The organism is Oscillatoria sp. CS-180 (assembly GCF_028330965.1).
In the GTDB taxonomy this organism is placed as follows: Bacteria; Cyanobacteriota; Cyanobacteriia; order Phormidesmidales; family Phormidesmidaceae; genus Halomicronema.
Map to the genome: position 1 here is coordinate 1 of NZ_JAQMUB010000006.1, position 45,373 is coordinate 45,373.

Genomic DNA, 45,373 nt, shown 5'->3' on the forward strand with positions numbered 1-45,373 from the left:
AATTTCTGAGACGAAAGCGACGCCGATGGTAGCTGCAAACAGTACGCCAACCCAGAGCCAGAGGTTAGGTTTCTCTTCAGCTTCGTTGCTTTCCCCTGCGGCCTCTTCAGGAGCAACGTCTAGGTCTTTCATGCCAACGTCATAGAGATAGCTGTGAGTCTTCAGCGAAAACAGCAGCGTTAGGGCATAAACCACAATCAAAACTACAGCAACAGTCACTGAAAGATTGAGGATGGTTTTCGGTTCAACAACCGTCGAGGTTTTGATTAGCAAAGCCGGTAGAACCAAGGCGGTAACGGCCAGAGTCATGGTTGAACCGTTGATGCGAGCGACGATGGAGGCAAACGTCTGCTCTTTGTACTTAAGGCCGCCAATGAGCATCGACAGCCCGGTAACCAAAAGCAAGTTAGCGAGCAGGGAGCCAGTAATGCTGGCTTTGACGACACCGACCAGTCCCGCTTTCAAGGCAACTAAGGCAATAATCAATTCTGTGGCGTTGCCAAACACCGCGTTCAGCAGCCCGCCAATAGTCGGCCCGGTGATGACGGCGACTTCTTCTGTTGCGGTGCTGAGCCACAGGGCTAGGGGAACGATCGCGATCGCCGACACCACAAACACAACCAACGGGTCCATCTCTGCTCGTTCTGCCCAAATGGCAACGGGAATAAAGAGGAGTAGTCCAAAGGAGATGATATTGGTGATATTGAATGGAGATTTTGAGTCAGCGGCAGTGGACACAGGCGTATTCATCCTTCGATATCAGGTCAAAGAATCGTCGCATCAATCAATAACATATACCTACTGCAATGAAGCCACTTTCATGTCAACCTTGATGGAATTCTGATGTCCTCATCGACTGAGGCGTTTTCTGGCAATGAACATCCCTACGTCGGTTGGTGCCGAGAGGATGCTGACTCAAACTCCGCTCAGAAATTGCATTCCAAGCGGAGTTTGAGCAGATTAGCCAAAGGCAAAAGGCAGAGGCTTAGATTTCGACAATGCTCGGTGAGGTGGGCAAAATGCTCACAGCGAGTTCTGTCAAGGAATCGCTGACCAGGGATGGCTGCTCTGGTAGGGCGATCGCACCCCGATTGAAGTCGATGTCGGTCAGTTCAACCGTAGATAGGTCATCCGGCTGACCGCCCCTTGTAATGGGATCTCGACCAACAGGATCCCGACCCTCGATAGACGGTTCGTCGTTGTCCACAATCATCTGCTCGATAGTTTGCGCCTCTAGACTGCCGTAGCTGGGATCAATGGATTGTGCAGTAGCCGTGATGAAGCCAAAGTGGATAAAATCCTCTACCAGCGTGTCATCGACAGCGGTGAACATGAGTTGGCGATTGATCAAGGCATCCTCAGGCGTAAATATCACATCAAGAGGATTGCCCGCCCCGTTCCCTAAATCAATCTGCTCATCAGGATCAAGGGTCACGGTCACGGTTTCCGTGGGCATTGTATTGAGCTTCAGGTTAAGCACCGAGCCGTCTCCCTCGCGCACCTCGCCAGAGCCAAACAAGTCAATACTGCCCAGTGGCGTTTCGCTGACGCCGAGAGATCCTGCCTCCAGGAAGATAGCCGAATCTTTCCAACCATCGCCAACGTCTTTCACCTCAATTTCTAGATGGTTGACCGCATTAGGGTTCACGGCTCCTGTAAAGGTAAGCACCTGAGTGTAGCCATCTAGAGGCGTTTCGTTACTAGCAGGGCCTGTGCCGACCGGATTGTGGATGAAGTCTGGGTGATAGTCACCGAAGGGATTCGGGACGAGGTTGTTGATATTGACTTCTGAGCCGTCACTTAGCCGAGCTAAGTTGAAGCCGTTAAGCTTAATGCTAAAGGTATCGTTGAAATCGCTGCCGCTGGACTCGACGAACTCTTCTGAACCCACTGCAAAGCGCAGGAATAGCTGCTCAACGCTGTCATCTGCCTCAAAGCTGACGGAGAAGCGAGTCGTGTCGTCCTCGGCTCCGGGCAAGCCAAAGTCAGTGCTGAGTTCGGTTTGACCATTGATGCGCTGAGCGGAGGCGGTGATTTGGCCGGTGAGGGATTCACCGTTGTTGCCGGCTTCGCCCACGTAGAGGTAGAGCGGACTATCGGGATCGAGGCCAAGAGTCTCACTCAAGTTATTGAAGTCCAAGGCTTGGGTGAGGTCGAAGCCGACGGAACCGCCGTCTCCTAGGCTGATAAAGCCCGTGTCACCATCAAAGTCAAATTCACCGAGGGTGGCGATCGCGTTGTTCACATTGCCATGCAGCGACCCAAACATATCAGCCGTTTCAGGGAAATTAGGATTGCTGGAGGGCCGCTGTTCACCGGGTGTAAAGTAGGTGCTGAGGGGACTGAAGTCAAAGAGATCCAGCCCTGGAATGTCATCAATGCTGGCAGCGTCGTCGATCAGGACGTTGCTGATTTTCACACCCACCAAGTCAAAGCCTGTGCGCTCACCCCCTGCGCCCCCTGCGCCCGAACCGCTATCGGCGATCGTCAAGGATTGAAGTTGTTGCAAATCAGAGAGGTTGGCTCGGAAAACAGCCGTTTCAGGTGGATTGGCAGGATTTGCAACAACATCGTCAATTGTGCTGGCAGGCGTTGCATTTGGATTCAATTCAACGTTGGCGATCGCATTCACTGGACTGGAAGCGGCCTGGCGAGTGCCCACAGTTTCAGTAAAGCCAGGACCAGACCCCAATTTCGTAAAGGTGAGGGGAATATCAGCATTACCGACAAAGCCACCCTCTTCACCATTCGGACCCACAAGGTGAGTTACATCGCCAGTGCTCATGACAAAACCGCTGCCGAGACCCATTGGGTCGTACTGGAAGGTACCAAAGGCGCGGGTATCGCCTTCAACTTGAGTCTCTAAAATGGTCAATCCCGTGGTGTCGCCCAGAATAGTATTCAACAGACTATTGGTGTTATTGGTTTGGCTAATGCTGAAGGTGCCCGCGCCAGCCAATTCGGCATGGTCAGAAGTTGGGTCGAGAGTAGCGCTGGGTTCAGACGCAGGGGCTGCCTCAGCTACGGCTGGCGTGGCGGCGATCGCCTCATTTCCTATCAATGACTCATCCTCAGTGAGCAGACTCTGCTGTTCTTTCTCTTGATCTCGAAGTTTGCGATAGTCCTGATAGATAAAGTTGATCGCCGATGCTTGAGCCTCTGTGTCCGTTCCGATCTGCAGGTCATCGATAGGGAACGTCTCAGAAGCGGCTGCCTCGCGGACTTTCTGGATTGCGGGCAGCAGCAGGCCAATTTGCTGCGGGTCAGCCGGGTCCACTTGCAAATCGTCGATGTCAACCGTCTCAGAAGCATCCACCCCCCGCAAAACAAAGTCAAGGATTGGGATATGTTTGTCGCCCATTGCCTGCGCGCTTTGTCTCGCCGACAGCAGGAGATCCAGATTTTGGGGATCAGCGTCGTCGTCGAAGAAGTGGAAGGCGTCGCTAGCCAGTTCTAGCCCGGTCACGCCTTGAAGGGTGCCGACGATATCGCTGTTGCCGTCAGCGGTATAGACGATGTGGGTGAATCCGTCGCCTGCTTGCAGCATGTAGTCACTGGCGCTACCGTGGAGGGTGATCGCATCACCCTCTTCCAGTGAAAAGTCTGTGACGATAGCTCGATGCTGGCTGCCGTTCGACTCCGGCCCATCCTTGATTTTGATATCGGTAATGTCAGCGTCGGGATTGGGTAAGACCTGGAAGTCGTCAATTGTCCCAGTAGGCTCATCATCTGATGCGGCATCGTCGCCTACGTAGTAAGTCGATGCGCCGTCACCCAGTAGGAAGATGTCGGCCCCAGTGCCGCCCGTCATGGTATCGATTTCGGCGTTGGCCGGAAATGCCGGAGCGCCCCACTCGATGCCGAGAATAATGTCGTTGCCCGCGCCACCGTCGAGGTCGTCGTTGCCATCACCGCCAACTAAAAAGTCATCGCCGTCATCACCCAAGAGGCGATCGCTCCCCCCTGTGCCACCTTCACGAATGTTGTCGATGATGACATCATTGCCGCTGCCGCCGCGCAGTTCATCATCACCCCTACCGCCCATCATGAAATCGTTGCCATCGTGACCCCGCAGTTCGTCATTACCAACCAGTCCCATAATGGTGTCGTCATGTTGAGTGCCGTCCACATGAACCCGCTCGAAGTTTAGAAACTCAACCTCATCCCACGGAGTGTCATTTGCAGCATTGCGGTAGTAGCGACTGATGATCAAGGGACTGTTACTGACTTCGCTTTGCAGCCCTTCCCCGGTGTCACCGACAGAATAATCCACAACTAATAGGTCATCGCCATAAATGGCATGCTCACCGCTGCTGAAACCGTCAATACCACCATCGGCGTAGTCTAGCCCCAAACCCGTATTGACGATATCGTCGCCCGCGCCGGTACGGAAGTCGTTCTCGACCCGTCCGAGCTGGGTGAGCTGGTCGTTGCCGCCGCTGGTTTGCACTTGCTCAAAGCGCTCAAAACCGTAGATAGCTGACCCATTGCCAGCGAAGAAAAACTGGTCATTACTTTCGACGTTAGGATTCAGGCCAGTGAGCACCACATCCGTGTCGTCGTACGCTAGGTTGCCGGAGAAGGTATCAATACCAGCGCCACCATCGATCCAATAAGTGACGTCAGCATCGGCATCAGGGGTATAAAAGACTTCGCCAAAGGCATCATTGAAATGAATAACGGTGTCATCGCCAGCATCAGCAGTGACGTAGTTGTTCCCTTGTCCAGTGAACACAGTATCGTTGCCCATGCCGGTATGGATTTCATCATCACCAGCGCCACCCCGGATGATGTCACTGCTCTGGGAACCAACGACTTGCAAACGCTCAATATTGTCAAACTCAACTTGGTTGATAAATTCGCCGGAGCTGGTTGAGCCTTGATCGTAGTTGTAGCCGCCAAAAAGACCGCTCTCGTTCTGGTGATTGAGGATCAGGCGATCGCCCCCGTCATCCGCTTCGTCACCCCCATTTACGCGATCAATATTGTCGTTACTGGTCCGCCCTGGGGCGATATCGTTGCTGGCGCTATTGCCCCAGAGAATGTCGGCGTGATCGCTGCCCTGAATATTCTCGATGCTGATGTAGGTGTCGCCTTGGGCATCGCCGCCAATCCCCTCGCCATTTAAGTCAACCACGACGCTAAAAGCGGATTCGCTGTAATCGACCCAGTCGCGGTTATCGCCGCCGTCCTGTTTGTCAGCGCCCGCGCCACCGATGAGGCGATCGCTGCCGCCATTGCCATTCAGCTGATCGTCGCCCAACCCACCGCGAAGCTCGTTGGCGTAGTCATCGCCCGTCAGCTTGTCGTTGAAGAAAGACCCCACCAGGTTTTCAATGCTGTTGCGGTCCGTGGGGGTCTCGCCATCCTCCTCAAGCACCATCAAGAGGCGATCGCCCTCGGCATGGCCGCGTTCGCCATAGCCAGAGTCGTACCCATCCGTGGCTGCCAGACTCACGATTACTCCGGTAATTCCGTCAGGAGCATCCTTCATCTCTGGAGAATCGATGTACCAGGCTGTGTCAATGCCCAAGCCGCCATCGAGGATATCTTCGCCGCCGCCGCCCAGCAGCAGGTCATCATCACCCGCACCACCCAGTTCATTGTTGTTTTCGTCGCCGAGGAGCACGTCGCTCATCTGGCTGCCCTGCACTCCTTCAATATTGGTTAAGACATCGCCATCGGCATCGCTACCGCCACCGCTGAAGACATTGCCACTCAGCAAATCAACATAGACGCCTGCCGTGGACTCCATGTAGCTGGTGCCGTCCTTGTCGCCCGCACCGCCATCGATGATGTCGGCTCCGGCCCCACCGAGAATGAAGTCGTCGCCGCCGCCGCCGTTGAGAATATCGTTGCCGCCGCCACCGAGAATGACATCGCCTACCCCCTCGACGTTGCCGTCACCGCCCGTGATGGTGTCGCCAAACTCTGAGCCGATGATTTGCTCAATGCTGTTTAAGGTGTCTTGGCCTCCCTCACCGTCGTCGTTCTGGCTCTGGTCGGCCAAGTTGACGACGACAGAGTTAGGGGCACCGGCATAGGAGACGCTGTCGCGACCGCTGTCACCGTTCAGGGTGTCGTTTCCGGCTCCACCCTCCAAAAAGTCGCCTTCTGTGCCCCCATTGAGAATGTCGTTGCCGCCGCCCCCTTGAAGGACGTCGCGATCGCCCTCACCATTCAGCTCATCATCGCCCTCACCGCCGTAGAGTTCATCAAAGCCACTGCCGCCATGAAGCGTGGCCCCAGTGAGCACCCCCGTCAGGTCAATCACGTCGTCGCCAGACTCGGCATCGGCAGTGATTGAGGTGACACCCGGATAGTCCCAAGTTGCGCCATAGGCTTCTACCGCGATGGTTTCGTTGCCTGCTTCCCCGGCAACGTGGCTGACAATGATAAATTCATCCTCATCGATGCCTTCCTGGTCAATGCCCTGGAGAATGTCGGCAGCGTCATCGCCCACTGTGAGTTCGGTTGCGCCCCCCTCACCCACGGTCGCCTGCTGGTGATCTTCGTCCGACGCCGTCGCCGGGCAGCCCGCGCTAAAGTCCGCAATGGTCACCCGCTTCTTAAAGAGCGATCGCTCCACGGCAAACCGTCTGAATCCAAACCCGCCAATGATCGAGAACCGCAGGTCAAACTTGCCAGATGGAGTGAGAAAACAGGAGTCCGCAAGATCGGGAATGGGAACGCGGTTGTCCTCTCCCTGCCCGTTCAGATCCAGGAAAAGCTGCGGCACAATCCCGATTCTCGGCTCGATGTAGGCTGGGCCCAGACGCAGCTTGCCGCCGACGTCTACGGCAAACGCCACGCCCACCAGAAAGTCGTTGTCGTTAATGAGATCAAATTCCTGATCGATTTCGGGCGTGTTGATGTAAAAGCCGTTGGCAATCAGCTCGGGATTGGGAGTGCCGTCGCTCACGCTTTGGATGTAGTCCTGAAGGCCCGAGCTATCCAGTCCAAACCCGACATTGGCTGCCGCTTCAAAGCTCTTGGTGAGGGTGATACTAATGGGCGGAAACGCTGGAATGGGAAATTCTGTCGTCGCGCTGACGCCAAACGCTAAGGTCGGCAGTTCCAGCGCCAGCAGGTCAACTGGCTCGCCCAGCAGCAGTTGCACCGCACTCGTCGGGTCACTGAGCAGCGGAAATTCTAGACCCGTGCCACCCCCCAGATCGATTCCCGCCAACGACCCAAGTGTGTCTGTCGCATCCAGCGGATCGCCCTCAAAACTCAGCTCTCCCAGGTCATAGCCGACATCCCCGAGAATGATTTGCTGGCCGTCTACGTCGACCGCATCAATCGCCGTGAGCACCGTGGTCAGCGTGGTCAGGACGTTGGCAAACTCAGCGGACTCTGGATTGAAGTTGCCGCCAAATGCCTGGACTAAACCTGGTAGCAGCTCGATCGCGGATTTTTTGATCAGCGGGAACTCATAGTTGAGGGTGCTTAAAAACGGATCAAGCGGATCAAGCACCGTGCCCATGCCTTCAAAGAAAGGTCCCAACATACCGCCTAACAGCGACCCTACATCAATGGAGACGTCGTTGAACGCGATCACCGGAATCAACGTCTGCGCATCCCATGCCTCGCCTGCTTCTAGCGTCCAGTCCAGGGCTAGGGTGGTACCAATGGTAGGCAAAACTGGCAGATCGGGTGTGGCAAGGGCAATGTCGAGACTCGCACCAGACTCGCCGGACAGAGTTGCGGTAGCATTCTCGCCGTCAAGATCCACCGCCACGCCCAGAGTCAACGCACCGCCGCTGTCCTCGCCTCCAATTTGAAACGCTCCCAACGGTCCAACTGCCGACAAGTCAGAGACGCTAGCCGACAGCCCTAAGCTCAGCTCGTTGCTTTCATCCGTGTTGACAAAAAAGCCCTCGCTGTCGAGGCCCATTTGCAAATTCCAGTTGAAGTCGACGTTGACCTGCGTTTCCCCGCTGATATCAATGCCAGGAACGGTTTCAGCCAAAGTCAATTCGGCCCCGGTCACTTGCAGCGCTTCTCGGCTAAGCGACAAATTGAAGCTAAGGCTGTCGGCCGTTTCAGTGAGAGCGATGCTGCCGTCTAGCCAATCTAAACCTGCCTCTCCCAGAGCGTCGTTAAGCGCCTGCTCTAAAGCCGCTGGAGTCAGGTCGGCTGGCGTGATTGCGTCAAGTTCAGCCGCGATCGCCTCTCGCAGCTGCGCCACAAAATCCACGGCCTCGTCACTCACACTCGCCAAAGCCGAGCCAATCAGCGGTAGATTTTGACCATAGACCACTTCATCAAGGGTCGTTTCTAAGTTGGTCAGAAAATCGGCTAACCCTGCTTGAAATGCGTTGAGGTTATCCCCTTCATAAGGCGTCATCGCTTCAGCCGTGACGGTTTGTCCATCGACCTGTAGCGTGATGTGGTCGTTCTCAGACTGAATCGCCGCTAATTGTGAAGCGCTGAGCGGCAAGCCCTGCACCTGCGCGGCAAAAAGTGCACCTTCATCGCCTGCGGTGTCGGCTGCATTCACCTGCGCGTCCACGAAATGACCGATTTCTTCAATTAACACTCGGGTCAGCGTAGACGGGTTTGTTGACTCAACCCAATCTGCCGCTAGATAAATAGTCTGTGTGTCCTGAGCGAAGGCTCCGTTAGCCCCGGCTAAGTCAGTCGCCGGTAGAATTTCAAGACGAGGAAGCTGAGAGAAATCGCCATTTTGCCAGGCCGTGTGGAGCGATCGCAGCGCCTCTACATCCGTTGCACTTCCTTGGTCAAAACGGGTTAGCAACTCCTCTAGCGCAGTGCTTTGCGCCCAGGTTTCCAGCGTTTCCAACGTATCAGCAAGCGCCGCATCAAGGGTATCGCCATCAAAGTCGATCGCAGCGTAAATCGTAGGTAAAACAGTGGAGGGCATCATCAGCTCCTTGGATGAAGAACATTGAGAAGCACTACAGCCTTCTCTCTGGTCATCACTCAAGGTGTTTTGCTACCGATTATGCGAACAAGGATAAGTTGGCAGTTTTCGGCAAAGATGCTGGGTTAGTCTATCAGGACTAAGGCAACTCGTGCCTTTCTCCCTTTGCTGATGCGGGGATTAGGACTTTTTGTCACACCGGAGTTTAGTCAGCCGCGTCGGCTGGTGACCTTACACAGAGCTACCGCTAAAGGCAGAAGATGAAAGAAACATTTTTTGCACTGCAGTACAATAGTGCTGATGGTAGTTTGAGTCTATCGCCATGGTTTCTCGCCCTATAGACACCTTACCCACTACCGACGAGCTTCCTTGCTCCGACGATACGCCCGTGGATAACGAGGATCAAAATTTACTCCCAAATTTGTTGCTATTAGCTCTTGCCAGTCTTTGGTCAGAGCGCATGGACTGGTTTTTTGCTGTAGATATGGCGGTCTATCATACGACTGGCGTCAGTCCTAAGGTGCCTGTTGTTCCTGATGCGTTTCTGAGCCTTGGGGTTGATCGCCGAAAGAACGGCAAGTCTCGCAAAAGCTACGCCACTTGGGAAGAAAACTGGACAGTGCCTATCCTAGTGCTAGAGATGGTCTCTCATCGCTATAACGATGAATATGAAGAGAAGCTGGATCTGTATAAGCGTTTAGGAGTTTTGTATTACGTCATCTACAATCCCAACTATTGGCAACGTCATCAACACCAACCCTTTGAGGTATACAAGCTAACAGGGTTAACATATCAGCTACAAATTGGTGAACCTTATTGGATGACAGAAGTTGGCCTAGGCATTGGCCGAGGTCGTCAGGTGGTTGGTGGCATCGAACAGGAGGTACTGCTCTGGCATGACGTCCATGGCAAAGCCTATCCGTTGGCGGATCAGGTTATTCAAGATATGCAGGCTCAACTTCAATCTGAGCGCCAGCGAGCTGAACAGGAGCGCCAGCGAGCTGAACAGGAGCGCCAGCGAGCTGAACAGGAGCGCCGGCGAGCTGAACAAGAGCGTCAACGAGCTGATCGGCTAGCTGCCTATCTTAAGGCTCAGGGGATTAATCCTGATACGCTACGCTAGCATAGGCCAATCACACCATTGCCCGTGATCCGCCCGCGTCTAGCGTCGCAGGTGCTGATAATGGCCAGATTTGCCTGGCGAGACATATTCCCTGCTTCCTTGAGACACTGAGATGTACTTGACCAAGCTGCACAGGGCTATAAGTCATCAAGAGAAGAAGATCTTGAGAGCTAGCCGATAAAGTGAAGGCAATCATCAAATTGCTATTTCGATGAGGACGGCACCCAGTCAACTACGATGCCAATTAGGTCATATCGTTCGACAGGACCATCAGGACCGCCGTAAGACACATCACGGATAACTGCCGTGTCGGGTGTTGCGTCGCCGAGACCCAGGGAAAAATCAGGCACAAAGGACATATTGTTTGTCGCCCCGTGGAAGCTGTCTCCATCGGCTGTGTTGAAGTCGGTAATGATGAAATAGCTATCAAGTCCCTGAGTCACCAGGTTAGTACTGCCTAAAGCGATCGCGGTCTCACCGTCATCTTGATAAGCTTGCCCTTCCCAATGGAAGGTATCGGCACCACTGCCGCCAGTAAGGACATCGATGCCCGACGCGCCGTAGTTAGTGACACCCCCCGCGAGAAAATCATCACCGCTTCCTCCCAGCAAGCTGTCGTCGCCCTCGCCGCCAAAAAGGGAGTCGTCACCGCCTTGACCGTAGAGAGTGTCGTTGCCATCGAGTCCAAAAATGTTGTCATCGGCGAAGGTGAGGATTAATCCATTTTCCGGGGTCCAGGCAAATTCGCTGTTGCCATAAAGGGTGTCGTCACCATCGGAGCCAGTCACATTATTTGTTGGTAAGAAACCCAGGCTAGCGGTCGGCGGCACGAATTCCAATGCCGTACTAGTAGCGCCGATACGAGTCGGGTCTGCGGAGGTCAGCTCAGCCGTCGGCTTAATCGTCGGCTCAATCGTCGGCACAATGGGTAAAGTCGCTGAGAGCGTCAACTCAGAATTATCGCCATTGAACAGCAGAGAATCGCTCGAAACGCCAGCGACAATACCGATTAGCTCGCGATCATTGAAGAAAGTGTTTGAAGGCGCATCAAAGGCTAAGCCCTTGTTCTCATAGATGTGTGTCGAGACGCCGTAACTTGAAAAAACAGCATCTTCAAGGATGTAGCCTGCGTCGGCGTTTAGCTGAATAACATCACCTACACCGAGGTCAGTAATGATGGCATAGTCGTTAAAGCCTTCGTCGCCTAGAACGCCATCTGTACCATTGTCATAAGCAGTTATTCCACTCGCGACCCCGTCTACGAGAAAGTTTGCTCCTAAAACAAATCGATCGCTGCCGTTGCCCCCATTAAGCAAATCGACTTCACCTTGACCCGGCAACTCTCCAGAAAGCGGTGCCGAAGGAATTGAGGTGCCGTCTAGGTAATCGTTGCCTGCGCCGCCGGATAGAGAATCATTACCATCATTACCCGAGAGGTTGTCGTCGCCATCATCGCCGATGAGAAAATCGTCACCATTGCCGCCTACAATTTCGTCATTGCCATTGCCGCCGTAGAGCCGGTCATTGCCACTACCGCCGTTAATTCCATCACTACCGTCATCGCCATACACAAAGTCATTGCCGCTACCGCCTAAGATGCGATCGCTACCGCCTCCCCCTGTGAGGGAATCGTTACCGTCGTCGCCACTAATAGCGTCGTTGCCTTCTCCACCATTGACCACGTCGTCGCCGGCATCACCATCGAGGATGTCATCTCCCTCATTTCCCCAGATAAAGTCATCGTCCTCTCCGCCATAGACACTGTCGTCGCCCTCGCCTCCTGTCAGAGAGTCAGTACCGCTATCGCCCCAAATAGCATCATTGCCATCACCACCATCGACGCGATCGCTGCCAATACCCCCATAGACCGTATCCTCACCGTTGCCACCGTTAACAATGTCGTTACCCTGCTCACCGTAGAGCGTGTCATTGCCTTCATCACCGTTGAGCAGATCCTCGCCGCCGTTGCCATTGAGTACGTCGTCGCCATAGCTGCCATAGAGTTCATCATTGCCGGCATTGCCCAGGATCTCGTCGTTGCCCAAGCTGCCATCAACTAAATCGTTGCCGGCGCCAGCTTCGATAGTGTCGTCAAATAGCGTGCCAACCAGCAAATCATCGTTCTCAGTGCCTGGGATAAAAGCCATGGGAGGTCTCCAAATTTGAGTTGCGGAAAGCGGCGTTGCTTTCTGTCAATCACTCAGGAGGAGAAATGAGTTTTATGCAAAATTAGGACAGTTTAGAAGTCAGAATTCAGTAGAACGTCAGTTCCGTTTCGCTAAACTTGGGAGTAGCTTGTAGCGAAAGCCGTGCGATCGCCCTCCACTTAACGCTGACTCATGACACCAGAAACAGCTGAACAGCCAACTGAGTTGTATGACTGGGAGGAACCATCTCCTCCAACCGACTTAATTTTTGATGACGGAGAACCTTTGGAAAGCAATCGCCATCGCATTGCCATGAACGTCCTGATCCGTTCAACTCAGCAGATGTTTTTGGAGCGAGGGCAGACTGACACGTTTGTCGGCGGCAACATGTTTGTCTATTACAGCCGCAATCAGGCGATGAACCGCGACTTTCGGGGACCCGACTTTTTTGCTGCGCTTGGGGTAGAGAGCGATCGCGAACGAAAAGGTTGGGTTGTTTGGGAAGAGCAGGGCCGTTATCCCGATGTCATCGTGGAATTGCTATCACCCAGCACCGCCGCCACTGATAAGGGTGTCAAAAAGGATCTCTATGAAACAGTCTTCAAGACCCGTGAATATTTCGTTTTTGACCCTTTTGACGCTGATTCTCTGCAAGGTTGGCGACTCGATTTATCTCACGGCTATCAACCTTTGTTACCTAATGAGCAGGGCTGGCTCTGGTGCGAGACGCTAGAGCTGTGGCTAGGCACTTGGGAAGGTGCTATTAATCGAGAACCGATGACGGGAAGGTGTCACTGGTTACGACTCTATGATCGCGAGGGCAAGCTTGCTCCCTTGCCAGAGGAGTCAGCACAGCAGCAGGCCGAGCAAGAAAAGCAGCGAGCTGAACAAGAAAAGCAGCGGGCTGATCGTTTGGCAGAAAAGCTACGGGAACTTGGTGTTGATCCGTCAACGCTATAGCACCTATTGTTCAATCAACACGCGGCAATGCGTCATGCGGCACTGTGTAGGGACACGATATATGGCATCTCTTTAGCTGTGATCACAGAACACCGTCACAATTTGCATAAAAGGCTCTGAAACGACCTGAGTGATGGACGTAACGACACTGTCTATTCAGGAGATACGGTCCATGACTGCACTTAAGCTATTTTCTCGACGCTTCAACAAGACTGTTTTGGTCATTGCGTTGACTATTGTGGCTGCGATCAATATTTTTGTGCCCAGCGCGATCGCCCAAAGACCGCCCATGCCTTACCAAATAACCAGCTCAGATTGGGTAAGCATTGGGGCTGGAGAATCTGGAACGCTAGTCTGGCGTTGTGGCGATCGCTATCGCTATACCGTGGGTGGTGGATTTGAAACGGAAGCCATTTCGGGCAATGCTTCAACTGGCTTCAAAGTGATTCACTCCCATCCTGAAGACTCGGCAACTTGGAGACTACGGTTACGTAATACCGATGACGTTGCCCGCAATGTAAAAATCTACAACGTCTGCGCACTGCCATAGACGAGAGAGTCTACGGGGACATGGTCGGCATTGTCCCCGTTATTTAGCTTTGTACAGTCATCAGGATATGAACCATTTTGAGACGGATCTTTGAGTAGGGATTTAACCATGAGTGAAGGGAGGGGCAACGCCATGACATCTACCAGGTTGCGCGATCGCCTGGTTCGCTTCTTTGAATTGTGGGCATTCCGCTTTGCTGTCAATCTGCTGAAGTTTTCGTTGGCGGTGACGCTCGCCGGAACGCTCATGTTTGCGGTAGCGATGGCTTATCTGTTTACGACAACGGGGGAAGGCTCTCTGTCAGCAGGTGGAAGGCTCCTGCAGGGGGCAATGCAAGGATTCAACTTTGTTTTGTTTAGCGTCACGGGTGGAGGCGATTTTCAAGGTGGTGTTCCGGAAATCGGTGAGCTGATAATGGCTTTCGCAGCTCCGTATTTAACCGCGATCAACGTTGTCGTGTCTATTGCTGAGGCGCTGACCGGCAAAAGCCTATTCAGAGGATGGCGATGGACTACTAGCTTTCAATTGAAAGCCTTACTAACTGTGTTCGGAGTTTTGGTTGTCCTATCGATCGCAGCGAGCAACCTACCTGCAATCGAGTTGCCTCATTGGTTACGCATTCTGTCGTTGAGCTTTTTGGGAGGATGGGCAGCAGTAGTATTGCTACTATTAAATGCTGTCAGCCTCAATGCCGAGAGAGCCTTTCGTCGCTATCGCGATCGCGTCCTGTCCTGACTTGTGATCTCAGCCCGGTTTGTCAACGGCATCTTTGAGTAGAGCGTATGGAATCAGAATTGGAGCAACTGCTACATCAAGCTCAGCGAGTCACTGATAGGAGCGATCGCACCGAGGTGATATCGTCGCTAACGGCAAAACTGATGCGATCGCAGTCCTTAGGTCGCCCGTTCAAAGATGAGCCGAAGAATGCGGTCTATCGGGATTTGCGAGATCGCATCAAAGCCTCCCTGCGAGAAGCCATCACAAAAGCCATAGGGCAGTATCAGGGCGATCGCGATACGGTACAGACCTGGAGCCGAGAAGTGCAGGCAGCAGCCCTCCACACGGCCTTAGATGACGATCAGCTCAAGCAGCTGGCGTTGGAAGCTCAGCGACATCTATTTCGCAGTCCTCAGCGACAGCATGCGCTCACCCAACTCATCGAAGCGATTCGGCAATCGGGACGGCTAGCCCATCCCCACCGGAGCAAATTTTCGCCTGCTTTTTACGATTTGCTTTACGACGAAGCGCTAAACCAAACCTTGGTATACGTGTGCCGCAAGATTGACAATTACGATCCAGAACGAGGCACGGCGCAAAAGTTTATGAACTGGGTCAACTTTCGGCTGGATCGCCAAATTATTGAGTGTCGGCGAGATTTTAATGAACAGGACGCGCAGGAACTGCCAAATTTGAACGATTTAGACACGATCGCTGCGCCTGCTCCAGCCTCCACCTCGTTGGCAGATGAGGTCAAAGACTATATTGCTACCGACCCTGAAGGCGTATTTGAAGCAACCCACATTCGCCATCACCCTAAGGCTAGCTTTCAGGCGATCGCCCTGGCTCGATTTGCTGAACGAAGTTGGGAGGACATCGCCCATGAATTTGCTATCAAAGTCCCGACTCTCAGCAGTTTCTTCCAGCGCTGCTGTGAGAAATTTGCCCCGCAGTTTCAACGCCTGCTGTAATGCGCCACTCCATTCCACCCGCGAGACGACGATCATGAGCGACTTGAGCAACCCATCCGCATTTACCATTCCGCTGGCGCTGACTGCTCACCGCCGTGCCAAAGATTTTCAACGCCGCCATTCAACGCCGTCGGTGCAGAAGCGTGTTTACCTGAATACCCTCGCTGTCTATGCTGGGGCAACCCATCTAGAGATGTGCGGCTATGAGGTTGAGCTGAACCATAGCTATAGTCACGACCCAGCCCAACAAACCCTGATGAATGTTGCTGATATCTGGGTGGCAGAGGTGGGGCGGTTAGAATGTCGGCCCGTTTTGCCGGGAGAGAATACCCTCTCTGTTCCTGCTGAGGTGATGGGCGATCGCGTCTGTTATCTCGCTATTCAGCTAGACGATTCCCTTCGGCACGCGACACTGCTGGGTTTTGCAATTCCCTTGCTCGCTTCCACCCAATCCATAACTTTAATTCCACTCTCTGATTTACAGTCTCCGGAAGAATTAGGAACGTTTTTAGAAAAAAAAATTGCAGGGTCAATTCCCGTCCAGTTGAGCCGTTGGCTTCAGCAAACGACTGAGACTGGTTGGCAGACGGTCTCTGATGCACTCGCGGAACTCACCGCTCCGTCTCCAGCTTTCGCCTTTCGGGGATCGTCTGCCACTGACGCTGAAACGGAGACCCACCCGATTCCCAGCATCGGACAGACCAAATCCGTCACCTTGGGAAGCGGAGAAGATGCTGTTACAGTATCGCTGCTCGTTGGGTTAATTCCCCAAGCACAGGATGATATTGAAGTCTGGGTGCAAATCAGTCCAGCCGCGAACCAAGCTCGTCTACCCTCTGCACTGCAACTGGCTATTTTGGACGACTCCAACACCGCTGTGATGCAGGCCGAAGCGCGAGATACCGAAGCTATTCAACTCAAATTTGTGGCGGCGATCGCCGAACAGTTCAGTGTTCGAATTACGCTAGGCGATCAGAGCTTTACGGCACGTTTTGAGGTATAGCCTTAACCCACAGACATCGAAGAGATGCATAAATTATGGCAGCCAAGGATATTTTTCATGATGCGGTCAAACATGCGCTCAAAAAGGGCGGCTGGACGATTACTCACGATCCGTTCTTTCTCAGTTTCGGCGGAGTCAATATGTACGTGGATTTAGGTGCTGAGAGAATCATCGCGGCTGATCGTGGAGACGAAAAGATTGCTGTGGAGGTTAAGAGTTTCGTTGGTCCTTCTGCCACGACCGAATTTAACTTTGCGCTTGGGCAGTTTCTGAAATATCAACTTGCGCTAGAAGAAGAGCATCCTGAGCGAGTTCTCTATTTAGCTGTTCCAGTAGATGCCGAACGGGAATTCTTCAGGCTGGAACTGCCACGCCGATTAATTGAACGCTACAACGTTCGATTACTAATTTACGATCCAGAAGAGGAGGTAATTGTGAAATGGCAGACGTAGATTTTTATCGAAGGTTAGTACAAGAGCTATTGACGGACTACAGCAACATCGACCTTAACGATCCAGGCTTAGCGACCGAAACCATTTTTGATATTCAACGTGACCGCTATCAAGTAGTTCATGTCGGTTGGTCAAACAAGCATCGCGTTTATGGCTGTGTTCTACATCTCGACATTAAAGAAGGCAAGATTTGGATTCAGCATGATGGTACTGAAGGTGGTATCGCCCTTGAATTAGTCAATCGCGGTGTTCCTAAACACGACATCGTTCTAGCGTTCCACTCTCCATTTAAAAGACAGTTTACTGAATTCGCCGTGGGCTAAAAACCTGTATTCAATCAGCCGTTGACCCGTATCTAAACCTAATCAGGTGAGGTAAGGGAGTATAGGGTCTGAGCTGTATTCAAGATTTCGGCTTTACGAACAGGGTTTAGGGCTATTTTCGATCCCCACTCATTCACTTACCATGCGTCACCAGTTTGTCACTCTTACCCTCAACGGAAACCTGGAACACCATGGGTTTCGCGTGATGGTTGAAATGGGTATTGAAGGTCAGCGTCCTGATGCCGTCGTGACGGGACAACTGCCCGCCAATTCAATCCTGCGGAATGCTCTGCGCGAGTGGCAGCAGCAGTATCGCCAGCTTGATACACCAACACGCATTCGGCCTAAGGAAATCGTTTACGTCGGGTCGATGCAGCGGGTTGCTGCTTGTCGACAAGCAGCCAAAACGCTGGCGCAACAGTTCAATCAGTGGTTGGCGGCGGAGGGCTTGCGCTCTATTGATCAGCGCTTGCGAGAAGAGCTGAATACTCAGGACATTGTGCGGGTGCTGGTGCGAACTACGAACCGCGACCTGTATCATCTGCCTTGGCACCTGTGGGACTTTTTGCAGCGCTATCCGCAAGCAGAAGTTACGCTTGGCTCGCCCCAGTTCAAGCGTCCCGAGATCGCCCCACCTACGACTAAGCAGGTCAATATCTTGGCGATTCTGGGACACAGTGACGGCATTGATATCAGCCGCGATCGCGCCCTCCTATCTCAATTACCCAACGCCAACGTCACTTTTTTGGTGGAACCCCAACGGCAGGCCATCAACGACCAGTTTTGGGAGCGATCGTGGGACATTCTTTTCTTTGCCGGACACAGCGACAGTGCCGATATGACCGGACGCATTTTTCTCAATCCTCAGGAGAGTTTGACACTAGAGGAACTGAGCTACGGATTGCGGCGGGCGATCGCAAACGGACTACAGCTCGCCATCTTCAACTCCTGCGACGGACTTGGACTGGCACAAGCGCTGGAGTCCCTAAATCTGCCACAAATGATTGTCATGCGTCAGCCCGTGCCAGATCGGATTGCTCAGCTTTTCTTGACTTATCTGTTGCCAACCTACGCGATGGGTCAGCCGTTACCGCTGGCGTTACGTCAGGCCCGAGAAAGATTGCAGGGAATTGAAAACGAGTTTCCTTGCGCTAGCTGGTTGCCCGTGCTGATGCAAACCGTACCTGATGCGCCACCCACTTGGCAGCAGCTTCAGCAGGCTGAGCCAGAATCCCGTTCTCCCCAAAGCCAGATCGCGATCGCTGAAATCTCTTCCAACCCAGGACGATGGCAACCGGCTCTCCTCGCCACTCTGATCACAGCCGTCCTGGTTTTGGTGGTGCGATCGCTGGGCGGACTGCAACCTTGGGAGCTTCGCGCCTACGATCGCCTCCTGCAACAGCGGCTACCTCAATCCACCCCCGAGCGCTTGCTCGTAATTGAAGCGACAGAAGCAGACGTGAACCGCTACGGTTATCCTCTGCCGGATCAGGTTCTGGCCGATGTGATTGAGCGTTTGCGTCCCTACGAGCCCCGGCTGATTGGGCTAGATATTTTTCGCGATCGTCCCGAGGCAAATAGTCCGCTGCAGGCCCTGTTTGAGACTCAGGAAAACTTAGTTGGACTCTGCAATGCTCAAATTGGTATTCAAGGGGATCAAAGCGGTATCGCACCACCGCCGAATCTGTCCGAAGATCGTTTGGGTTTTAGCAACGTTGCTGAAGACCACGATGGCGTCATCCGCCGTCATTTAGTGTTTATGACGCCCGAGGCAGACGACCCTTGCGCCACTCGGTTTTCCCTAAGCGCGTTATTAGCAATGGAATATCTTGAAATGGCAGACGTTGAGCAGCAAATCCTGCCAGACGAGCGCTTGCAGCTCGGACAGGCCATATTCGCTCCTCTGCATAGCCACTCAGGTCCCTATCACAATCTCGATCACTGGGGCTTTCAGGTCTTGCTGAACTATGCCGATACCGAGACGTTTGTTCAGCAAATTTCTGTAACAGACCTCCTGACACAAGACCTCGACTTTGAAAGTCTGGAAAATTATGTCGTCCTGATCGGGATGTCTGCTCCGGTCTCCAATCCGACGGACTATTTCCTCACGCCAGAGGGGGCTAATCGCTGGCCGCGAGAGCAGATTGCCGGGGTGCTGCTGCACGCGCAGATGGTCAATCATCTGCTGACGGCAGCGCTCGACGGACGATCGCCCATCCAAATCTGGCCTCAATGGGCTGAGATGATATGGATTGCTGGCGGGTGCGGACTGGGTGGACTGGTAGGTTGGCGCTATCGCCGTTTGAGGGTGGCCGCGATCGTAGCGGGGGGCACCGTACTCCTGATTTACGGCATCGCTTGGGGATTGCTGAATTTAGGGTGGTGGATACCTTGGGTACCTGCTGCAATAGGTTCACCCCTGGCAACAGCAGGAGTTTTTGCTAGTGCTTATGGATTGGAGCAAGCTCGAAGGTCTAGAAAGTGAAGCAATTTTAGATTGACGATTTTGGATTTTGAATGTGTAGGTAGTCTGTTTCGATAGTTCGAGCCTCGATGTCTATTGCTATGGAACAGGGGAGAGGATATGAAAGTTCGGTTTGTACCGCATTTGCGAAAACGCTTGGCAAGGGTAACGGTGATTACTGGAAGCGTGCTGACGCTGATGGCGACGGCCCAAGCAGTCCCCTTAGATCCTCCAAACCGAGGCGCACCGGGACGCAGCAGCACCATTCGCACGGCGGGAAGTCGTGGCTGTGGCATTATTGCGCTGGAACCGACGCAGACCCATTGGGGTGAGACTACTCAACCACAGCCCACGTTCTGGGTCTTTTTGTCAGAAGTAGGACGCACCATCAACCTGTCTTTGGCACCAGAGGGCAGCGATGAGGTTCTCTACACCGCCACCTATGCTGAGATCCCTCAAGTTGGCGTCAGTCGTTTGGCGGTTCCTGAAGGGATGCCCGCGCTGGAGCCGGATGTACCCTATCGCTGGACGCTATCGGTCGATTGTCCTGATGAGAGCGGCGAAGATCCGGCGACGACAGGCGTAGTAGTGCGGCGATCGCCCTCCGACGAACTTAGTCAGCAGCTTGCAGACGCCGATACTGAAGAACGGATCAATCTGCTTGCCAGCCACGGCTTTTGGTACGACACGCTGACCGAAGTGGGCGATTGGCGACTGCGTGATCCTCAATCTGACGACGCCTTCATCGCCTGGGCCAGTTTACTAGAGCATGAAGTCGTACAGCTAGACGATGTGGTGAATCAGCCTTTGACTGACTGCTGCCAGTCTGACATCGACTTTGAACTTTAATTGTGGATTCAAGCACATTGAGATAAGTCATGCCATCATTCCCGTTTGAGCGTCCAATACTGATATTGCTAATCGGCGTCATGGCTTTTGGGATGCTCGGTTGGGGTTGGTATGCCGGATTTACAGGAGGCCATTCGCCGGGCTGGCATTGGCTAGCCGTGAGTTATAGCTATCTCGACCTCCCTACGTTGCTTCTGGGAATTGCGCTCGTGTACTTGGGGCCTATCTTTGGCGGCATTTTGCTGGTCTTGTTACTGGCTGCGGTGCTATTCCCTCGACGGCGACAGTTGGTTCGTCGCCTTGCTGTTTCTTTAGGCATGATTGCTGGCTTTCTGGTCATGCTGCTCATCGCGGCAGCACCGTCAGTCCTCTTTGGGTATTCTCCTGGCGGTCGTTCAGAGCTTGCGGCATGGCACAAAACCTATCGCAGCGTTTATACCGCCCCCGTTTTTGATGACAATTATGGCTGGCTGATGCTTTTGGAATGTGGTCGCTTTGGTTGGTGTAGCGAGGTCTATCGCCAGTACACCGCTGGCACTTTAAGGAAAGGCACTCTGTTTTCGTCACCAACGGAGGGTGGTCCTGAAATCGCGTTTAATTCAAACACCCACCAGATGGCAGTCAAACTTGGGGGAGAGTGGGTTTTTGTGCGATCGCGCGATGAAATTCTTTGCGTAGCCAAACCGGCTCCCTCCTTAACCGCTGAGAACGAAGCAGTGACGTGTGATTTCTTGGAACGTTAGTGGAGAAATTGGAGAGATGCTTTGTATCTTCTGTGCGATCGCTCAACCGGATGTGCCACCTGTGCTCTCTACGATGGCCATGCCCGAAACTAATGCAGAGAACGCCAATCAGGCCACAACAGCCCAGCCAATGCTGTCGCCGGAGGCATCCTTGGGACCTCAGTTTTCTGCGCCTCAGTTTTCTGCGCCCCAGCTTGCTCAAGCCGTGATTCCAGATGCTGAGAGTACTGGCACCGTGATTATGTCAGACGAGAACCGCATCAATATCACTGGTGGACAGCTTTCCGGCGATGGTGCCAACCTATTCCACAGCTTTCAAGAGTTTGGTCTCACTGCTGAGCAGGTTGCCAACTTTATCACCTCACCCGATATTCAAAACATTCTCAGCGGCGTTAATGGCGGCAACCCCTCGATCATCAATGGGCTGATTCAGGTTAGCGGCAGCAACGCCAACCTATACCTGATCAATCCGGCAGGGGTGATTTTGGGTCCAGACGGAGCGATTAGCCTAACCGGATCATTCACGGCAACGACAGCGAACCAGATCGGTTTTGGCGATACCTGGCTGGACATTCTGAATCCCTCTACCTATGAAGCGCTAACAGGTACTCCCAACGGCTTCAGCTTTACAGGCCATTCGTCCAGCCTAGTGCTCAATCAGGGAAACCTAGCCGTCGAACCAGGACAAAACGTGACGCTGTTGGGCAATCAAGTGATTAATCTGGGCACTATCGAGGCGCCAGGCGGCACAATCACCCTCGTGGCAATTCCCAGCGAGAATTTGGTTCGCATCAGCCAAGAAAACCAGCTGCTCAGCCTAGAAATCACGCCAGCACTAACTGAGAGCGGACAGCTATCCCTCGATTCGCTTTCGCTGCCCGAATTACTGACGGGGAATACATTAGCCGCGAACAACTTAACTGTGGTTGAAAATGCCGATGGCACCGTCCGGCTAGAGTCCTCCACAGCGTCAACGATCGCCGAACCCGGTGGCGTGATTGCGTCGGGGGAAATCAGTGCAACGGGCGATCGCGGCGGTTCCATTTATCTCTTGGGTCAACAGGTCTCGCTACTGAACGCTAACGTGGATGCCTCTGGATCGTTCGGCGGCGGCAGCTTGCGAATTGGCGGCGAGTTTCAAGGCCAGGGCAGGGTACCCAATGCTCGATTCACGCTAGTCGATGAGGTCTCCACGCTTCAGGCAGATAGTTTAGCTACAGGCGATGGTGGCTCTATCGTGGTGTGGGCCGACGACACCACGCAATTTTTGGGAAGCGCCAGCGTTCGGGGTGCTGAAGAAAACGGCGATGGTGGCTGGGTCGAGGTTTCGGGACTCAACTCACTCCAATTCTCAGGGTCAGTGGATGCTTCGTCTGACTCTGGCACGACCGGAACGCTACTGCTTGATCCGACCAACATTGAAATTGTGGCGGCGGGCGGAGATATCACAGATCCCGACACGACTGAGCCAGACGGACTCGATGATGTTGATGACTTTGGCGATGCCGATGCCGATACCATCAATGAGATCACCCGCATTGATGTTGATGTGCTGGAAAACACCAAGGCTGATATTACGCTGCAAGCGACCCAAGATATTACCTTCAGTACGGAGGTCAATCTGACTGTGGATCTGGAAGCGATCGCTAACAACAGCATTTTTCTCAATAGCGACATTGTCACTCGACCAGGAGCGATCACCTTAGAAGCTGATGCTGACGGCAACGGTACGGGAGGCATCTTTTCCAGCGCAGGCACCAGCATTCAGACTAATGGTGGTGCGGTGGATATTTCTGGGTCAGGACTACAGCTCAGCACGATTGACACTAGCAGCGTTATTCCAGGAACCGTTGACCTGCTCTCTACCAAAAACATCACGTTCGACGCGATCGCTGCTAACAGCATCAGCGCCGACCCCGGAGCCAATGTCACTATTCTGGCGAACGGCACCGTCCAAGGATTTGCCACAGGGACGACGATTAATACTCAAGGGGGAGGGATCAGCCCCAGTGGTACGGTCACAATTCAGCATGACGGTGGACCGACTAACGCTCCCTTCGAAATTGGCAATGCTGCGGTTAACGGAACCGCTGGGGCGATCGCCGCTGACATCCCTGCTGACAATCAATCCTTTGAGGTGTTGCCCAATGGTGGCAGCGAGAATCCCACTGACAGCACCCAAATTGAGATTATTTCGGTCAACGCGCCCCCAACTTTGGAGATTTCCCAAGCGTTACCGGATGCGGAAGTCAACGAGACCTCGACCTTTGCCCTGGCGGATTTGAATCCAGCGATCGCCGATGTTAACAACGACATCACCACGCTAGAAGTTGCCTCAATCCCCACAGGGACCTTGTTGAGAAACGGTGTAGCCCTTCAGCCAGGAGACGCGATCGCCCCCACTGATACACTGCAATTCAGGCCTCCTGATGATACCAGCGGTACCCTCACCGCACTGACGGTGCAGGCTCGGGATGGTGTTTCCAGTTCGGCCCCAGTTGCCGTCACCGTTACGCTTGTCGAACCGCCGTCGCCACCGCCGCTAACACCACCACCGCCGCGACCGCCGCAGTCGTCCCTGCCGAACGTCGTTGACCCGAATCTAGGAACTCGTGAAGTCTCCACACCGCAGCTTTTGAGTCCCGGAGAAACCCTCCTGACGGGAATGCCATTAGCCCAATCGCCGCAGCTGGAAGAACTGAGCATCATGGGGATGGTGCTCCCGGAACCCGGCTTTTTGATTGTGAACGCCATCTTTGTCGGGTCTCAATCCGATGGTGCCAGCAGCGGTGCTGCCAACAGCGGCAATTTTCCTAGTTTGGTTTCGGCTCCTGAGCCTGACCCTTTACCGTCTCTGCCCATGCAAGAAGGGGAAACACCGGACGCGGGTGAACTTCAAGAGCCAGATATGGGTGAACTTCAAGAGCCAGATACGGGTGATCAAGAGCCGGATGAAGGTGCTTCGCTCAATCCCCTTGGTGAACAAGACGAGATTCCAGGGGACTCTGAAGGTCTCACAGAGGAACCTGCTGATGAACCTGCCGACACCATCCCGGAAGATGTTGCCGTATTGCCAGAAGACAATGATGCCTCGCCAACGGATACTCCCGGCTCAGAAGGGGACGATACCCTATCGGAGCCGTCAGGGGAGACCAGCGCAGCTTCAGACGTTGATGAGCCGACGGGAGTCACTGCAGATTCCTCTGATTCCACCGTCAACCAGGCACTGAAAAACTGTCAGGCTGAGGCCCAGGGCATTCAAGCGATCGCCGGCAGCGATCGCACGCAGTCCTTCTATGAGTCCCTCATCAGCTGCTACGAATCGAACTTGGCAACAGCGACTCAACAAGAGGACTCACACTGGATTGCCTACTCCCTGAACAATCTGGCAATTACTCATTTCGTGCTGGGAGACTACCTCACGGCACTTGACCTGCACCAGCAGCAGCTAGAGCGGGCGATCGCCCTTCAAGATCCCACCCAGGAAGGTATTGCCCTGGGGGGCATTGGTGCGGTCTATGCTGCGTTGGGAGACTACGCTACGGCCATTGACTTCTATGAGCGCAGTCTCAGAGTCACCCCCATCGAGACCGCAGCCCAATGGAAAGCCTTGACCTATCGCAACTTGGGCAATGCCTATTTTGCGGAAAAAGAGTACGACAATGCGGCGCAGCAGCAGTTGACCAGTCTCGACATTTCGCGAGGGGCAGGCGATACCTATGGCGAAATGCAGGCTTACGGCAACCTCGGATCAACGCGGGCGATTCAGGGGCAGTTTGCGGAGGCGATCGCACTCTATGAACAGGGACTGACTTTAGCGAAGGCGCTTCCCAACACGCTAGAAGCGGCTCAAATCCTGTTAGGCATCAGCACCACCTACGCCTACCAGCAGAACTATGAGGAATCCTATCGCTATAGCCAAGATGCCCTCGCTCTAACTCGTGAGCTGGGTGCCAGCCTCGGTGAGGGAATTGCTCTGACCAACTTGGGGAATGCCCTTCTGTATTTGGAACGGCTGACGGAAGCAGAACAGGCGCTGTTCAATGCGATCGCCGTTTGGGAAGCAATGCGGGCTGGATTGGGCACCAGCGACGCCTTCAAAGTCTCCATTTTTGAGACGCAGCTGGCCGCCTATCGCAATCTACAAGAGGTGTTGGTGACTCAAAACAAAGCGAATACAGCCCTCGAAATTTCTGAGCGGGGACGGGCGCGGGCCTTTGTCGAACTGTTGGCAAGGGGGCAGGTGAACCCTGACTCGGTCGGACCCGTGCCGCCGCCCAATCTGGCGCAAATGCAGCAAATCGCCGCTGCCCAAGCAGCCACTCTGGTGGAATATTCCATCATTCGCGATCAAGTTGCCGAGCCGCCTCATGCTGCTTCTGCGCAGAATCCAGTTGAACCGCGAGATGCACAGCTCTACATTTGGGTTGTCTCACCCAATGGCGATACGCATTTTCGACAGGTTGATTTGCAGAGCCTGCTAGGAACAACGTCCATTGCGGATTTGGTGACGGATACGCGCATTGCTTTGACTGGGCGTGATAGCAGCTTAATTGCGGCTAACCGAGGTGTGGGTGTGGTGCCCGCATCTCGCGATCGCGCTCTGCGCCCCGGTGATCGGGTTAAGCGAGAAGGCGATTTGCCTGACCTAGCGCCTTACGAAGTGGTGAGTATCTCGCCTGATGGTCAGACAGTGACCGTGCAGCATCCCGACTTCGTGTTGCCCAACCCAGTATTGTCGATTGATGAGATCTCGCGGGTGGACACTCCGGCGGCGACTGCTTCATTGCCCTTGCAACAGCTCCATGAGCTTCTAATTGCCCCCATCACTGATGTGCTGCCCACCGATCCAGACGATCTGGTTATTTTTGTCCCCCAAGAACAACTCTTTGTCATTCCCTTTGCGGCTTTGCAAGATACCGAGGGCACCTACTTTGTGGAACAGCATACCTTGGCGATCGCCCCGTCCATTCAAACGCTGGCGCTCACTACTTCAGAGGCCGAAGCTACGGCGGCCTCTGATGCTCTGGTAGTCGGCAACCCCAGTCCCATGCCCGAGGAATTTATTCCTTTACCTAACGCTGAGTTAGAAGCAACAACGGTTGCAGACTTACTGTCAGTCAATCCTCTGGTGCGCGGTGCCGCTACTGAAGCTGAGGTGAAGGCATCCCTCGCCAACGCTGACATTATCCATCTCGCCACGCACGGACGGTTTAACAGTGCTCAGCCACTTCAGGGAGCGCTGGCCCTGGCTCCGGATGCCCAGAATGATGGCTTTCTGACCGCAGCGGAAATTCTCGATCTGCCACTGCGGGCTAATCTCGCCATCTTGAGCGCCTGCGATACCGGACGGGGGCGCATTACGGGCGATGGTGTGTTGGGTCTATCGCGATCGTTCATGGCCGCAGGGGTACCGCAAGTTGTCGTATCCCTCTGGCAGGTTCCCGATGCCCAAACCGCTGAGTTGATGATCGATTTTCACGAGGCTCGGTTAGACGGCAATCACACTCCCCACGCGCTTCGCAAAGCGATGCTTGCGTCCCTAGAAACCTACGCTGATCCAGCCATTTGGAGCGCCTTCACTCAGGTCGGTAACTTGAATAATACTGCTCAAAGCTTAAGTCTTTAAAGATGAGTGTTTAGGGATTCTCCAATCCATTACCTAAGAACGAGAATCCTACGGGGCCTTCATCAAAACTTCATAGTACGACTGAGTTGAGTCTGCGGATTTTAACGGTCTCTACCGAATAGGGGAGTAGCTGCTGTGTAATCTTGTTGATCTTCGGTAAAAACCATGCACACTTGGGCGCTTTTTTCCTGTAGTAGTCTCGTCACGCTGACCGCCTACAACTTAGCTCAACTCCCCCAGGGGCAAGAGCCAGGGCCTGAACCTGAACCTGACTCCAGCAGTGACGTTGCCAGTAGCGCTAAGTTTTCGCTGGAAGCTCTCAGCCAAGAATTCCCAGAGCATGAGCCAACCGTAGCCTTGCCGCCCATGCCGGACACCCCTCGAATGTCCAAGCTGGGTGAGCTGAGAGGATATGACCCAGCGTCCTATAATCCTGCCGACTATCCTGTCGAGAAGATCGATTTGGCCGCGATGTTAGGCGTAGACCAGAGTGCATCTTCCCCGGAGAGCGTTCCAGAAACCATTGTTGCCTATCGCGCTGAGGCCACGCAGCCCTTGCCCGACCTGCCCCCCTTGCCCCAAGCCATTGATAGCACCAGTGCCTCAGCGATCGCACTCTCCTCTTCTCTCGAATCCGTTGTCTCCCCTCAGCCCGAGCAGTCAACCTCTGGACCGGCCTTTGGCGGCACCGCTCAAGCCTCTCAAGTAGCTCAGGTGCCAACCAATCAGTCCAGACGACAGACGTCTGCCTCTGTGAACTCCAGTGAAGTGTCCATTCGCACTTCGGCTACCCCTCGACCTGCAGCAGCGTCTGCAACTACCACCGCACCTGAAACTGCGACAGCACCCAGACCTGCGGCGACACCTGATACTTCCGACAGTGCCTTGTTTGCGGCACTACCTCTGCCGACCGGGGCAATCAGTGCTCCCGTTGAAACACCCCAGGCGAACAGTCTAATGGCAGATCAGCCCATGGCAGAGCTAGCCAATTTTGAGGCTATATCACCTGATTCAGACGTTTCCATGGAAATCACCATTGCTCGTCAACAGCTCATTGAAAGTTACTGTGAGCGACCAGAGGTCAAGGCGGACATTAAAGCGACCGTCTGCGAAGGTGTCACCAACGAGTTGGCACAGAGTATGCCGGAAGCGGCAACTGCGGGAACGCCAATCCCAGGTAGGGTTGAATCTCCCACTCGCAATAGTCCTGAGATTGGGGTCTTGCCATTCGGGAATAGCCCTGTACTGGCTTCGATCGCGGCTCCATAGGTGCCCTGATAGCGTCTGAGGTAGCGCTGATGGGTCAGCGGTGTACCAATCAGCTCAACGTCGATGCGATCGCGAATATCGGGAATGACTTTCTCCAAAGCGCAGTAGAGCGATTCAGCTCGTTCCCGTTTTCGGGCTGAGTAGGCGTCATCCCGTTGCCATCCGGTCCAAGGCTCTAGCGTATAGGCATGAACGACATGTTTCCCTGCCGGAGCCAGCTTTGGATCGAGCACCGAAGGAATCGAAATCATGCAGGTGTTGCCGGGGGCGGTCAAATCGCGAGATCGGCTGTGAACAACGACATGATGCACCGTCAAGTGCTCCAGTCCGGTGCCGTCAATGCCCAAATGGAGATGCATGAAGCTATCGACCGCCGGAGTGGATAGGGCCTCCTGACGAAAACGAGCAGGCAGGTCTTCAGGCTGGAGCAGCTGAGCGTAGGTATCCCAGAGAGTCGCGTTGGAAATGATGACGGGAGCCTGAAGGGTACCGCCTTTCCGTAACGTGACGCCCGTTGCTCGTCCTCCCTGGACCTGAATCTGCTCTACGTGGGTTCCCAACCGCAGTTCACCACTCCACTTTTTCAACCCTCGGACAAGGGCATTGATCAACGCTTCGCTACCGCCTTGGGGATAATCAACAGAGGCTGTTTCTCGTTCCCCAAAGACGAAGGCAACTTCTGGGGCGATCGTGCCGTGGGCCTTTAATCCTGACAGCAGAAAGCACTCCAAATCGACCAGCTGACGCACCCAGGGATCCTGAACCGTGCGATCCAAGATAGTGCCAACGGATTGCTGCACGGCTCCGAGCTGGGGCAGCAGACGCAGCAGGGCAGCCGGATAGCGCAGCAAGAAGGGGACGACACCCAAATCAGGGCGCAATCCCAGAGCGGGAATCTGTTTCAGTGGCTCGTATAGATCATAGAGCCGCTGCACGAACGCCCCCAGTTCTTTTGCTCCTTGAGGCGTGAACCGGGCCACTTCTCGCTGATAATCGGCAAGTTTGCGGTAGATAGGCAAAGTGCCTTCAGGCAGATGATAGTGACCGAGTGGCTCGTAGGCGATCGCCGACACCGATTCTTCCAGCACATCCAGCACCTGCCGCAGCGGATTCCGCGAAACGGGATCCCCTAGACCAGAGAAAAAGGACGGGCCAGAATCGAATTTAAAGCCTTGCCGCTCAAAACCGTGGGCCGCTCCTCCAGGAATCGTGTGGCTCTCACAGATAATGACCCGTTTGCCATAACGCGCCAGCAAAGCCCCTGCTACCAATCCACCAATGCCGCTGCCAATGACGATAACATCAGCCGTCGTTGCTTCATTCATGACGGGTTGATGAGCGATTGCCTAAATTAGCAAAATAGTTGTCAATGATGGAGATGCAGCTGCGGACATTGGTTTCTTCCTGGGCGTTGATGCTTTGCAGGTACGACACCCGACTATTAATGGAATACTCCAACTCCTGTATTTCTTGGCGCAGTGCCCGTACTCGGCTACTCATCTCAGTTTGGTTGACCAGAGCGTTGATTTCCTGCCGCAGCATTGACTGCTCAGTGTCCTGAAGCTGACGCGCAACGGCAATTTGAGCAGCCACTCCGCCCGCTTTCACGACGCAGTAAATTTCCATCAGCCGCACATAGTCTGAAGACATCTCTGCCCGAGCATCGCTGTCCAAAAGCTGTCGAATCAGCTCAGGCGTTAGCGATCGCGCTGTTCCAGGGGAGGTCATAGAAATGTCCAGTAGGTAAAGCTTTAATCAGTAACTTAGTCAAAAATTCGTTCTTAATCCCAATGCGAACAGAAATTCATAGAAGCTATAAATAGATTAGTTCAAATACAGAGAACAAATATGGCCCAATCGGTAAAGGTCTGGTTGGATACTGAGGCGGATTTTTAGAAGTTTTGCTTTCAGATGCATCTGGCTTGGTGCGCGAAACTGATAGCGAGTTCGTGATGCAGCGGGTTGACGCAGCGGGTAATATTTCGGGCCTCTTGGTGTTAAGAGGGAATCTCCAAGAAAGAATTGATTGCTGGTAGGGTGTCATCAGAGCAGCGTAATGCACCACAGCCGGGTATTTTTCTTTTTAGAAAACTTCTAGACGTTTCAACGCGACTGACAGAAGAGCGCGTTGCTAACATCACTGCGTCTTAGCCCTTGCAGGTTCCTCACCCTGGTTAGTTCGGTATCCCCCCCTACAGAGATTTAGGCATAGCAAGCACACTGTATATAGCTGTTAAGCCGGAGCAAAATCTATGGGAAAGGTTGTTGGTATTGATCTAGGAACCACCAACTCAGTAGTGGCCGTTATGGAAGGGGGCCAACCTACTGTTATTGCAAATGCTGAAGGGTTTCGGACAACTCCGTCGGTTGTGTCCTACGCGAAGAATGGCGATCGCCTAGTCGGCCAAATCGCCAAGCGTGGCGCAGTAATGAACCCTGAAAATACCTTCTACTCTGTTAAGCGATTCATTGGTCGTCGCTTTGATGAAGTCGGTACTGAGTCTACCGAAGTTGCCTACAAAGTGCTGAACGTTGGTAACAACGTCAAGCTGGATTGTCCTCAGGCAGGCAAACAGTTTGCGCCTGAAGAAATCTCTGCACAGGTACTCCGCAAGCTTGCGGATGACGCCAGCAAATATCTTGGTGAGCCAGTCACTCAGGCCGTTATTACGGTTCCTGCCTACTTCAATGACTCTCAGCGACAGGCGACTAAAGACGCAGGCAAAATCGCGGGTCTAGAAGTTCTACGAATTATCAACGAGCCGACTGCGGCGTCCCTCGCCTACGGTTTGGACAAGAAGAGTAACGAAACGATTCTTGTCTTTGACTTAGGGGGTGGTACGTTCGACGTCTCCATCCTGGAGGTCGGTGACGGTGTCTTTGAAGTCCTGGCGACTTCTGGTGACACTCACTTAGGGGGTGACGACTTCGATAAGAAGATCGTGGACTACCTAGCTGAAGAGTTCCAGCGCAATGAAGGCATTGACTTACGGAAAGACAAGCAAGCGCTGCAACGTTTGACTGAGGCAGCTGAGAAAGCGAAGATTGAGCTGTCCAGCACTGGACAATCTGAAATTAACTTGCCCTTCATCACGGCAACTCAGGACGGTCCTAAGCACTTAGAAATGACCCTGACTCGGGCAAAATTTGAGGAGCTAGTTGCTGACCTGATCGATCGCTGTCGGATCCCCGTTGAGCAGGCCCTTAAGGATGCCAAGCTGAACAAGGAGAACATCGACGAGGTGGTTCTGGTGGGTGGTTCTACTCGCATCCCTGCGGTTCAGGAAGTCGTTAAGAAGATTCTGGGCAAAGCACCAAACCAGACCGTCAACCCTGACGAAGTCGTCGCTATTGGGGCTGCGATTCAGGGCGGTGTCCTGGCGGGTGAAGTGAAGGACATTCTGCTACTAGACGTGACGCCCTTGTCTCTGGGGGTTGAGACTCTGGGTGGCGTTATGACTAAGCTGATTCCTCGGAACACGACAGTGCCGACGAAGAAGTCTGAGACCTTCTCCACAGCAGTGGATGGCCAGACGAATGTCGAGATTCACGTGCTCCAGGGTGAGCGGGAAATGTCGAACGACAACAAGAGCTTGGGTACCTTCCGTCTGGATGGGATTCCCCCGGCTCCCCGTGGTGTGCCTCAAATTGAAGTCATCTTCGACATTGACGCCAATGGTATCTTGAGCGTGACTGCGAAGGACAAGGGCACGGGCAAAGAGCAGTCTATCAGCATCACCGGAGCGTCCACCCTGGATGACAATGAGGTGGATCGCATGGTTAAGGACGCTGAAGTCAACGCGGCGGCAGACAAAGAGCGTCGTGAGAAGATCGACCTCAAGAACCAAGCTGACACGCTATCTTACCAGGCAGAGAAGCAGATTGAGGAGCTTGGTGACAAGGTTCCTGCTGATGAGAAGGCCAAGATTGACGAGCAAATTAAGGCTCTCAAGGAGGCTGTTGCAGCGGATGATTACGACAAGATGAAGTCCGTAACGACTGAGCTTCAGCAGGCTCTCTACAGCGTGAGCGCTAATCTGTATCAACAGGCAGGTGCAGCTGACGCAGCGGCAGGTGGTGCTCCTGAAGATGCTGCTGCTGGCGGTAGCTCTGATGGTGGCGATGATGTCATCGACGCTGAATTTACTGAGCCTGAGAATAAGTAAGTTCAACAGAACAGAGAGGCATGATTGTCTTTGCCTCTCTGTTTTTGGCTTAGGCTACAAGCTTGCTCCGGCTAGCAAGGAAAGACGGATGGCGATCGCCATCCGCTTTTTTGTCTGTATGGGCATAGGGAATAGGGCTTGGGGTGGGCGTGGTCTGAGATGTGTCACACTAGCGTCAAAGCCTAAACACTTCTGAATTGACCATGCTGTCTTTCTTCAATCGATTCTTTGACCGTCGCTCGGATGACGTGCGTGCCAACGTTGAAATTTACACCTGGCAAACTTGTCCCTACTGCATTCGTGCCAAGCTGCTGCTGTGGTGGAAGGGCGTTGATTACACAGAATACAAAATTGATGGGGATGGTGGTGCTCGTGTTCGCATGGCAGAACGGGCCAACGGTCGCAAGACGGTCCCCCAAATTTTCATCAACAATCAGCACGTTGGCGGCTGTGATGATCTGTATTCGCTTGATGCCCAAGGAAGGCTTGATCCCCTACTGCAAGAGGAAGCTGCCGCAGCTTAGGGGCTCAGGCTAGAGAACCGTCTACAGCTTCAGGCGTGCTTTCAATTCCTGACCCAGTTCGGCTTGCTCGGCTTCGCTGCCTGCTAGCAGTACAGCAATTTTGCCGACCTTGATAGTGCCCCAATTGATCAGAATGACGCCTTTCCCGGTTGTCGCGTCGAAGGTAATGCCCTCCAGATCGATTTCTTTGAGCGATCGCAAGGGGGTTGCATAGGTGACGCTGCTCCAAGCCGGGATGCCCAACTGTTTAGCGATGATAGTGGGGTAGGACGAGCCGTTAAAGCGGGGATTACATTCGATCGCGACATAGCGCGTGTCAGTTCCTGCCGGGCAAACAGCCACATCAACGGCAAAAATACCCTTCATGCCGTGGTCCCCCATCCAGGTGGCGAACGTTGTGATTTCGTCCCACGGTTCATGGCTGGCTGGATACCGATTTCCCAAATGGACGCAGCCCTCTAGAATTTGCTCCGAGGCCAGGACCGGATGAACGCCCTCATGGGTCACTTCGTACTGCAAATTTAAAAAGGCAGTGGCGTTGACTTCTTCTTGAATCTGGAGCGGGTCGTTAGGTCCGCAGTGGGCAAAAGCGTCTTTCAGGTCAGCTTCATTGTCACAGCGAGTGATACCAAAGCCGTGATCCGAAACGGCAGGTTTGACAAAGCAGGGAAACGTGATGTCGTTACTAGCTTTGGCAGCGGCTAGATTGTCAAAACGCAAGGTTTTAGGAACTGGAATATTCAACTCCTCGGCTAAACGAATGAAGTGGTTCTTGGAATTAATGTGTTCAACCACCTGATGAAAACGAGCGTCCCATTTCTCGAAAAGCTGCCGATAGGTGTCGTGAGGACTCATGACATCGCCAAAAAAGTAAACGCTGATTTCGTGGTCAGGATGCTGATCCATCTCTGGAATTGAGATATCCCAGATGACATCATGAGTGTGGTTTAGCCCCACTTGAGCATAGTGAGCTGCGATCGCGCTCCACTCAGATTTCAGCGCTTCCGGCAGTTGAATCTTATCGTCGGGAGCGGTGAGGCCCAGTGCTCGCCCAGCATAAAGTTCGTTGCCTGCATTGCAATCATGAGTGTAGTGAGTGATGTCGTGGTTGTAGATCTTCATAGGGGGCCAAAAAAACGAACAACTAGAGACGTTGGAATGGGCAAGAACAGCTGCCTAACTAGATGAAAATACGATACCTATCCGTTTCAAGTCAGTTCAGATACCTTTGTGACAGGAACTAAACTTTAGGTTAAGAGAGTAATCTCTTAAGGGGACCATAATAGGGATTAAAGTTTAGAACGCCGGTCCAAGAGTCAGGATTTCATAACAAAAAACGCCCCTAAAAGGAGCGTTTGTAGCCATTTATGAAAAGAAAGCTTCGTAGAATTGCAGTATCGAGGGCTGAATCGTTAAGTAGCGACGGAGATTTGAACTTGTCGCCCAACTAAAGACAGGAGCTGAATGAGTTGTTCAATGCTGAAACGGCTGACTTCTCCATTCATCAAGTTTTGCATTCGAGGAAGGGTTTGCTTCAAAGATTCAGCGGCTTCTTCTGGCGTCCATCCATGCTGTTGAATGGCCTGTTGTAAAGCCAGCATTAACTCTGTGCGAACTTGGAAGGTTCTGGCTTCCGCGATCGCATAGTCCGATAATGTTGCCTTGAAACAGAAGTCTTGGTCAAGCGTGATCATGACAGTGCCACATAAAGGGTGAAGCGCTGCTTAGCGCATAAACATTATAAGTGTGGTAACTTCAAATACTTGCTGCCTGAATTTTTCCTTAATAGTTATGATATCTGACAATTTTTCCCTCATGATTCACGGTGGCGCTGGTGCATTGCAGCACATCCGACGCGAGGGGAATGAATCAGATTTCATGCAGAGTATGCAGCGCATTTTGGAGGGGGGGCGGCAGGTCCTGGTGTCAGGTGGAACGGCACTGGATGCAGTAGAATACTGCGCCGTTCATTTAGAAGATGATCCGCTCTACAATGCGGGTCGCGGCTCTGTGCTGAACGAGTATGGCGAAGTCGAAATGGATGCGGCCATCATGGATGGTCAGGGGTTAGAGGCTGGGGCTGTGGCAGGCATCACGAACGTGAAAAATCCGATCGCGCTAGCCCGCCGAGTCCTCGAAAAAAGCGAGCACGTCATGCTGATTGGCAAAGGAGCCAGGGAATTTGCCAACCTCCACAATGTCGAAATTATGACGGACAACTATTTTGTGATTGATTCCCGCATTCGTCAATGGCGAGAAGCCCAAAAAGCGGGTGGCATGATGCTGGATCACGAAGACGTGACGCCCCAACACAAACTCGGCACGATTGGGGCCGTTGCCCGCGACGGTAACGGCAACCTCGCCGCTGCGACCTCCACGGGCGGCATCGTTAACAAGCGCTGGGGTCGAGTGGGCGATAGTCCCATCGTGGGCGCTGGCGTATTTGCCGATAACGAAACCTGTGCGGTTTCCGCCACTGGGTATGGCGAACAGTTTCAGCGCACTGTCCTCAGCAAGATGGTCTCGGACTTTGTGCACTTCAAAGGGATGGATGCCCAAGCCGCCGCCACGGCAGGCATTAATTATCTGGTGGATAAGGTCAACGGCCTCGGCGGTGTCATCGTTATTGATCGCAATGGGCACTGCGGCGTCGGCCACTCCACCTCTGGCATGATCTACGGCGCGATTGAACTGGGCGGCGAAAGCCTGTGTCATTTGGCGTAGGGACGCGCTAGACGTCCCTACACTGATTGCATCCCTACACGTCCTGATTGCCATCCGAACTGCTCCCCAGCGGACCGATCAGCGCAGCAGTCCCCATTGTCCACATCGCGATCGCGCTATCCAAAACCCGATCTTGGGATTCGGTGAGGGGGCGATCGCCCCGCCAAATAGAAAGCCGCGCCGCCCGACATGAGCGTTAGGCCCACAACCGTTACTTTGTCCTTTCTGGTACCAATAAATGGCGGCAGCTAACCGTAGCTGTTGGGCAAACTGGTCAGGAGGCGTTTTCAGCTCCGAAAAGATTTTTTGGGGAATATCAAACTGTACAGATGCCATCTACTCACCTCTTCGGAGTCTGTCAGTCTTCTTGAGCGTAGCGCACATTTAAACCTGTACGGACAGGCATGGCTGCGCCTCCCCAACGATCGCCCTCCCCACCCCATTCACATGTCTACGGCCCTTGACTGCTACTATCAGGTTTGTAGCTGGCTGAGCGCAACCTATGGGTACTGTTTGGGAAGTTGATTTTTACTCGCGCCCGATCTTGGACGAGAACAACAAGAAGCGTTGGGAAGTGTTGATCAGTGAGGGCTTGCAGACGGTGGATGCGGACCCGGAGGCGGCGTTTCGCTACAGCAAGTTTCTCTCCAACACAGAGGTCAATTCCATTGAGCTGAAGAAGGCGATTGAAGAAGCGATCGCGCAGGCCCCCACGCCACCGGATCGCATTCGCTTCTTCCGCTTCTCCATGCAGAACATGATCACCCGCGCCTGTGAGGACTTGGGCCTTCCGGTTCAGGCCAGTCGCCGCACGCTGGCGTTGAAGCAGTGGATGGACTACCGCAAGACCGAAGTTTATCCCAATGAGCCGGGCTATACCGACAAGCCGTCGCCTAGTGTGGGTGCGCCGCCGCCGGCTCCCCAGCCGCTGCCGGATGCGCTGATCGGTCAGCAGTGGGCACTGGTGACGCTGCCGGCGGGAGATTTGGCCGATATGCCGGAGTGGCCTATCTCCTTTGGTGAAGCCTTCCCCACCCGCTTTGCGGGCCTTGAACCCGACACTCTGGTTCCCGGTCTGGTGATGTTTTCGTCGCGGGCTTTGCCGATGGCGGGCTGGCTGTCCGGGCTGGAGATCAGCGAGCTGCGAATCGAGGCGGGCAAAGTGTCCCGGCTGATCTTAGAAACGGGCAGTGCTGATAGCTGGGTCGTGGCTGTTCTGAACACTCCAGAGCTGCAAAAAGAAGCTCAGAATTTTGAAGCCACCAAGGCGAGGGCCAACCAGGTTCACTTTCTGGCGGTGCAGGACAATCCAGAAACTGAGGCTTTTGCCGGATTTTGGCTGATGCAGGGCGTGCAGTTGGGATGACGATCATGGGACCCGACGAAAAAGCCTGGCGGCGCTATTGGTCGTGGCGATCGCGCTGGGCGAAAATAGTAATGACCTACAGCCTGTTGAGTGCGATCGCTGTGGCGATGCTGCTACCCCTCCTCTGGCTGATCAGCACGGCCTTCAAATCCCAGGATGAGAACATCTTTGAGTTTCCGCCGCAGTTCATCCCGGCCTCTCCCACCTTCAACAATTTCATCACCGTCTGGCAGCAAAACCCCTTTGGGCAATATTTCGTCAACAGCATCATCGTTGCCGTGCTGACCGTAGGGCTCAACCTGCTGTTTTGTTCGCTGGCGGCCTATCCCCTGGCAAGACTGCGCTTTCGCGGTCAGCGGTTTCTCTTTGCGCTGATCGTTGCCACCATTCTGATTCCCTTTCAGATTGTGATGATTCCGCTGTACGTGCTGGCCGTTCAACTTGGACTCCGCAACAGCTATCTGGGACTAATTTTGCCGTTCATCGCCTCAGCCTTTGGCATTTTCCTCATGCGGCAGGCTTTTTTAGGCGTCCCCAAAGAGCTAGAAGAAGCCGCCCGCGTAGACGGCTGTTCTGAGTTAGGCATTTGGTGGAATGTCATGATCTCCTCCACCCGTCCCGCCCTGGTGACCCTGGCCATTTTCGTCTTCATTGGCTCCTGGAGCGACTTTCTCTGGCCTCTGATTTTGCTCGATCGCCCGGAATACTATACGCTTCCCCTCGGCGTCGCCAAACTGGCCGGCAGCTTCTCCCTCGACTGGCGATTGATTGCGGCTGGCTCCGTCATTTCCGTTCTGCCTGTCCTTCTCTTCTTCGTGGTGATGCAGCAATACGTTGTGCCGACTGAATCTGGCAGCGGTCTCAAAGGCTAACCCTACTCCCACCCTCACCCTGGATGCATACCGCCAAAAGCTTTAGACGATGAGGCTTCTGGCTACTGCTTTCCGTGGATCATAAGGCGGCTCTATCGGCTTCGTTAAGGCGGGCGACTGGGGGAAATTTCGTGTTTCCCCCAGACCCCCACCGACCAGGACGAATCCGCCGTCCTGGACCTCGCAGAAAGGGTATTCAGCTGGGCGTTCTCAAGCTTTGGGGCCTATTGTCGGTTCAACTGAGATCTTGCACTAGTACATCGGCATCCTGCATTTGCCCCCAAATCCCCCAATTCTGGGGGACTTCGACCTCAGAACCCCCCAAATTTGGGGGGCAGGGGAGCCAGTCAGGCAATGTCGGGACAACTGCAAGATCTGAGTTCAACCCCCTGCCCTTTTGCAACCGGTTCGTGAAATCTTACCCATCACATAAACGGTCGAGGAAATTTGAGGCGCTTCCAGAGAAATGCGGCGTAGGCTTGTCGTCTACGCTCAATGGCGGCGGCAGGAGCGCCTGGCAGTAGGGGCTTGAGAAAAGCCTCAGGGATTTGAGCAACGGTGTTCTGCAAGTTCTCAACAGACAGCCGTGCCGCCAGTCTGTTGTCCCAGTCCAGGAGATTGTCAGCCCTGTTGCCAAAGATGTGGCGGTCAACAGCATACTCTGTAGTCCGAGGTGACGCCTCAGAAACTTTGGACCAGTCGTACTGAAACGGTAGCGCCGCACCGTGATCAATAAGCCAGAGCTGATCTTGGTGGACCATCAGATTAGGGTTTCTAGCCGTCCGATCGCAATTCAGCACCCAGGCATCCAGCCACAGAATCGAACAGGCCACCTCATCGGCGATCGCTTCAGCCTCATCGGCTCGAATGTCCGTGGCTCCCGCCAAATATTGCAGTCCCAAATTAAGACCAGAGCTGGCCGCAAACAGATCCTCAAACTCATCGTCGTGAACATCACTCTGGGTGGTGTCATCGATCAGGATTAGCGATCGACAGGGCACCCAAAGCCCCAAAGCCTCAGCTAACGAGGCAACGACGATCTCGGCGATGAGAGCTGGCGTACCCTGGGCGGCTCCCCGCAGCTTTGTCAGAAAGTAGCCCGCTTTGGTTTCAATCACCACCGGACGCGAACTTCCCCGTTTATCAGCGGAAACGACCCGCAGCGCGGTGTAAACCGGAAGGTCTGTCATGGGCCTGTTAAGGGGATCTCCAGGAAAGAATTGACCGCTGGTCAGGTGTCATTAGCACAGCGTAATGCACCACAGCCAGGTATTTATTGCCAGAAATCTCCTAAGGACGCGCCAGCAGGTCTAAAATCGATCCTGTCCCTGAGCAAACGACCCCGTGTTGACGATGGGCTGCATCCCATTTTCAGCAACCAAGGCCACGAGTAGATTATTGACCATAGCCGCTTTGCGCTCTTCATTGAGTTGAACCAGATCCTTATTGCTGAGGGCATTTAGGGCAATTTCAACCATGCCCAACGCGCCTTCGACAATGCGCTCTCGGGCCGCCACAACCGCCAATGCCTGCTGTCTTCTCAACATGGACTGAGCAATTTCAGGTGCGTAGGCTAAATACGTCAGCCTAGCCTCAAGGACTTCAACGCCCGCAACGTCCAAACGGGCCTGGACATCTTCCTGAAGGGTTCTTGAGATTTGATCGGGATCATCTCGGAAGGATTGATATCGTTCATCGAAGCTGTCGTAGGAATAGCGATTCGCCAACGTTCGCAGTGCCGCCTCGCTTTGAATGCCCACGAATCCCAGAAAGTCGTTCACGTTCAGCAAGGCTTTGGCTGAATCCGTCACTCGCCACACCACAACCGTCGCAATTTCAATCGGGCTGCCTTGAGCATCGTTGACCTTGATACGATCGCTAGCAAAGTTGCGGACCCTGAGGGAAATGGGCCTCAACTGCACCAGGTAAGGAATGACCCAGTAAAAACCAGGCGATCGCAAACTGCCCGCATAGGACCCCAGCAGCAAAAGCACCCGCGCCTGATTCGGTTCCACTAAGGTGAATCCCAACAGGCTAAGTCCCGCCAATATCAAAAGACCTAAACCAATCCCCAACACAATTGGCGATTGAACAGCATCGAAGTTTAGCTCCGGGTCAGTTAATACCGATTGCCTAACCAGCAGGAGACCCAGACTCGTTAAACCGAGCGTAATGCCTAATCCTAAAAAACCATTTAAGACTTGAGCCGAGCGTTCGTTCAGCTGATTCATATTGAGTCCTAATTATCTAAAGTCAGTACCCTACAAAATCCCCAACTCTTGGAAGCAGCGTCGAGTTAATTCAAGGCGATCGCTCAAGTCAGCTTCATCATTAATCGTGATGTTGGTCGCAAAGAAATAGGTGTTATGGTCTTTCTCCAAATAACCCACATACCAGCCCACCTGCCCTTCGAGCGCCCAGCCTGTTTTCGCTCGCAGCGTGTAATCAGGCGTCTGCTCCATAATCATAATGTCTTTAACCGTCGCGACAGTCCTTTGGGAAAAAGGTAGGTCGTTGTTATGTAACCGTTGCAAAAATTGAATTTGTTCTTGCGGTGTAATTCGCAATTCTCCATTCAACCAAAACGTATCAATATCCTCTTCGCTGCCAATAGTTTGATTGCCATATTCCGCTTGAATCACCCAATTCTGCATTTGCTCGTGTCCAATTCTGCGGGTCAGAACCTGATAGAACCAGACCGCTGAGAGCTTAAAAGCTTCTTTTAGATTGAGATCGCGGTTCCAGCTAGGGAAACTTCTTTCGATGCCATCCCAAGTCAGAACGGCAATTTCACTTGAGATAACTTCAGTCTCTAACGCAATCAAAGAATTAAGGATTTTGAACGTTGAGGCCGGTAAAAAAGCCGTTAAATTGCGATCAGGATTGTACTGATAGGTCTGGTCATTTTTGGAATCGTAAATCAGAATAGAGCCTTCTGCATTTAAGGCTTGAAAATGCGACTCAAAATCGCTTATTCGCTCAAGGTTAGTTTGAGCAATATCGGTTAGAGAAAGCTGAGAAGGTTCTTTGAACCCTGTTAATTTTGCTGATGCGATTCCTGCCAGATCAGTCGTGATAGAACTGAGGAAAAAAGGACTAAAAACTAAAGCATAGCGTGATCGCATCATGACATTTCGCTCAGAAGAATTACCGTTAGATTGAACCGCTTCTAATTCTAATGAAAGCATCGTGAATTGTTCACAGTCATTGTCCTAATGGATTAGCTAGTGCTGCCAGAGGATTAAGAATAGTCCTCAAGTGACCGCCGATTATTGTCCAAAAAGAGCGACAGGTTGAAGCATTAATCTTGGATCGCCTCTCGTACGCTATGGACTGCCGGAATATCCCACGCTTCGACAATGCGATTGTCCACGATTCTCCAAACAACCACCGCGTCTAACTTGAAGGTTTCGCCTGCAAACGTCATCATCGGATTCGCATGGACGACCACCAGCTCGTCCCCCACGGGAATCACTTGGTGGGTCTCGACTCTGAAGGTGTTGTTGGTGACCATACCCAGCTTGTCGAAAAATGCCTTCAGACCCGTGAGTCCCATATAGTCTCCTTCCAGTTCCGGCAGGCTAGGGTTGAAATAGTGCCAAACAAAGTCACGGGCAACCAGGTCCTTAGCGCTGGAGAGATCATCGGGAATCAGTTTTTCGAGGCGCTGAAGCAGGGTCAGATTGGCTTGCTCGGCAGTCAGCATCATTGTGTTCCTTGAAGAAATAAGTGGGGCGGCACATTGAAGGAGCTTGGGCTACGCCCCACAGGACATTTCAACAGTAGGCTTTTCCCTTAAGGTGTCCTACCTACAGCTGGTTATGTTTCAGGACAACTGGTTCCTCCAAGTGGGTGACTCTGGTTGTGCACCTCACTCTTTGGGGTCAGCTTTGAAGAAGATTTGAATGGTTTCGGGGGTGGCGATCGCTAGGGTATTGCCGCTGTTGCTGAATACTGCTCGATGGTGCAGCCCTTCTAGTGCAGTGACTTCGCGATCGCGAAGGTTGATCACGCGAGTGCCCGTATAATCGCTGCGGACATAGTAATAGCGACCATCGGGACTGAGCTGCCCCGCGCGATCTTGGCGATCAATGGAGGGCAGATCCGTTGTGTGGGCAACTCGTTCACCCGTCTGTGGGTTCCAAGTATTCAGGCGAATGTCGTATAGATGCTGAGCGAGGACCGTTAAACTCTCCTCCCCCGTGAACACCATATCGACAAATCCGAAGGCATTGGACAGAGCATCATCTCCATCGGAGTCGAGCGTGTGAATCAACTCACCATCGCTGAGCTGCCAGACCTGCACGGAGTTATTTTTTCCCGGCTCTAAACCAAAAATCCCCAGCACCACACCCGCTAGCAAAGTTCCATCAGGACTGAACTCAAAGTCGTAATAGAGATCATTCGAAGGGGTTTCTAGTGTCTGAGCAACCTCTCCGGATGTGACATCGTGGAGACTGAGTTGCAGATCGCTGGGGCGATCAGCCGCATCAAACCCAAAGTAGATTTGGCTGACAATCAGGTCATCACCGGGTCGAAACGCCAAATGCGGCGACATACCAAAGACAAAGCCCGCTTCATCGCGAAACTGCCCCTGCAGGGTGCCGAGGGGTGTTTTCCAAAGGGGTTCGCCGGTATCAATATTCCAAAGCCAGAGTTCCAGCAACTGGGTCTGGGCGGTTTGCACAACGGCGGCAACCTGAGTGCCATCATTGCTAATCGCCAGGGCATCAAAGCGAGTCGTGCGATCGCTGCTCACCTCGGTCAACAGTTCCCCCGTCTGGGTATTCCACACCTGGAATTCATTGCCCGCAAAGGGTGAGGTCAAGAGCCTTTCGCCTGAACTGCTGAGACTAAAGCGTTCGGCCTCCATCGCGATCGTCGTGGCGGGAGCGGTGGTCCAAGATGACGCCACGGTGCTGTCCGCTTTGGTTGCTGTGGAAGGTGATGACAGGGAGGATTCCTGCATCACGAGCAGGGTGGAGGGGTGAGCTAATGTGTGGCCTCTGGACAAAAGGGAAACCTCTAGTCCTAACCCTAGAGCCAACCCCAAACCTGAAGCCATTCCAATCGTTTTAAACATGATTCTGAAGCCATTTGGGTGCTAGCAGACTCGACAGATAGGACCTAGAGAACCCATTCTTCCAGAACCGCTAGAACCACGCTTATTGAACACATCCAGCATAGTCAGGGGCATGGCAATCAACACCCTGCGGCTAGGTTCGCCCATCTGGACATCGGCTATTCGACTAATCCCTGGCGGACGGCTGCAACGGCTGCTTGAACGCGATCGCTCACCACCAGCTTGTTCATGATGCCTTTCACGTAGGTTTTGACCGTGTTGGGACTGAGATAGAGCTGCTGACCGATCTCCGTGTTGTTGAACCCCTCCACGATGAGTTGCAGCACTTCGAGTTCACGAGCAGACAGCAGTGCTCCGTTTCCACCTTGGGGTTTGGGACGGGACGGCGTTAGGTTCTGAAGCACCTTTTGAGCAATTTGGGGATCGAGGTAAGCCGCACCTGAGGCCGCAACTCGAATGGCATTGGCTAGCGTTTCTACATCGGTTCCCTTGATGCAGTAGGCATCAGCCCCACCAGAAAGAGCAGCAATAATTTCCGTCTCATTGGTATGAGAGGTCAGCATGACGATCCGAATATCAGGGGTTGCCGCTTTAATGGCCTGAGTGGCCTCGATACCGTCCTTTCCTGGCATCCCCACATCCATGAGCACCACATCCGGTTTCAGGTCAGCCGCTAGCTCAATGCCCTGCCATCCGTCAGCGGCCTCACCCACTACCGCCATGTCAGTCTGGTTGTTCAGAGCCGCCGTTAAGCCCAACCGCATCATGGGGTCATCATCGACAACAAGTAGTTTCAAGGAAGCGGCGGCAGGCATAAAAACACCAAAGACTCGATTCTCATTCTAGTGGACCTACGGATCAGAGCCGCACGATTTCTTCACTGTCTTTCAGACCGGAAAGGATGCCTTGATGAAACTGGGACAGGGACAGCTCGTCCAATGCCTGATCAGCATTGTTCCAGGTGGTCACAATGCAGTAGGTATTGTCGGCTGAATCTTTGAGCCAAGTGGTCAAATTCAACACGCCCGGTTCTGATCCGCCCTTAAACGCAACAGATTGCCAGTTTGCAGGATTTGCTACCCCTGGATTGACCCGCATTGCCGAGAGCGGAGCAACCTGTTCCATAAGTTGACACAGCTCCTGCCCCGTGAAAAACCATTCCACATCAAGACTCACCGGATTGCCCGCAAATAGGCTTTCCTGAGGAAGCGGCAATGTCGGCGTTGCTTCAAGCACTTGCCGCTTCTCTGACAAATTGCCCTGACGATAGCGTTCCAGCCAATCGGCGTTGGCTGGATTCTTGAGCGCAAAAAAGTCCCGCGTGGTCAGAAAAGGCTGATTGCGGGGAGTGAGCGCTTCCAAGGTCTCGCGTCCCACAATGTCAATCAGGGCATCCGTCGCCGTGTTGTCGCTGATGGCAATCATCAAGGTCGCCAAGGTGTCTAGCGTGAGCGCTGTCCCTGCTGGCCAATCTTGCAGCATGCCGCTGGGCAAACTTTTCCAGGCGGGTTGAAGCCCAACAACCGTATCCCAAGATAATTCTCCCGCTTGAATCCGATTCTGAAGTGCAGCCAGCACAGCCAGCTTGAATGCCGAGCCGATCGCGAGGGGGACATCAGCATTAACAGTCGCTTGCTCGGTATTGTTTTTAAGGACCAGTAGAGAGGCCGGATAGGGCACGTTCTGAATCGCCGAGGTGGCTTGCTCAAGGCTGAGGGGTAGGGCGGCTGGCTGGAAAAAGAGACTGATAATTTGATTATTGCCATCCAGTTGAAGTTGAGCCGGAACGGTCCCGCGTTCAAACTTCACGTCAAAGCCAGCTTCGGTTTCCACCACACCCTGATAGTCGCCCAAACCCTGAGTGACTTGGCTGAGCACTCCTTCCAGTTGTGCCACAGAAATCTGCTGTAAAAAGGATGGGGCAAACCAATTGGCCTGAATTTCAGATGCTGTAAAAATGCGCTCTAGTGCTTGTTGAGGGGTAATCATGGCGGCTTGAGAAACTGGGGTAGAGGCGATCGCCCGAACGGATAGAAAACCGAGCGTCATCTCGGTGATATTAAGCGGCAGGGCAAGTTGAACGGCAAGAAGCCCGGTACAAAGGCCAAGCAGCGTCAGTTTTATCAGGGGGAAAGTCATCAGAGGCTATTAGGAATGTCGATTTCTCCATTCTCCTACTGGAATGGACAAAACTTTTGCAGCCTTCCTTTTGCCGCAGTAGGGACAGCGACGTCAGCGGCTGTCCAAAGAGTCTCTAGATCCCCTTTCGGGGTATTGGGTGGTTTCGACCTGACAATAATAATTCAGCCAGAGATCGTGGTGTGTTTCAATCCCCTTGCGGGGTATTGGGTGGTTTCGACGTAGTCCCTACAGAGATGTATTTGGATTATGTGCAAACGCGAGCGTTTCAATCCCCTTGTATGTTTAGAGGTAGGAGCGGTAGACCGCAATCCCCCGGTCTGTAGTGGCCATTTTCTGCAGAATTGGCTTCATTATAAGACGTCCGTAAGCTCGGTCGCCGTCTCCGATTCAGCGCTTTGAGAACTCGTAC

At 53.4% G+C, this 45,373-nt stretch carries 32 protein-coding genes; 17 read left to right on the forward strand and 15 right to left on the reverse strand.

Annotation, left to right across the window (positions count from 1 at the left end; all coding sequences use genetic code 11):
* Positions 1 to 750, reverse strand: a 750-nt coding sequence (gene cax / locus PN498_RS00890) for a calcium/proton exchanger (RefSeq protein WP_272060784.1), incomplete at its 3' end; no start/stop codon positions are given.
* Positions 751 to 985: 235 nt separating this feature from the next.
* Positions 986 to 8,890: a choice-of-anchor L domain-containing protein gene (locus PN498_RS00895; RefSeq protein WP_272060785.1), complete on the reverse strand. Its 7,905-nt coding sequence runs from the start codon at positions 8,888 to 8,890 to the stop codon at positions 986 to 988.
* Positions 8,891 to 9,209: 319 nt separating this feature from the next.
* Between PN498_RS00895 and PN498_RS00900 the strand changes: the two genes are divergently transcribed.
* On the forward strand, positions 9,210 to 10,010 hold the full coding sequence (locus PN498_RS00900; protein WP_272060786.1) for a Uma2 family endonuclease: 801 nt from the start codon (positions 9,210 to 9,212) through the stop codon (positions 10,008 to 10,010).
* Positions 10,011 to 10,213: 203 nt separating this feature from the next.
* Here PN498_RS00900 and PN498_RS00905 read toward each other — a convergent pair whose 3' ends face one another.
* Positions 10,214 to 12,157, reverse strand: a complete 1,944-nt coding sequence (locus PN498_RS00905) for a calcium-binding protein (protein WP_272060787.1) — start codon at positions 12,155 to 12,157, stop codon at positions 10,214 to 10,216.
* A gap of 192 nt (positions 12,158 to 12,349) precedes the next feature.
* Here PN498_RS00905 and PN498_RS00910 point away from each other — a divergent pair, with 192 nt between their 5' ends.
* The 11 genes from PN498_RS00910 (at position 12,350) to PN498_RS00960 (ending at position 26,818) form a co-directional block, all read left to right on the forward strand.
* Positions 12,350 to 13,117 carry a Uma2 family endonuclease gene (locus PN498_RS00910; RefSeq protein ID WP_272060788.1) on the forward strand — a complete coding sequence of 256 codons (768 nt, stop codon included), beginning with the start codon at positions 12,350 to 12,352 and terminating at the stop codon, positions 13,115 to 13,117.
* A gap of 172 nt (positions 13,118 to 13,289) precedes the next feature.
* Positions 13,290 to 13,667, forward strand: a complete 378-nt coding sequence (locus PN498_RS00915) for a hypothetical protein (protein ID WP_272060789.1) — start codon at positions 13,290 to 13,292, stop codon at positions 13,665 to 13,667.
* Positions 13,668 to 13,799: 132 nt separating this feature from the next.
* A complete protein-coding gene (locus tag PN498_RS00920) occupies positions 13,800 to 14,402 on the forward strand; it encodes a hypothetical protein (RefSeq protein ID WP_272060790.1) in 603 nt (200 codons plus the stop codon).
* A 47-nt stretch (positions 14,403 to 14,449) separates the two neighbouring features.
* Positions 14,450 to 15,355 carry a hypothetical protein gene (locus PN498_RS00925; protein WP_272060791.1) on the forward strand — a complete coding sequence of 302 codons (906 nt, stop codon included), beginning with the start codon at positions 14,450 to 14,452 and terminating at the stop codon, positions 15,353 to 15,355.
* Positions 15,267 to 16,358 (forward strand): DUF1822 family protein, encoded by a 1,092-nt coding sequence (locus PN498_RS00930; protein ID WP_272060792.1) that lies wholly within the window; start codon positions 15,267 to 15,269, stop codon positions 16,356 to 16,358. Before PN498_RS00925 ends, PN498_RS00930 begins: the two co-directional genes overlap by 89 nt.
* A gap of 35 nt (positions 16,359 to 16,393) precedes the next feature.
* Positions 16,394 to 16,810 carry an element excision factor XisH family protein gene (locus PN498_RS00935; RefSeq protein WP_272060793.1) on the forward strand — a complete coding sequence of 139 codons (417 nt, stop codon included), beginning with the start codon at positions 16,394 to 16,396 and terminating at the stop codon, positions 16,808 to 16,810.
* Positions 16,798 to 17,133 (forward strand): XisI protein, encoded by a 336-nt coding sequence (locus PN498_RS00940; protein WP_272060794.1) that lies wholly within the window; start codon positions 16,798 to 16,800, stop codon positions 17,131 to 17,133. Before PN498_RS00935 ends, PN498_RS00940 begins: the two co-directional genes overlap by 13 nt.
* Positions 17,134 to 17,275: 142 nt before the next feature.
* Complete coding sequence (locus PN498_RS00945) at positions 17,276 to 19,618, forward strand: CHASE2 domain-containing protein (protein WP_272060795.1); 2,343 nt, start codon at positions 17,276 to 17,278, stop codon at positions 19,616 to 19,618.
* A 99-nt stretch (positions 19,619 to 19,717) separates the two neighbouring features.
* A complete protein-coding gene (locus tag PN498_RS00950) occupies positions 19,718 to 20,446 on the forward strand; it encodes a DUF928 domain-containing protein (RefSeq protein WP_272060796.1) in 729 nt (242 codons plus the stop codon).
* 29 nt (positions 20,447 to 20,475) lie between these two features.
* On the forward strand, positions 20,476 to 21,189 hold the full coding sequence (locus tag PN498_RS00955) for a hypothetical protein (RefSeq protein WP_272060797.1): 714 nt from the start codon (positions 20,476 to 20,478) through the stop codon (positions 21,187 to 21,189).
* The gene (locus PN498_RS00960) at positions 21,170 to 26,818 is read left to right on the forward strand and encodes a CHAT domain-containing protein (protein ID WP_272060798.1); all 5,649 of its coding nucleotides are present in this window, start codon (positions 21,170 to 21,172) and stop codon (positions 26,816 to 26,818) included. The genes PN498_RS00955 and PN498_RS00960 overlap by 20 nt, the downstream gene beginning before the upstream one ends.
* A 1,061-nt stretch (positions 26,819 to 27,879) precedes the next feature.
* Here PN498_RS00960 and PN498_RS00965 read toward each other — a convergent pair.
* Both PN498_RS00965 and PN498_RS00970 read right to left on the reverse strand, forming a co-directional pair.
* Positions 27,880 to 29,412 (reverse strand): phytoene desaturase family protein, encoded by a 1,533-nt coding sequence (locus tag PN498_RS00965; protein ID WP_272060799.1) that lies wholly within the window; start codon positions 29,410 to 29,412, stop codon positions 27,880 to 27,882.
* On the reverse strand, positions 29,405 to 29,815 hold the full coding sequence (locus tag PN498_RS00970; RefSeq protein WP_272060800.1) for a hypothetical protein: 411 nt from the start codon (positions 29,813 to 29,815) through the stop codon (positions 29,405 to 29,407). The genes PN498_RS00965 and PN498_RS00970 overlap by 8 nt, the downstream gene beginning before the upstream one ends.
* A gap of 524 nt (positions 29,816 to 30,339) precedes the next feature.
* On the opposite strand from PN498_RS00970, the gene dnaK reads away from it, so the two are divergent.
* Positions 30,340 to 32,253: a molecular chaperone DnaK gene (dnaK, locus tag PN498_RS00975; protein ID WP_272060801.1), complete on the forward strand. Its 1,914-nt coding sequence runs from the start codon at positions 30,340 to 30,342 to the stop codon at positions 32,251 to 32,253.
* A 203-nt stretch (positions 32,254 to 32,456) separates the two neighbouring features.
* Complete coding sequence (gene grxC, locus PN498_RS00980) at positions 32,457 to 32,777, forward strand: glutaredoxin 3 (RefSeq protein WP_272060802.1); 321 nt, start codon at positions 32,457 to 32,459, stop codon at positions 32,775 to 32,777.
* Positions 32,778 to 32,798: 21 nt separating this feature from the next.
* Here the strand turns inward: grxC and PN498_RS00985 are convergent, their stop codons facing one another.
* Together PN498_RS00985 and PN498_RS00990 are read right to left on the reverse strand one after the other, a co-directional pair.
* The gene (locus PN498_RS00985) at positions 32,799 to 33,899 is read right to left on the reverse strand and encodes an ATP-grasp domain-containing protein (RefSeq protein WP_272060803.1); all 1,101 of its coding nucleotides are present in this window, start codon (positions 33,897 to 33,899) and stop codon (positions 32,799 to 32,801) included.
* 290 nt (positions 33,900 to 34,189) lie between these two features.
* Complete coding sequence (locus PN498_RS00990) at positions 34,190 to 34,471, reverse strand: helix-turn-helix domain-containing protein (RefSeq protein WP_272060804.1); 282 nt, start codon at positions 34,469 to 34,471, stop codon at positions 34,190 to 34,192.
* A gap of 97 nt (positions 34,472 to 34,568) precedes the next feature.
* On the opposite strand from PN498_RS00990, the gene PN498_RS00995 reads away from it, so the two are divergent.
* Positions 34,569 to 35,501: an isoaspartyl peptidase/L-asparaginase family protein gene (locus tag PN498_RS00995; protein ID WP_272060805.1), complete on the forward strand. Its 933-nt coding sequence runs from the start codon at positions 34,569 to 34,571 to the stop codon at positions 35,499 to 35,501.
* 78 nt (positions 35,502 to 35,579) lie between these two features.
* Here PN498_RS00995 and PN498_RS01000 read toward each other — a convergent pair whose 3' ends face one another.
* Positions 35,580 to 35,837 carry a UPF0175 family protein gene (locus tag PN498_RS01000; protein WP_272060806.1) on the reverse strand — a complete coding sequence of 86 codons (258 nt, stop codon included), beginning with the start codon at positions 35,835 to 35,837 and terminating at the stop codon, positions 35,580 to 35,582.
* 166 nt (positions 35,838 to 36,003) lie between these two features.
* Here PN498_RS01000 and PN498_RS01005 point away from each other — a divergent pair, with 166 nt between their 5' ends.
* On the forward strand, positions 36,004 to 36,867 hold the full coding sequence (locus PN498_RS01005; protein WP_272060807.1) for a Tab2/Atab2 family RNA-binding protein: 864 nt from the start codon (positions 36,004 to 36,006) through the stop codon (positions 36,865 to 36,867).
* A gap of 5 nt (positions 36,868 to 36,872) precedes the next feature.
* The gene (locus PN498_RS01010; RefSeq protein WP_272060808.1) at positions 36,873 to 37,739 is read left to right on the forward strand and encodes a carbohydrate ABC transporter permease; all 867 of its coding nucleotides are present in this window, start codon (positions 36,873 to 36,875) and stop codon (positions 37,737 to 37,739) included.
* Positions 37,740 to 38,164: 425 nt separating this feature from the next.
* Here PN498_RS01010 and PN498_RS01015 read toward each other — a convergent pair whose 3' ends face one another.
* The 7 genes from PN498_RS01015 to PN498_RS01045 all read right to left on the reverse strand — a co-directional run bounded on the left by PN498_RS01015 (position 38,165) and on the right by PN498_RS01045 (position 44,961).
* On the reverse strand, positions 38,165 to 38,929 hold the full coding sequence (locus tag PN498_RS01015; protein WP_272060809.1) for a HipA family kinase: 765 nt from the start codon (positions 38,927 to 38,929) through the stop codon (positions 38,165 to 38,167).
* A gap of 120 nt (positions 38,930 to 39,049) precedes the next feature.
* Positions 39,050 to 39,970 (reverse strand): SPFH domain-containing protein, encoded by a 921-nt coding sequence (locus tag PN498_RS01020; protein WP_272060810.1) that lies wholly within the window; start codon positions 39,968 to 39,970, stop codon positions 39,050 to 39,052.
* Between the two features lie 30 nt (positions 39,971 to 40,000).
* Positions 40,001 to 40,927, reverse strand: coding sequence for a class D beta-lactamase (gene blaOXA, locus PN498_RS01025; RefSeq protein ID WP_334312207.1), 927 nt, complete (start codon positions 40,925 to 40,927; stop codon positions 40,001 to 40,003).
* 113 nt (positions 40,928 to 41,040) lie between these two features.
* Positions 41,041 to 41,448 carry a nuclear transport factor 2 family protein gene (locus tag PN498_RS01030; RefSeq protein WP_272060811.1) on the reverse strand — a complete coding sequence of 136 codons (408 nt, stop codon included), beginning with the start codon at positions 41,446 to 41,448 and terminating at the stop codon, positions 41,041 to 41,043.
* Positions 41,449 to 41,610: 162 nt separating this feature from the next.
* Positions 41,611 to 42,822 carry a WD40 repeat domain-containing protein gene (locus tag PN498_RS01035; protein WP_272060812.1) on the reverse strand — a complete coding sequence of 404 codons (1,212 nt, stop codon included), beginning with the start codon at positions 42,820 to 42,822 and terminating at the stop codon, positions 41,611 to 41,613.
* Positions 42,823 to 42,980: 158 nt separating this feature from the next.
* Positions 42,981 to 43,619: a response regulator transcription factor gene (locus tag PN498_RS01040; protein WP_334312208.1), complete on the reverse strand. Its 639-nt coding sequence runs from the start codon at positions 43,617 to 43,619 to the stop codon at positions 42,981 to 42,983.
* 61 nt (positions 43,620 to 43,680) lie between these two features.
* The gene (locus PN498_RS01045; RefSeq protein ID WP_272060814.1) at positions 43,681 to 44,961 is read right to left on the reverse strand and encodes a serine hydrolase; all 1,281 of its coding nucleotides are present in this window, start codon (positions 44,959 to 44,961) and stop codon (positions 43,681 to 43,683) included.
* Between the last annotated feature and the right edge of the window lie 412 nt (positions 44,962 to 45,373).

What these genes read in the sequence shown, in the direction of transcription:
- PN498_RS00900 (WP_272060786.1), top strand. Translation starts at nt 9,210, where the DNA reads ATGGTTTCTCGCCCTATAGACACCTTACCCACTACCGACGAGCTTCCT.
- PN498_RS00925 (WP_272060791.1), top strand. Translation starts at nt 14,450, where the DNA reads ATGGAATCAGAATTGGAGCAACTGCTACATCAAGCTCAGCGAGTCACT.
- PN498_RS00995 (WP_272060805.1), top strand. Translation starts at nt 34,569, where the DNA reads ATGATATCTGACAATTTTTCCCTCATGATTCACGGTGGCGCTGGTGCA.
- PN498_RS01010 (WP_272060808.1), top strand. Translation starts at nt 36,873, where the DNA reads ATGGGACCCGACGAAAAAGCCTGGCGGCGCTATTGGTCGTGGCGATCG.
- PN498_RS01005 (WP_272060807.1), top strand. Translation starts at nt 36,004, where the DNA reads ATGGGTACTGTTTGGGAAGTTGATTTTTACTCGCGCCCGATCTTGGAC.
- PN498_RS01030 (WP_272060811.1), bottom strand. Translation starts at nt 41,448, where the DNA reads ATGATGCTGACTGCCGAGCAAGCCAATCTGACCCTGCTTCAGCGCCTC.
- PN498_RS00930 (WP_272060792.1), top strand. Translation starts at nt 15,267, where the DNA reads ATGAATTTGCTATCAAAGTCCCGACTCTCAGCAGTTTCTTCCAGCGCT.
- PN498_RS00970 (WP_272060800.1), bottom strand. Translation starts at nt 29,815, where the DNA reads ATGACCTCCCCTGGAACAGCGCGATCGCTAACGCCTGAGCTGATTCGA.
- PN498_RS01015 (WP_272060809.1), bottom strand. Translation starts at nt 38,929, where the DNA reads ATGACAGACCTTCCGGTTTACACCGCGCTGCGGGTCGTTTCCGCTGAT.
- PN498_RS00940 (WP_272060794.1), top strand. Translation starts at nt 16,798, where the DNA reads ATGGCAGACGTAGATTTTTATCGAAGGTTAGTACAAGAGCTATTGACG.
- PN498_RS01000 (WP_272060806.1), bottom strand. Translation starts at nt 35,837, where the DNA reads ATGGCATCTGTACAGTTTGATATTCCCCAAAAAATCTTTTCGGAGCTG.
- blaOXA (WP_334312207.1), bottom strand. Translation starts at nt 40,927, where the DNA reads ATGCTTTCATTAGAATTAGAAGCGGTTCAATCTAACGGTAATTCTTCT.
- PN498_RS00935 (WP_272060793.1), top strand. Translation starts at nt 16,394, where the DNA reads ATGGCAGCCAAGGATATTTTTCATGATGCGGTCAAACATGCGCTCAAA.
- PN498_RS00915 (WP_272060789.1), top strand. Translation starts at nt 13,290, where the DNA reads ATGACTGCACTTAAGCTATTTTCTCGACGCTTCAACAAGACTGTTTTG.
- PN498_RS00910 (WP_272060788.1), top strand. Translation starts at nt 12,350, where the DNA reads ATGACACCAGAAACAGCTGAACAGCCAACTGAGTTGTATGACTGGGAG.
- PN498_RS00955 (WP_272060797.1), top strand. Translation starts at nt 20,476, where the DNA reads ATGCCATCATTCCCGTTTGAGCGTCCAATACTGATATTGCTAATCGGC.
- PN498_RS01020 (WP_272060810.1), bottom strand. Translation starts at nt 39,970, where the DNA reads ATGAATCAGCTGAACGAACGCTCGGCTCAAGTCTTAAATGGTTTTTTA.
- PN498_RS00950 (WP_272060796.1), top strand. Translation starts at nt 19,718, where the DNA reads ATGAAAGTTCGGTTTGTACCGCATTTGCGAAAACGCTTGGCAAGGGTA.
- PN498_RS00905 (WP_272060787.1), bottom strand. Translation starts at nt 12,157, where the DNA reads ATGGCTTTTATCCCAGGCACTGAGAACGATGATTTGCTGGTTGGCACG.
- PN498_RS00920 (WP_272060790.1), top strand. Translation starts at nt 13,800, where the DNA reads ATGACATCTACCAGGTTGCGCGATCGCCTGGTTCGCTTCTTTGAATTG.
- PN498_RS00965 (WP_272060799.1), bottom strand. Translation starts at nt 29,412, where the DNA reads ATGAATGAAGCAACGACGGCTGATGTTATCGTCATTGGCAGCGGCATT.
- grxC (WP_272060802.1), top strand. Translation starts at nt 32,457, where the DNA reads ATGCTGTCTTTCTTCAATCGATTCTTTGACCGTCGCTCGGATGACGTG.
- dnaK (WP_272060801.1), top strand. Translation starts at nt 30,340, where the DNA reads ATGGGAAAGGTTGTTGGTATTGATCTAGGAACCACCAACTCAGTAGTG.
- PN498_RS01045 (WP_272060814.1), bottom strand. Translation starts at nt 44,961, where the DNA reads ATGACTTTCCCCCTGATAAAACTGACGCTGCTTGGCCTTTGTACCGGG.
- PN498_RS00895 (WP_272060785.1), bottom strand. Translation starts at nt 8,890, where the DNA reads ATGATGCCCTCCACTGTTTTACCTACGATTTACGCTGCGATCGACTTT.
- PN498_RS01035 (WP_272060812.1), bottom strand. Translation starts at nt 42,822, where the DNA reads ATGTTTAAAACGATTGGAATGGCTTCAGGTTTGGGGTTGGCTCTAGGG.
- PN498_RS00990 (WP_272060804.1), bottom strand. Translation starts at nt 34,471, where the DNA reads ATGATCACGCTTGACCAAGACTTCTGTTTCAAGGCAACATTATCGGAC.
- PN498_RS00985 (WP_272060803.1), bottom strand. Translation starts at nt 33,899, where the DNA reads ATGAAGATCTACAACCACGACATCACTCACTACACTCATGATTGCAAT.
- PN498_RS00945 (WP_272060795.1), top strand. Translation starts at nt 17,276, where the DNA reads ATGCGTCACCAGTTTGTCACTCTTACCCTCAACGGAAACCTGGAACAC.